This is a genomic window from Bradyrhizobium sp. IAR9, from assembly GCF_013408065.1.
In the GTDB taxonomy this organism is placed as follows: Bacteria; Pseudomonadota; Alphaproteobacteria; order Rhizobiales; family Xanthobacteraceae; genus Bradyrhizobium.
The window spans coordinates 393886-451556 of the sequence record NZ_JACBZW010000003.1; the positions used below are offsets into that span (position 1 = coordinate 393886).

The 57671-nt window shown below is 64.6% G+C and carries 51 protein-coding genes (1 of these 51 running past the window's edge); 11 read left to right on the forward strand and 40 right to left on the reverse strand.

What is annotated here, in order from left to right; genetic code table 11:
* From infB to rimP, 4 genes are all read right to left on the reverse strand, one after another.
* Window positions 1-1091 carry the 5' portion of a translation initiation factor IF-2 gene (infB, locus tag GGD67_RS10880; RefSeq protein WP_018319416.1) on the reverse strand. It extends 1618 nt beyond the left edge of the window, so the window shows 1091 of its 2709 coding nt (coding positions 1-1091); its start codon is at window positions 1089-1091; its stop codon lies beyond the left edge, outside the window.
* 69 nt (window positions 1092-1160) lie between these two features.
* Complete coding sequence (locus tag GGD67_RS10885) at window positions 1161-1844, reverse strand: RNA-binding protein (protein WP_018319417.1); 684 nt, start codon at window positions 1842-1844, stop codon at window positions 1161-1163.
* A 23-nt stretch (window positions 1845-1867) separates the two neighbouring features.
* Window positions 1868-3478 (reverse strand): transcription termination factor NusA, encoded by a 1611-nt coding sequence (gene nusA, locus GGD67_RS10890; protein WP_018319418.1) that lies wholly within the window; start codon window positions 3476-3478, stop codon window positions 1868-1870.
* 2 nt (window positions 3479-3480) lie between these two features.
* The gene (gene rimP / locus GGD67_RS10895) at window positions 3481-4236 is read right to left on the reverse strand and encodes a ribosome maturation factor RimP (protein ID WP_018319419.1); all 756 of its coding nucleotides are present in this window, start codon (window positions 4234-4236) and stop codon (window positions 3481-3483) included.
* Between the two features lie 362 nt (window positions 4237-4598).
* Between rimP and GGD67_RS10900 the strand changes: the two genes are divergently transcribed.
* The gene (locus GGD67_RS10900) at window positions 4599-5681 is read left to right on the forward strand and encodes a DUF2336 domain-containing protein (RefSeq protein WP_179732629.1); all 1083 of its coding nucleotides are present in this window, start codon (window positions 4599-4601) and stop codon (window positions 5679-5681) included.
* Here GGD67_RS10900 and trmB read toward each other — a convergent pair.
* From trmB to murJ, 16 genes are all read right to left on the reverse strand, one after another.
* Window positions 5678-6388: a tRNA (guanosine(46)-N7)-methyltransferase TrmB gene (gene trmB, locus GGD67_RS10905; RefSeq protein WP_018319421.1), complete on the reverse strand. Its 711-nt coding sequence runs from the start codon at window positions 6386-6388 to the stop codon at window positions 5678-5680. The two genes, GGD67_RS10900 and trmB, sit on opposite strands and share 4 nt — an antisense overlap.
* Entirely contained in the window at window positions 6385-7542 is a 1158-nt protein-coding gene (locus tag GGD67_RS10910; protein ID WP_179732631.1) for a M20 family metallopeptidase, read from the reverse strand. The genes trmB and GGD67_RS10910 overlap by 4 nt, the downstream gene beginning before the upstream one ends.
* A gap of 85 nt (window positions 7543-7627) precedes the next feature.
* Window positions 7628-8041, reverse strand: coding sequence for a helix-turn-helix domain-containing protein (locus GGD67_RS10915; RefSeq protein ID WP_018319423.1), 414 nt, complete (start codon window positions 8039-8041; stop codon window positions 7628-7630).
* A 221-nt stretch (window positions 8042-8262) separates the two neighbouring features.
* Window positions 8263-9876, reverse strand: a complete 1614-nt coding sequence (lnt, locus tag GGD67_RS10920; RefSeq protein ID WP_179732632.1) for an apolipoprotein N-acyltransferase — start codon at window positions 9874-9876, stop codon at window positions 8263-8265.
* The gene (locus GGD67_RS10925; protein WP_246784273.1) at window positions 9873-10991 is read right to left on the reverse strand and encodes a hemolysin family protein; all 1119 of its coding nucleotides are present in this window, start codon (window positions 10989-10991) and stop codon (window positions 9873-9875) included. The genes lnt and GGD67_RS10925 overlap by 4 nt, the downstream gene beginning before the upstream one ends.
* 1 nt (window position 10992) lies before the next feature.
* The gene (gene ybeY / locus GGD67_RS10930) at window positions 10993-11481 is read right to left on the reverse strand and encodes an rRNA maturation RNase YbeY (RefSeq protein WP_245283238.1); all 489 of its coding nucleotides are present in this window, start codon (window positions 11479-11481) and stop codon (window positions 10993-10995) included.
* Between the two features lie 83 nt (window positions 11482-11564).
* The gene (locus GGD67_RS10935) at window positions 11565-12563 is read right to left on the reverse strand and encodes a PhoH family protein (RefSeq protein ID WP_018319427.1); all 999 of its coding nucleotides are present in this window, start codon (window positions 12561-12563) and stop codon (window positions 11565-11567) included.
* 64 nt (window positions 12564-12627) lie between these two features.
* Window positions 12628-14022 carry a tRNA (N6-isopentenyl adenosine(37)-C2)-methylthiotransferase MiaB gene (gene miaB / locus GGD67_RS10940; protein WP_018319428.1) on the reverse strand — a complete coding sequence of 465 codons (1395 nt, stop codon included), beginning with the start codon at window positions 14020-14022 and terminating at the stop codon, window positions 12628-12630.
* A gap of 189 nt (window positions 14023-14211) precedes the next feature.
* Window positions 14212-14892 carry an HAD family hydrolase gene (locus tag GGD67_RS10945; RefSeq protein WP_179732636.1) on the reverse strand — a complete coding sequence of 227 codons (681 nt, stop codon included), beginning with the start codon at window positions 14890-14892 and terminating at the stop codon, window positions 14212-14214.
* Window positions 14893-14971: 79 nt separating this feature from the next.
* Window positions 14972-15427 (reverse strand): Fur family transcriptional regulator, encoded by a 456-nt coding sequence (locus tag GGD67_RS10950; RefSeq protein ID WP_018319430.1) that lies wholly within the window; start codon window positions 15425-15427, stop codon window positions 14972-14974.
* 39 nt (window positions 15428-15466) lie between these two features.
* Window positions 15467-15952 (reverse strand): ribosomal protein S18-alanine N-acetyltransferase, encoded by a 486-nt coding sequence (gene rimI, locus GGD67_RS10955; protein ID WP_018319431.1) that lies wholly within the window; start codon window positions 15950-15952, stop codon window positions 15467-15469.
* Entirely contained in the window at window positions 15949-16644 is a 696-nt protein-coding gene (gene tsaB / locus GGD67_RS10960; protein WP_179733045.1) for a tRNA (adenosine(37)-N6)-threonylcarbamoyltransferase complex dimerization subunit type 1 TsaB, read from the reverse strand. The genes rimI and tsaB overlap by 4 nt, the downstream gene beginning before the upstream one ends.
* Before the next feature lie 211 nt (window positions 16645-16855).
* A complete protein-coding gene (locus tag GGD67_RS10965) occupies window positions 16856-17425 on the reverse strand; it encodes a NifU family protein (protein ID WP_179732638.1) in 570 nt (189 codons plus the stop codon).
* A 302-nt stretch (window positions 17426-17727) separates the two neighbouring features.
* Complete coding sequence (locus GGD67_RS10970) at window positions 17728-18222, reverse strand: universal stress protein (RefSeq protein WP_179732640.1); 495 nt, start codon at window positions 18220-18222, stop codon at window positions 17728-17730.
* 91 nt (window positions 18223-18313) lie between these two features.
* A complete protein-coding gene (gene trpS / locus GGD67_RS10975; protein ID WP_018319435.1) occupies window positions 18314-19366 on the reverse strand; it encodes a tryptophan--tRNA ligase in 1053 nt (350 codons plus the stop codon).
* Window positions 19367-19448: 82 nt separating this feature from the next.
* The gene (gene murJ / locus GGD67_RS10980) at window positions 19449-20981 is read right to left on the reverse strand and encodes a murein biosynthesis integral membrane protein MurJ (protein ID WP_179732642.1); all 1533 of its coding nucleotides are present in this window, start codon (window positions 20979-20981) and stop codon (window positions 19449-19451) included.
* Window positions 20982-21106: 125 nt separating this feature from the next.
* Between murJ and GGD67_RS10985 the strand changes: the two genes are divergently transcribed.
* Window positions 21107-22108, forward strand: coding sequence for an adenosine kinase (locus tag GGD67_RS10985; protein ID WP_179732644.1), 1002 nt, complete (start codon window positions 21107-21109; stop codon window positions 22106-22108).
* Window positions 22109-22263: 155 nt separating this feature from the next.
* Here the strand turns inward: GGD67_RS10985 and GGD67_RS10990 are convergent, their stop codons facing one another.
* Both GGD67_RS10990 and GGD67_RS10995 read right to left on the reverse strand, forming a co-directional pair.
* Entirely contained in the window at window positions 22264-23958 is a 1695-nt protein-coding gene (locus GGD67_RS10990) for an AMP-binding protein (RefSeq protein WP_179733047.1), read from the reverse strand.
* A gap of 119 nt (window positions 23959-24077) precedes the next feature.
* Entirely contained in the window at window positions 24078-25271 is a 1194-nt protein-coding gene (locus tag GGD67_RS10995; RefSeq protein ID WP_018319439.1) for a serine hydrolase domain-containing protein, read from the reverse strand.
* A 347-nt stretch (window positions 25272-25618) separates the two neighbouring features.
* On the opposite strand from GGD67_RS10995, the gene GGD67_RS11000 reads away from it, so the two are divergent.
* Window positions 25619-25939: a hypothetical protein gene (locus GGD67_RS11000; protein WP_018319440.1), complete on the forward strand. Its 321-nt coding sequence runs from the start codon at window positions 25619-25621 to the stop codon at window positions 25937-25939.
* Window positions 25940-26057: 118 nt separating this feature from the next.
* A complete protein-coding gene (locus GGD67_RS11005) occupies window positions 26058-27551 on the forward strand; it encodes an NAD-dependent succinate-semialdehyde dehydrogenase (protein WP_179732645.1) in 1494 nt (497 codons plus the stop codon).
* A gap of 52 nt (window positions 27552-27603) precedes the next feature.
* Here GGD67_RS11005 and GGD67_RS11010 read toward each other — a convergent pair whose 3' ends face one another.
* The 3 genes from GGD67_RS11010 to GGD67_RS11020 all read right to left on the reverse strand — a co-directional run bounded on the left by GGD67_RS11010 (window position 27604) and on the right by GGD67_RS11020 (window position 30046).
* Window positions 27604-27879, reverse strand: a complete 276-nt coding sequence (locus GGD67_RS11010) for a hypothetical protein (RefSeq protein WP_179732647.1) — start codon at window positions 27877-27879, stop codon at window positions 27604-27606.
* A gap of 256 nt (window positions 27880-28135) precedes the next feature.
* On the reverse strand, window positions 28136-29050 hold the full coding sequence (locus GGD67_RS11015; protein WP_179732649.1) for a phosphoribosylaminoimidazolesuccinocarboxamide synthase: 915 nt from the start codon (window positions 29048-29050) through the stop codon (window positions 28136-28138).
* 78 nt (window positions 29051-29128) lie between these two features.
* Window positions 29129-30046: a pirin family protein gene (locus tag GGD67_RS11020; RefSeq protein WP_018319445.1), complete on the reverse strand. Its 918-nt coding sequence runs from the start codon at window positions 30044-30046 to the stop codon at window positions 29129-29131.
* A gap of 339 nt (window positions 30047-30385) precedes the next feature.
* On the opposite strand from GGD67_RS11020, the gene GGD67_RS11025 reads away from it, so the two are divergent.
* Entirely contained in the window at window positions 30386-31447 is a 1062-nt protein-coding gene (locus tag GGD67_RS11025) for a helix-turn-helix domain-containing protein (protein ID WP_179732651.1), read from the forward strand.
* A gap of 146 nt (window positions 31448-31593) precedes the next feature.
* Window positions 31594-33021: a serine hydrolase gene (locus GGD67_RS11030; protein WP_179732653.1), complete on the forward strand. Its 1428-nt coding sequence runs from the start codon at window positions 31594-31596 to the stop codon at window positions 33019-33021.
* A 191-nt stretch (window positions 33022-33212) separates the two neighbouring features.
* On the opposite strand, the gene GGD67_RS11035 is transcribed toward GGD67_RS11030, so the two are convergent.
* The gene (locus GGD67_RS11035; protein ID WP_179732655.1) at window positions 33213-34580 is read right to left on the reverse strand and encodes an MmgE/PrpD family protein; all 1368 of its coding nucleotides are present in this window, start codon (window positions 34578-34580) and stop codon (window positions 33213-33215) included.
* 118 nt (window positions 34581-34698) lie between these two features.
* On the opposite strand from GGD67_RS11035, the gene GGD67_RS11040 reads away from it, so the two are divergent.
* Together GGD67_RS11040 and GGD67_RS11045 are read left to right on the forward strand one after the other, a co-directional pair.
* Window positions 34699-35814, forward strand: a complete 1116-nt coding sequence (locus GGD67_RS11040; protein ID WP_179732657.1) for an aromatic acid exporter family protein — start codon at window positions 34699-34701, stop codon at window positions 35812-35814.
* Window positions 35815-36130: 316 nt separating this feature from the next.
* On the forward strand, window positions 36131-36625 hold the full coding sequence (locus GGD67_RS11045) for a septal ring lytic transglycosylase RlpA family protein (RefSeq protein ID WP_018319450.1): 495 nt from the start codon (window positions 36131-36133) through the stop codon (window positions 36623-36625).
* A gap of 15 nt (window positions 36626-36640) precedes the next feature.
* Here GGD67_RS11045 and GGD67_RS11050 read toward each other — a convergent pair whose 3' ends face one another.
* The 13 genes from GGD67_RS11050 to GGD67_RS11110 all read right to left on the reverse strand — a co-directional run bounded on the left by GGD67_RS11050 (window position 36641) and on the right by GGD67_RS11110 (window position 53579).
* Window positions 36641-37303: a 2-hydroxychromene-2-carboxylate isomerase gene (locus tag GGD67_RS11050; protein ID WP_179732659.1), complete on the reverse strand. Its 663-nt coding sequence runs from the start codon at window positions 37301-37303 to the stop codon at window positions 36641-36643.
* Complete coding sequence (locus GGD67_RS11055) at window positions 37300-37788, reverse strand: DUF2867 domain-containing protein (protein WP_018319452.1); 489 nt, start codon at window positions 37786-37788, stop codon at window positions 37300-37302. Before GGD67_RS11055 ends, GGD67_RS11050 begins: the two co-directional genes overlap by 4 nt.
* Entirely contained in the window at window positions 37785-39179 is a 1395-nt protein-coding gene (locus GGD67_RS11060) for an MATE family efflux transporter (protein WP_179732662.1), read from the reverse strand. Before GGD67_RS11060 ends, GGD67_RS11055 begins: the two co-directional genes overlap by 4 nt.
* A gap of 202 nt (window positions 39180-39381) precedes the next feature.
* Window positions 39382-40677 (reverse strand): UDP-N-acetylglucosamine 1-carboxyvinyltransferase, encoded by a 1296-nt coding sequence (murA, locus tag GGD67_RS11065; protein WP_092251522.1) that lies wholly within the window; start codon window positions 40675-40677, stop codon window positions 39382-39384.
* A 134-nt stretch (window positions 40678-40811) separates the two neighbouring features.
* A complete protein-coding gene (locus GGD67_RS11070; protein ID WP_018319455.1) occupies window positions 40812-41279 on the reverse strand; it encodes a hypothetical protein in 468 nt (155 codons plus the stop codon).
* 83 nt (window positions 41280-41362) lie between these two features.
* On the reverse strand, window positions 41363-42001 hold the full coding sequence (locus GGD67_RS11075) for a phospholipid scramblase-related protein (RefSeq protein WP_179732663.1): 639 nt from the start codon (window positions 41999-42001) through the stop codon (window positions 41363-41365).
* A gap of 675 nt (window positions 42002-42676) precedes the next feature.
* A complete protein-coding gene (locus GGD67_RS11080) occupies window positions 42677-44572 on the reverse strand; it encodes a TniQ family protein (protein ID WP_179732665.1) in 1896 nt (631 codons plus the stop codon).
* Window positions 44535-46322, reverse strand: a complete 1788-nt coding sequence (locus GGD67_RS11085) for a TniQ family protein (RefSeq protein WP_179732668.1) — start codon at window positions 46320-46322, stop codon at window positions 44535-44537. Before GGD67_RS11085 ends, GGD67_RS11080 begins: the two co-directional genes overlap by 38 nt.
* Window positions 46309-47412 carry a TniB family NTP-binding protein gene (locus GGD67_RS11090; protein ID WP_179732670.1) on the reverse strand — a complete coding sequence of 368 codons (1104 nt, stop codon included), beginning with the start codon at window positions 47410-47412 and terminating at the stop codon, window positions 46309-46311. Before GGD67_RS11090 ends, GGD67_RS11085 begins: the two co-directional genes overlap by 14 nt.
* A gap of 22 nt (window positions 47413-47434) precedes the next feature.
* Window positions 47435-49840, reverse strand: coding sequence for a Mu transposase C-terminal domain-containing protein (locus tag GGD67_RS39870; RefSeq protein ID WP_179732671.1), 2406 nt, complete (start codon window positions 49838-49840; stop codon window positions 47435-47437).
* 38 nt (window positions 49841-49878) lie between these two features.
* Window positions 49879-50595, reverse strand: coding sequence for a hypothetical protein (locus GGD67_RS11100; protein ID WP_179732673.1), 717 nt, complete (start codon window positions 50593-50595; stop codon window positions 49879-49881).
* Between the two features lie 243 nt (window positions 50596-50838).
* Entirely contained in the window at window positions 50839-52992 is a 2154-nt protein-coding gene (locus GGD67_RS11105) for an AAA family ATPase (protein WP_179732675.1), read from the reverse strand.
* Window positions 52989-53579 (reverse strand): hypothetical protein, encoded by a 591-nt coding sequence (locus GGD67_RS11110; protein WP_179732677.1) that lies wholly within the window; start codon window positions 53577-53579, stop codon window positions 52989-52991. The genes GGD67_RS11105 and GGD67_RS11110 overlap by 4 nt, the downstream gene beginning before the upstream one ends.
* A gap of 347 nt (window positions 53580-53926) precedes the next feature.
* Between GGD67_RS11110 and GGD67_RS11115 the strand changes: the two genes are divergently transcribed.
* Window positions 53927-54247, forward strand: coding sequence for a hypothetical protein (locus GGD67_RS11115; RefSeq protein ID WP_179732679.1), 321 nt, complete (start codon window positions 53927-53929; stop codon window positions 54245-54247).
* Window positions 54248-54687: 440 nt separating this feature from the next.
* Here GGD67_RS11115 and GGD67_RS11120 read toward each other — a convergent pair whose 3' ends face one another.
* Window positions 54688-54933, reverse strand: a complete 246-nt coding sequence (locus GGD67_RS11120) for a helix-turn-helix transcriptional regulator (protein ID WP_312013664.1) — start codon at window positions 54931-54933, stop codon at window positions 54688-54690.
* Between the two features lie 422 nt (window positions 54934-55355).
* Between GGD67_RS11120 and GGD67_RS11125 the strand changes: the two genes are divergently transcribed.
* Window positions 55356-56831 carry a TM0106 family RecB-like putative nuclease gene (locus GGD67_RS11125; RefSeq protein WP_179732681.1) on the forward strand — a complete coding sequence of 492 codons (1476 nt, stop codon included), beginning with the start codon at window positions 55356-55358 and terminating at the stop codon, window positions 56829-56831.
* Between the two features lie 393 nt (window positions 56832-57224).
* Window positions 57225-57560, forward strand: coding sequence for a hypothetical protein (locus GGD67_RS11130; protein ID WP_179732264.1), 336 nt, complete (start codon window positions 57225-57227; stop codon window positions 57558-57560).
* Window positions 57561-57671: the final 111 nt, after the last annotated feature.

The window sequence follows — 57671 nt, forward strand, 5'->3', positions numbered from 1 at the left end:
TGCGCGGTGTCGGCGTCGATCACGTCGGTGATCTTGTGCATCGCGCCCTGCTTCATCAGCATGCGGATGACGTCGACCGCGCGCTCGGCCATGCGGTTGGCGAGTTCCTGGATCGTGATCGCTTCCGGAATGACCACCTCGCGGATGAGCTTTTCCTTCGGCTCGTTCGAGGCGTGGCCCTTCAGGCGCTGGGTACGGCGGCGGAACGAGGCGATCGAACGCTCGCGGACTTCGTCGGCATTGAGCGCGGTGACGACGGTCAGGCGGCCGCGCTCCTTCTGCGGGCCGGGCTTGTGGGTGGGCTTGGGGGCTACCACGGGACGCGCGGCGCCGCCGGGACCGCGGCGGATCTGGCGCGGACCATCGTCCTCGTCCGGGCCGGCAGCAACCGCCGGAGCGCGGCCCAACGGGCCTCCTGCCGGTCTCGCTGTGGTCGTTCCCGGGCGCGCGGTCGATGTTCCCGGGCGTGCCGTGGTGGTACCAGGGCGCGCTGCGGGGGCGCCGGGGCGCGGCGCCGGAGTGGCCGGGGCGGCGGCTGCGGGGCGCGGCGCGGATGCCGGCTGCTCGCCTTCGCCAAAACGCTTCTTGGCCTCGGTCTCTGCCTTGCGCTTGGCTTCGTCTTCGTGACGGTGACGCTCTTCCTCGGCCTTGCGGCGGGATTCGGCAGCTTCGCGCTCGACGCGTTCAGCGGCTTCGCGAACAGCGCGGCGCTGGGCCTCTTCCTCGGCCTGGCGGCGCTCTTCGACTTCGCGCACCTTGGCATCGGCCAGCGCGCTGGCGCGGGCGGAACGTTCGTCCTCGGTCAGCGTACGCAGCACCACGCCGGATCCGGCGTTGCGCGGCGGCGCGGGGCGCGACGGAGCGGGCGTCGGAGTTGGCGCGGCCGGCGCCGGCTTCGCGACGACCGTGGGAGCCTGCGGTTCGGCACTGCCGTCGATGCGGCGCTTGCCGCGCTTCTCGACCACGACCTGCTTGCTGCGGCCATGGCTGAAGCTCTGGCGGACAGTGCCCGTTTCGACGCGCGGCTTGAGCGATAGCGTCTTGCTCGGAACGCTCAGCTTCTTGTCGTCAGGGGTCTTGGTATCAACCATTCAGCAGTCCTAATCCTGATTTATCAGTGTTGTGCGTTGCCGCACCGTCCTATCGGGTCGTCGTATCTCTCAGAAATCCTGGCCGGGCTTTTCGGCAGTCTTGTCAGCGTCCGCCATCCGGTATCGGACCAGCATCTGGCTACGTGACAGGAATGACTTGCTCGCCGGGCCCGCGAGCAGGGCAGCATGTATCACATTTGACCGGGTCAGTGCCAAATCCAATTCTAACGATTTCAACGCGGTGACGACGGGAATCTGCGGCTTGGCGCCGCGATTTCCGGCATTTTGCCGCGCCAGCATGTCCAATTTGCGGATTCCGTCCGCGGCCCCGTCGCTGGCGTGGATCAGGACCCCGGCCGTGCCTTCCCGAAGGGCGCTTTCGACCTTGCCGAAGCCGGCCACGACCTGGCCCGCTTTGGCGGCGATCCCAAGGGCTTCCGTCACGCTCCGAACCAGGAGCGCCTCGATATCGGCAGGAAGCGTCTGAGGGATGCGCAGCTCGCGCTTGAAGGCCTTGCTAAATTGGTGACGCCGGACGGCTTCCGCAACCACCCCGCGTGAGGCGGTGAGCCACATGCCGCGTCCGGGCAGCTTGCGCTTGAGGTCTGGAACTACGTCGCCTTGCGGCGAAATGACGAAGCGGATCAGCTCGTCGATCGGCCGGACCTGCCGACTGACCGCGCACATCCGCATGGTCGCGGACCTTTCGGTCCGCGGGCCATGGTCGAGTTCGGGGTCAGTATCGGTGAGCATCCGGGCGACATTCTCCTTTGCCCTTAAGCCGGCTGATCTTCGGTCGCCTCAGCCTCCTCGGCGGGCTTGGCCAGATCGGCCTCGGTGATCCAGCCGGCCTTGACGCGGGCCTGCATGATCATCGCCTCGGCATCGTCACGGGAGATGTCGATACCGTCGAGCGCGCCGGGGAACTTGGTCTGCTCGCCGCCTTCCTTGCGTTCGGTCCAGCCGACCAGATCGTCGGTGGCGCAGCCGGCGAGGTCGTCGACCGTCTTGATGTCATTCTCGCCGAACTTCACCAGCATCTTGGAGGTGACGCCGGGCACGTCCTTGACGGCGTCCTCGACACCGAGCTCCTTGCGCCTGGCCTCGATCTCAGCTTCCTGCTGCTCGAGATATTCGCGGGCACGGCTCTGCAGCTCCTGCGCGGTCTCCTCGTCGAAGCCCTCGATGCCGGCGAGTTCCTTGAGGTCCACCATGGCGAGCTCCTCGACCGAGGTGAAGCCTTCGGACGCCAGCAACTGGCCGACCACTTCGTCGACGTTGAGCGATTCCATGAAGACGCGGGTGGAGTTCTCGAAGTCGGCCTGGCGGCGCTCCGATTCCTCCTGCTCGGTCAGGATGTCGATGTCCCAGCCGGTGAGCTGCGAGGCCAGACGCACGTTCTGGCCGCGGCGGCCGATCGCCAGCGAAAGCTGGTTGTTGGTGTCGGGCACGACCACCTCGATGCGCTCGCGGTCTTCGTCGATGACGACCTTGGAGACTTCGGCCGGCGCCAGCGCGTTGACCACGAAGGTCGCGATGTCGGGCGACCACGGAATGATGTCGATCTTCTCGCCCTGCAATTCGTTCACCACGGCCTGCACGCGCGAGCCGCGCATACCGACGCAGGCGCCGACCGGATCGACCGAGGAATCGCGGGAAATCACGCCGATTTTTGCGCGCGAGCCCGGATCGCGGGCAACCGCCTTGATCTCGACGATGCCGTCATAGATTTCCGGCACTTCCTGCGCGAACAGCTTCGCCATGAACTGCGGATGGGTGCGGGAAAGGAAGATCTGCGGACCTCTCGTCTCGCGGCGGACGTCGAAGATGTAGGCACGGACGCGGTCGCCGTTGCGGAAGACTTCGCGCGGCAGCATCTCGTCGCGGCGGATGATGGCTTCGCCGCGGCCGAGGTCGACGATCACGCTGCCATATTCGACGCGCTTGACGACGCCGTTGACGATGTCGCCGATGCGATCCTTGAATTCCTGATATTGCCGGTCGCGCTCGGCCTCGCGCACCTTCTGCACGATGACCTGCTTGGCCGATTGCGCGGCGATGCGGCCATATTCCAGCGGCGGCAGGGTGTCGGCGATGGTGTCGCCGACCTGGGCACCGGGATTGGCGCGTTGCGCGTCCACCAGCGAGATCTGGTTGGAATGGTTTTCGACCTTCTCGACCACCAGCATGTGGCGCGACAGCCGCAGCTCGCCCTTCTTCGGGTCGATCTCGGCGTGAACGTCAGTTTCGCTGCCGTAACGGGCGCGCGCCGCCTTGGCGATGGCGTCCTCCATCGCCGCGATGACGATGCCGCGGTCGATCGATTTCTCGCGCGCAACGGCATCGGCGATCTGGAGCAACTCAAGTCGATTGGCGCTGACTGCCATGGCTAGTCTCCTTCGTCAGGCTCGATCTCGCCCCGTCGCGCGCGTTCGGCGGCCAGGCGATGCTTCTTCGTATTGGTCGGGGCCGGCTTCTTCTTCGGCCTGGTGTTCTTGGTGGTCTTTTCGCTGATTTTGGCGTGCGGCGCCTGCGGCGGCTCCAGGCCGAGATCCCGGCGCATCTGGCGCTCCTCGGCCTTGCCGCGGCGCATCGATTCGGCGATCAGCTCGTCGGTCAGCACCAAGCGGGCCTCGCCGATATCCTCCATCGTCAGGAGCACGTCGGGATCGTCGCCCGCCTTGACGTCGTCGCGACGCAGATGCACGCGATCGCCTTCGACCGGACCGATCATGCCGCGGAACCGCTTGCGCCCCTCATGGGCAACCGCCATCTCGATCTTCACCAGATGGCCGGAATAGCGCTCGAAATCGGAACGGCGGACCAGCGGCCGGTCGATTCCCGGTGAGGAGATTTCCAGCCGGTAGGCGCGATCGATGGGGTCGGCAACATCGAGCACGGGCGACAGCGCCCGCGAGATCGCCTCGCAATCCTCGAGCTGCATCGAGCCGTCCGGCCGCTCGGCCATGATCTGCACGGTGCAGCCGGCTTCCCCGGAAATGCGGATCCGCACCAGACGGTAGCCCATGCCCTCGAGCACCGGTGCTGCGACCGCGGACACACGTGCTGCCACGCCCGGCTCGACCACGAGCCTCGGCTCGGCCAGCAACTCGGCATCCGTGGAACCAGTGTTCGGTTCGGTCATATCAGGGGTCAAGGCGCTCGATGGTTAAGGCTTGGTTACGATTTTCAAAGCCCGCTTCGGAACTTCCCGACAGCGCGTCGGGCCGCATCTTCCGCCAAGCCGCGTTCGGGTAATAAAAAAGAGCGGGTCCTTTCGGGCCCACTCTCACTACGCGGATCGTATGAGAAGATGAATTGGCGCTGATATAGCGCTTTCTGTCCCCCCGGACAAGGCCCATCGCGGGCCAGACGAGGCTTTTTGCGCCCGATTCGCGGCGCCCCGGGCCTAACGCTTCCTTCACCTCGGGGGGCTAAATTCCCTGATTGTGGGGCGGCTTCGACCAAGGGCGCACCCGCGGCGTGCCCTGTTCGAGTAGCGTTTTCATGACCGTTGCCACGTCGCTCATTCCCGGACTGGACGATATCGTCAAACGCGGCGATCCGCGACGACGCGGCGAAATCGCGCGCGCCATCTCCGAATTGTTCTTCCAGGATTCCGCCAATCTTCGGCCCGAGCTCATCGATCTCTTCGACAACCTCCTGATCGATCTCGTCCCGCATGCGGAGCTTGCCTCGCGCGTCGACCTCGCCGAGCGCTTCTCGCACCTGAACAACGCGCCGCCGCATCTGGTCAATCAACTCGCGCGCGAGAACGAGATCATGGTGGCCGGCCCCGTGCTGCGCCGCTCGCCCGTGCTCGATGACGCCGCGCTGGTCGAGATTGCGCGGCTGAAGGGCCAGGGGCATTTGCTTGCGATGACGGAGCGCCCGGCTTTGTCTCCCGTCATCACCGACGTGCTGGTGGAGCGCGGCGATCGCGACGTGGTGCGCCGCGCCGCGGGCAATGCCGGTGCGGTGTTCTCGCCTGGCAGCTATTCCGAGCTGATCAAGCGTGCGGCGCAGGACGGTGTGCTGACGCTCAAGATCGGCCAGCGTCGTGATCTCTCGGGCGAGAACCTGAAACAGCTTCTCGACGGCACGCTCGACGTCATCCGCCGCCGGCTCTCCAGCGTGGTCAATCCCGCGCGCCAGGTCGAGATCAAGCGCGCGATGGTGGCCATCGAGGAGGCCACGCTGCCGCCGGGACCGCGGCGCGATTTCTCCGCGGCCCAGCGCACGGTGCTGGTGTTGCATCGCGAGGGCCATCTCGGCGAGAGCGCGCTGCTCGGCTTCGCCAAGGCGAACAAATACGAGGAATCGATCGCCTCGCTTTCGGCGATGTCCGGCGTTCGCCTCTCTGTGCTCGACCGCCTGATCGCAGGCGACCGCTACGACCCGATCCTCATTCTCGGCCGCGTGCTGAATCTCGGCTGGCCCACGGTGCGCGCGCTCATCCTGCTCTGGTACGGTCCGCATCGCACGCCGGCCGATGCCGATATCGAGGCCGCGCGCGTGAACTTCACGCGCCTGATGCCGACGACCGCCGAGCGCGTCGTCAATTTCTGGCGCAACCGGCAGACGATCTAGAGTCGTCTGAACCGCAAATACGCAGCCTTCCGTCCTTCGCGCGCGGCCTTCCGGCCGTAGCGCGTCATGGTGTAGCCCGCCCATGGCTGCCTGAAATCGTCGGCGCGTTCGGCCAGCCAGACGAAATCCTGCGAACGCGCAAGATGCGACAGCGTCCAGGCGCAGTAATCGTCGATGTCGCAGACGAAGCGGAATTCGCCGTTCGGCTTCAGCACGCGCGCCATCGCGGCGATCGTCCTGTCCTGGACGAAGCGCCGTTTCCAGTGCCGCCGCTTCGGCCAGGGATCGGGATGGATCAGGTCGATCCGCGACAGCGATGCCTTGGGCAGCCAGGCCAGCAGCTCGGCGGCATCGCCTGCAAACAGGCGGATGTTGCCAATGTTGGCGGCTTCGATCTGCGCGAGGATCTTGGCCATGCCGTTGACATAGGGCTCGCAGCCGATGAAGCCTGTCGTGGCGAAGCTCTGGGCCTCGGCCGCGAGATGCTCGCCGCCGCCGAAGCCGATCTCGAGCCTGACATCGTCGGCGGCGGGATCGAAGATCTCGCTTGCATCCGCCGGCGCCTCGCCGTCGATGTCGAGCGCCAGATGCGGCAGCAGTTGACCGATCAGCTCGGCCTGATGCTGCCTGAGCTTGTGCCCCTTGCGGCGTCCGAAGAACGCGCGCTCGCTGTCATCGCGACCGGGCTCTGATTTGCGCTCGCTCATCGCAGCGTCTGGTACAGGCGGTGGAGCAGCCGCGCGCGCGGCGCGAGCGACGAGATATAGAGCTGCTCATAATGAGTGTGCGCGCCCTTGCCGTCGACGCCGAGGCCGTCGAGCGTTGCGGTATGGGCCGCGGTGAAATTGCCGTCCGAGCCGCCGCCGGTGTGGGTGTCGACCAGATCGAAGCCGATCTCGCCGGCGAGTGTCTTCGCGTGCTCGTACAGGGAGGCGCCTGCGTTGCTCTTTTCATAGGGCGGACGGTTGAGCTCGCCGGTGACGGTGACGGTGACGCCGTCGGTCTTCGACGTCAGCCCAAGGATCTTGCCGACGAACTCCTCGGCGTCCTTGAGGCTCAGCACGCGCAGATCGACCTCGGCATAGGCCTCTTCCGGCGTGACGTTGGGGCGCGTGCCGCCACGCACCACGCCGACATTGACGCTGACGCCGCGAGTCAGGTCGTTCATCCCTTCCAGGGCGAGGATGACGTTGCCAAGCTCGCGCACGGCGCTGCGGCCATCTTCCGGCCGCGAGCCGGCATGCGCGGGCACGCCCTTGATGAACACCTTGAAGCGTCCGACGCCCTTGCGCCCGGTGACGATCTTGCCGCCGTCGCGCGCCGGCTCCGTCACCAGCACGTATTTGGCCTTGCGCCCTTCCGTCTCGATGAGTGCGCGCGAGGTGGGACTTCCGATCTCCTCGTCGGAGGTGAACAAATGCGTGATGCCGAGCGGCGAGCGATCGGCTGTGGCACACAGCGCGGCAAACGCGTGATGGGCGATGTAGGCGCCGCCCTTCATGTCGTAGATGCCGGGACCGTACGCGACGTCGCCTTCGACCTTGAACGGCAGACGTTCGATGAATCCCATGGGATGGACGGTATCGAGGTGGCTCAGCACCAGGATGCCCGGCCGGTCCTGCCCCCAATTCGAGCGCGCCATGAGATGATCGCCGCAACCATCGACGCCGGCGACGCGTTCGAGCGTGACAGGCAGATCGCGGTACCGCTCCGCGACCATTGAGATCAGCCTGTTGACCTGTTCGGGCGCTTCCGTCGGCGTCTCGACCTCCACCCAGCGGCGGATGCCATCGAGAATAGTTTGGGAATCGAACCAATTGGAGCTGGCCATGGACGCATCTGTGCCTTTGAATCGCATCATCGAAGCGGACGCGCATCAAAGCGCGGCCACAAATGACGACATAGGCCAGATTTGACGCGGTCTCAAATCGCCATTGAGCTGGCGATCAGCGCTTGTCGGGACCTTCGCGAGCCGCAATCTGCTCGACGAGATCGACGATCGAGCGGCGCATCTTCGAATCGGTAATTCGCGTGAACGCCTTGGTCAGTGCAAGTCCTTCGGACGTCGCGAGAAAGTCCGACACATAGGAAGGCGAGGCGCCTTCGCTGAAGCCATCCGGACCCGGCACGCCGCTCGGGCCGCCCTCGAACAGGAACGACACCGGCACCTGGAGAATTTCGGCGATCTGCTGGATGCGGCTCGCACCGACCCGGTTCGTGCCCTTCTCGTATTTCTGGATCTGCTGGAAAGTCAGGCCCAAAGCTTCACCGAGCTTTTCCTGGCTCATGCCCAACATGATGCGGCGCATACGCACGCGACTGCCGACATATTTGTCAACAGGGTTGGGCGCTTTCGACATTTCCTCAGCCCTCCAAACACCACCTTCAGCGCAATCAACTGGAGTGCCTCAGGTGCAAGCATCGTCAAATCAGACCCTCTTATTGGGAAACATTGCGGAGAAATTTAGCAATGCCCACTGTCTTTTGCAGCCGGTGCAGAATGGGGAGCCCATGTGCAGTCTGTCAACCGTGGGACTACGGTTGTCAAAAGTTTCCGGCCGCCTCCGCGGCGACGGCGCGATCAGGCCTTCCGCTTGGTGACACGTCGGCGGACCGCCAGAATCACGGCCAGCGCGACGAGCATGGCGGCCGGCACATCGCCAACCCGCGCATAGACGGTCAGTGATATCGCGGCAGGCAGGCTTGCATCCAAAATGCCTTCGATGCCGAGACCGAGGCTGGCGACGGTGCGGCCCATTGGATCGATCACCGCAGAGATACCGGTATTGGCAGAGCGGACCAGCGGCAATCCCAGCTCGATCGCGCGCATGCGCGACTGCTCCAGATGCTGATAGGGGCCGGTCGAGATGCCGAACCAACCGTCATTGGTGAGGTTCACGATCCAGCCCGGACGTTCGTTGCGTCCAGCCACCTCGCCGGGAAAGATTGCCTCGTAACAGATCAGCGGTAGCGCGGGCGGCGCGCCGGGCACCTGCAGCGCATGCCGCACCGTGCCGGGAATGAAGCCGCCGCGCACCCGCGTCAGTTGCTCGAAGCCGAGCTTCTCCATCAGTGCCTGGTAAGGAAGAAATTCTCCGAACGGCACCAAATGCAACTTGTCGTACACTGCGAGCACGCTGCCGTCGTGATCGATGACGTAGATCGAATTATAGGCACGCGTGATCGGCGTGCCGCGCGGCAGGTCGGGCGCGCGGACCGACCCCGTGATCAGCACCGTGCCCTTGGGCAGAAGATCGGCGATCTGTGCCATCGCGTCGGCTTCCCGGGTCAGGAAGAACGGAAATGCGGATTCCGGCCAGATCAGGATGGTGGCGTCGCGCACGCCGGTCGATTGCGGGCCGGAGGCGCGGTCCGACAGCGCCAAATATTTTTTCATCACCTCCGACTTGGCGGCGTAATTGAATTTGGCGTCCTGTTGCAGGTTCGGTTGCATCAGGCGCAGCTTGGCGCCAGCAACCATCGTGGTCGGATGCAGCGACAGGCGGATCGCGCCGAAGATGCTCATGACAAGCAGGAGCGCGATTGCGGCCGCCGGCACGCGCCACGCCAGGCGGCGATCGGGCGTGCGGTCGATCAGCGTCGCGGGGCTGGCGAAGATCGCAACCGTCAGGAACGTCATGCCCCACAGGCCGACCAGCGAGGCTGTCTGCGCCAGCGGCAGCGGCTCGGACAGCGCATAGCCGAACGCGTTCCAGGGAAAGCCGGTCAGCAGGTGGCCGCGCAGCCATTCGCTGATTGTGAGGCTTGCCGCAAGTGCAAGCACGCGCGTGGCGTTCTTGGTCCAGAGCAGGCGCGCCAGCGCAAAGCCGATCGCCGTGAAGATGGACAGATAGGCCGGCAGGCCGAGCACGGCGAACGGCGTCAGCCAGGCGAACACGTCGGCCTCGACGAAGAAGGCGTAGCCGATCCAGTAGAGGCCGGGGACGAAATAGCCGAGTCCGAACCAGTAGCCGGTCAGCGCCGCGGCGGGGACGCCGCGATAGCGTCCGGCGCCGGCGCCGTCGATCAGCCAGACCAGCACCGGGAAGGTGATGAACAGCACCGGGAAGAGGTTGAACGGCGCGAGCGCCAGCACCGACAGCGCTCCGCACCCCATGGCGATGACGGCGCGTTTCCATCCCCAGGCAAGGATGATGGCAAGCGCAATCTGCCGAAGTCGCTGGAACGGGCTCACTGTCGGCCGGTCCCGTCGCTTGGCGGCGGGCTGGGCGTGTCATTGGCCGGCGAAGGACCGCTGTCCGGCGCAGCCTCGCGGCGCCGGCTCTCGCGCTGGGTGCGCGGCGCGGGACGCTCCTTCCGCGTCGAGATGCGCAGCCGCTTGACGCGGCGCGGATCGGCATCGAGCACCTCGATCTCGTAATTGCCGGGACCCGAGATCACCTCGCCGCGTACCGGCAGGCGCCCGACGAAGCTGACGAGATAGCCGCCGAGCGTCTCCACTTCCTCGCCGGCCTCGCCGGTGACGAAATCCTCGCCGATCACCGAGCGGACGTCGTCGAGGCTGGCGCGGGCGTCGGCGATGAAGGCATTGTCGGGCAGGCGCACGATCGAGGGCGGCTCGTCGCTGTCGTGCTCGTCGTCGATCTCGCCGACGATCTGCTCGACGATGTCCTCGAGCGAAACCAGCCCGTCGCTGCCGCCATATTCGTCCACCACCAGCGCGAGGTGAATGCGTGTGGCCTGCATCTGCGCGAGCAGGTCGATCGCCCGCATCGACGGCGGCACGTAGAGCAGCTTGCGGATGATGCGCGCTTCCTCGAGTGGCAGCGCGAGATCGACGGCGCGGAGGTCGAGCCCGGCCGGCAGCGGCTTCTTGCGCTTGGTCTTGGTGGCTTCCGGCACGCGCGCACGCGCGGTCATGAAGGCGAGCAGGTCGCGGATGTGGACGATGCCCACGGGATCGTCGAGCGTCTCGTTGTAGACCACGAGGCGCGAATGGCCGGCGCTCTCGAAGCGGTCCATCAACTCGCCGAGCGGGATGTCGCGCTTCACCGCGACGACGTCGGCACGATGGACCATGACGTCGGCGATGCGGCGCTCGTGCAGACCGAGGATGTTGCGCAGCATGGTGCGCTCGACCGCCGAGAAGCCGGTGTCGTCGGGCGTGGTCGCATCGAGCACGACCTGGAGGTCGTCGCGCACCGATCCCGCCTTCCAGCCGAACAGCGTGCGGATGGCGCGCAGGAGCCAGCCATCGGCGGTCGGGCGCATCACCTCGCCCTGGGTCACCACGGCCGGCAGATTGGCCGTGTGGCGTGGATTGTCGTGAATCGGGTCGGAGTCCGGCATCTCAGTGCGTCCCTGCGCGGTCTGCATAGGGATCGGGAATTCCAAGGTGAGCCAGGATCTGCGTCTCCAGGGCTTCCATCTCCTCGGCGTCGCCGTCGTTCTCGTGATCGTAGCCGATCAGGTGCAGGAAGCCGTGCACGGCGAGATGGCTCAAATGGTGGTCGAACGGCTTGTGTTCCTCGTCCGCCTCGCGCCGCATCGTCTCGTAGGCGATCGCGATATCGCCGAGCATGCGCGGCGCATCGCCCGGCTTCCACTCGCCCTCCTGCTGGAGTGCGGGAAACGACAGCACGTTGGTCGGCTTGTCGATGCCGCGCCAGTTGCTGTTGAGGGTGCGGATGCCGGCATCATCGGTCAGCATCACCGCCACTTCCGCGTCGGCGACGTCTTCGTCGACATTCTCGGCGGCGGCCGCAACCGCGCGCTGGATCACGGCTTCGGAATCGGGCTCGCGCTGCCAGCAATCGGCGACGACGAGGACCTCGGTCATGGGAAGGTTCGGATGTGACATTGTCTTTGTTCGGAACGATGAGGCGCCTTCATCCGCGTCCTCTGGGTCCGGCTGTTGCCTCGTCAGGATTTGCCGGCGGCCGGCCGCTGCGGCGAGCCTTCGTAAGCGGCGACGATTCGCGCCACGAGTTCGTGGCGGATCACGTCCTCGGCTTTGAAATGAACCTGGGCAATGCCCTCGACGCCGCCCAGGAGGCGGGTCGCCTCGGCCAGGCCCGAGGTCTGGCCGTTCGGCAGGTCGATCTGCGAGGGATCGCCGGTCACGATCATGCGGCTGTTCTCGCCGAGGCGCGTCAAAAACATCTTCATCTGCATCGACGTGGTGTTCTGCGCCTCGTCCAGGATGATGGCGGCGTTGGTGAGGGTGCGGCCGCGCATGAAGGCGAGCGGCGCGATCTCGATCTCGCCGGTCTGGAGTGCGCGCTCGACGATGCGCGCATCCATGAGGTCGTAGAGCGCGTCGTAGATCGGGCGGAGATAAGGATCGACCTTCTCGCGGAGATCACCGGGCAGGAAGCCGAGCCGCTCGCCGGCTTCCACCGCCGGCCGCGACAGGATGATCTTGTCGACCTCCTTGCGCTCGAACAGCTGCGCGGCATGTGCGACCGCGAGCCAGGTCTTGCCGGTGCCGGCCGGGCCGATGCCGAACACGAGCTCGTGGCGCTTCAGCGCGCGGATATAGGAGTCCTGGGCGGCGGTGCGCGCGCGCACCGGACGCTTGCGCAGATTGATGCTGTCGAAGGTCGCCCCTTTGGCCGATTTGGCGTCGAACTCGAACAGCGAGCCTTGCGCGATCACGGCCCGGATGGCGCCCTCGACCTCGCCCTGGTCGAGATCCTGCCCCTTCACGGCCTGCGCGTAGAGCATCTCCAGCACGCGGCGTGCGGCGTCGCAGCCGTCGCGCGTGCCGCCGATCGTGATGTGGTTGCCCTTGGAATCGACGACGACGCCGAGCCGCCGCTCGATCTGCGCCAGATGCTGGCCGTAGGGGCCGACCAGCGCGGAAGCGGCGCGGTTGTCGTCGAAGTCGATGACGACCTGGGTCTCGGGCGGAACTTGCATGTCGCGGTCAAATTTGCGGCTGGGAGCGAGAGAAGACGAATCCGATGCGCTTTTTGGCAAGGGTTCAGGCTCCGATGGCTGGCGATAAAGCGGGCTCGTGCGCCCCACGCGGCGTCACGAGCTCACCGAGAAAGCTGTAGCGTTCGAGGCTGTCGATCCTGACAGGCAGGATGTGTCCGATGATGTCGGGCGAGGCCATCACATGGGCGGGCTGCAGGAATGCGGTGCGGCCGACGATCTGGCCGTCCTTGCGGGCCGGACGCTCGAACAGCACATCGACCGTTGAGCCAATCGCGGCCTTGTTGAAGGCCGATTGCTGGCTGTCGATCAGTTCCTGGATCCGCTCCAATCGCTGGTCCATCTCGGCGGGGGACACCGTCTCCTGCATGTCCGCGGCCGGCGTTCCCGGCCGGGCGGAGTATTTGAACGAATAAGCCGCAGCGTAGCCGATTTGCGTGACAAGCGCGAGGGTGGCGAGAAAATCTTGCTCGTCCTCGCCGGGGAAACCCACGATAAAATCTGATGAAAAAGCAATGTCTTGCCGCGCGGCGCGGAAACGGTCGATGACCCGCCGATAATCATCGGCGGTATGTTTCCGGTTCATGGCCGCCAGAATGCGGTCCGAACCCGATTGCACCGGCAGGTGCACGAACGGCATCAGGGCACCGAGATCGCGATGGGCGGCAATCAGGCTGTCGTCGACGTCGCGGGGGTGGCTGGTCGAATAGCGCAGCCGCGCGATGCCGGGAATTGTCGCCAGATGCTCGAGCAGCCTGCCGAGCGGCCAGGTTTTCCCGTCTGGTCCCTCGCCATGATAGGCGTTGACGTTCTGCCCGATCAGCGTCAGCTCGCGCACGCCGTTGTCGGCGAGCCGCTTCACATCGTCGACGATCTTGGCGACAGGGCGCGAGACTTCCGAGCCGCGCGTGTAGGGCACGACGCAGAAGGTGCAGAACTTGTCGCAACCTTCCTGCACCGTGACGAAAGCGGAAATGCCGCGCGCCCGGATCGCGTCGGGCTTGGGTTGAGCCAGGAAGCCGAACTTGTCCTGGGCCGGAAACTCGGTCTCGATCGCGCGGCCTTCGTTGCCGGCGCGCTTCAGCAGCTCCGGCAGGTGATGATAGCTCTGCGGTCCGACCACGACATCCACGACAGGCGCGCGGCGCACGATCTCCTCGCCCTCGGCCTGCGCGACGCAGCCCGCGACCGCGATCTGCATCGCTCGCCCGCCGCGCGCAGCCTCGTCCTTAGCGACACGCAATCGGCCCAGCTCCGAATAGACCTTTTCGGACGCCTTCTCGCGGATGTGGCAGGTGTTGAGGATGACGAGGTCGGCGTCTTCAGCGCTGGCCGTCTCCACGAATCCTTCCGGAGCCAGCGTGTCCACCATGCGCTGGGCATCGTAGACGTTCATCTGGCAGCCATATGATTTGATGTGCAGCTTGCGCGGCGGCGTCATGGAACCTGGAATGGAGGTGGAGAACGGCCTTCAAATATAGGTTGGAGGGACGAAAATCCAGCGAATGGAGCCTCTTGAGCCGTCATTCCGGGGCGCGACGCAGTCGCGAACCCGGAATCCGGGAGGTTTTGGGCGAGATTCCGGGTTCACGCCTCCGCGCGTGCTCCGGAATAACCGGGAAGAAGCCCCTCAGCCCGCCAGGACATCCGCGCCGACCCGCCGGACCAACTCCGGCAATTGATGCATGTCGGCAAAGGTCAAGTCAGCGCCGGCCTGACGCAGGGTCTCGGCATGGCCCTCCCCGCAGTGGCTGCCCCCGTAAAAGCCGAACACCGTCATGCCGGCGGCCCGGGCGCCGGCAATTCCGGCCAGGCTGTCCTCGATCACGACACAGCGCTCGGGCGGCAGGCCCATTTCGTTCGCCGCGAACAGGAACAGGTCCGGCGCCGGCTTGCCGTTCCTCACCTGCGAGGCCGAGAAGATATTTGGCGCGAGACGTTCGTAGAGGCCGGTGCTTCCCAGGCTCACGCGCATGCGCTGATGCGAGCCGCTAGAGGCGACGCAGACGGCTTGCGTGACGACATCAAGCACATCGCGAATGCCGCGGATCGCCTCGAGGTCGGCCTCGAACGAGCGGAACAGCTCGTCCTGCAGATCGCCGTGATAGGCCTCGGGCAGCTTGCGGCCAAGCTCGGTCTCGATCTCCAGATTGGCCTGCCGCGTTGAGCGGCCGAGGAAACGTTCGAACACCTGCTCCGAGGTGATCGGATAGCCGTGCCGCGTCAGCGCATCGGCATGGGCGCGACAGGAGATCACCTCGCTGTCCACGAGTACACCGTCGCAATCGAAGATGATGAGGTCTATCGGCACTAAGGCATGATCCGGAAAAGTGTGTAGCGGTTTTCCCGCGCGACAAACGCGAAACGCGTTTGCGCGGAGATCATGCCACTCAAGACGTCGGCTTGTCGTCGTCGAGCGGGACGCAATAGAGCTCGAGCCGGTGATCGACCAGCCGGTAGCCGAGCTTGCGGGCGATTTCCGCCTGCAGCTTCTCGATCTCCTCGGAGGTGAACTCGATCACCTTGCCGTCGCGCAGATTGATGAGGTGATCGTGATGGCTGTCGCGCATCTGCTCGTAGCGCGCGCGGCCCTCGCGGAAATCATGGCGCTCGATGATGCCGGCATCCTCGAACAGCTTGACGGTGCGATACACGGTCGAAATCGAGATCTTGTCGTCGACGGCAACGCAGCGACGGTACAGTTCCTCGACATCGGGATGATCGATCGCCTCCGCGAGCACGCGGGCGATGACACGGCGCTGCTCGGTCATGCGCATGCCGGTGGCGGCACAGCGCGCCTCGATGCCGGACGCCTTGGACGCGGAAGAAGGTTTCAGTGCGGTCATAGTTTGTCTGCCTGGCGGGGGCGCTTTCTGCCACCAATGTTACGACAAGTCACGTCGCATCAGAAGGGCGTTCAATTGTTCCCCGTTCGGCTGCTTATAGTAGCGTTCGCGGCGCCCGACCACCACGAATCCGGCCCTCTCGTAGAGCCGCCGCGCCGGCTGGTTATTTTCCTCAACTTCGAGAAATATTGTGCGCACGCCGCGCCCCGCGAGGTGGCCGAGATGGGTCATCAGCAGCGTGCGGGAGAGACCGCGGCCGCGATAGGCCTCGTCCACCGCGATCGAGAGGATTTCCGCTTCATCCGCCCCGATCCGCGACACCGCAAATCCGACGGTCCTGCGGCCGAGGCGCAACCGGTGCACCAGCGTGTTGCGCTCACTGAGCATGCTCTCGAATTCGCCCTCGCCCCAGCCGCGCGCGAAGGAGGCGCCGTGAAGCTGCGCCAGCTGCGCGGCGTCACGCACGGATGCGGGCTCGACGGCGGCGGTGCCGCCGCGCCACCATTCCGACAGCCATCTCATCATGGGGTCGCGGCTTGTGCTGCGAATGGCGGCTGTGCCGCCGGCTTGGCGTCGGGCGCCTTCAGATAGAACGGCCGCGCCGGATTCGTCGCGGGATCGGCGGCAGCGCCGAGCCATGCGACCCAGCCGATATCGGGCGCGGGCTGCGCGTCGACCGCGACCGGCTGCGGGACATCCTTCGGCCAGCGGTCGGCGAGGATGTTTGCGGCATTGCCGACCAGATGCGGCGGGCCGAATTGCGAGGCCGCGATCGCCTCGTCGATGGGAGCGACGCTCGGCCGCACCAGCTGGCTGCCGTCGCCGGCGACGATCTGGAAATAGACGTGGTCGTGCCGCGCGTCGATTGCGGAGATCACGGGTGCCGATTTGCTCTGGCCGACGATGGCGGCGGCATAGGCCGACAAGGTGGACAGGCCGATCGCCGGCCGCTCGGCCGCAAGCGCAAGGCCGCGCGCCGCCGAAATGCCGACGCGCAGGCCGGTGAAGCTTCCGGGGCCGATAGTGACCGCGATGCGGTCGAGCGAGGTGAAGGCGAGATTGGCCGATTGCATGACGCGCGCGATCATCGGCATCAGCGCCTCGGCGTGGCCGCGCTTCATCAGAAGCTGCTCCTGCGCAACGAGCTCGGCCGTTTCGGTGTCGAGTACGGCGACGGAGCAGGCGTCGAGCGCGGTATCGATGGCGAGGATCAGCATGGACAAGCGAATGGCGAGTGGTGAATTGCGAATAGTCTAGCGAACCAGGCGCCGATACGCCATTCGTCACGCACGATTTGCAGGCCTCCGATATGACTTACTTCGTGGGTGGGCAAAGGCGCACTTGCGCCGTGCCCACCACCTCTATCTTACGGCAGAAAAGGTGGGCACGCTTCGCTTTGCCCACCCTACGGCACCTACGATGCCGCGCTTACATCGGCCGGACTTCGACCACGTCGGGCACGAAGTGCTTCAGCAGGTTCTGGATGCCGTGCTGGAGGGTCGCGGTCGATGACGGGCAGCCGGAGCAGGCGCCCTTCATGTTGAGATAGACGATGCCGTCCTTGAAGCCGCGGAAGGTGATGTCGCCGCCGTCATTGGCCACCGCCGGCCGCACGCGGGTCTCGATCAGGTCCTTGATCATGTCGACCGTTTCGGCATCGGCCTCGTCGAAGAACTCGTCCTCCTCGTCGAGATCGGCATCGCTGTGCGCTTCGCCTCCGGCGAGCAGCGGCGCGCCGGACATGTAATGCTCCATGATGGCGCCGAGGATCGCGGGCTTGAGCTGCTGCCATTCACCGTTCGCCTTGGTCACGGTGATGAAGTCCGATCCGTAGAACACGCCGGTGACGCCGGGCACCTCGAACAGCTTTTCGGCCAGCGGCGAGCGGGCGGCGGCTTCGCGGCTCGCAAATTCCATCGGGCTGCCGTCGACCACGACGCGGCCCGGAATGAACTTCAGCGTGGCGGGATTGGGGGTGGCTTCGGTTTGAATGAACATGGTTTTCTCCAGACGTCGCCGGTTCAAGGCCGGCGCGTGCTCTATCCACTAGCAGATGGCGACGGAGAACGCACGATCAAGGGGATGTGAGATATTAGTCTATGAATTTCAGAGGGTTGGCTTCGCTTTACCCTCCCTTGGAGGGGGAGGGTCGATCGCGCGCAGCGCGAGCGGGGTGGGGTGATCTCTCAACACGGGCAGTGTGCGAGGTGGACAGACCGTCACCCCACCCCGCTACGCATTCCGCTTCGCTGCACGCGTAGCGACCCTCCCCGTCCAGGGGAGGGTAGGAGGCACCGTCGCTACGATAGCGAATCCACGCTTTGGTCGCTGAGCGCGCCGGAAATGATGGTCACGGGAATCGGGAAGGTTCCGACCGCGTGGGCCAGCAGCGCGACCAGGGGGCCAGGCCCTTCCGCGCCCGGATTGGCGGCGAGCACCAGCATGGCGATATCAGGGTCCTCGTCGATCACCGCCAGCAGTTGCTCCATCGGCACACCCTCGCGGATCACCCGCTCCGGGGTGATTGCGGCGATGCCGTTGGCGCGGCCGGCGGCACGGTCGAGCGCGGCCTCCGCCGCTTCCTGCGCTTCGGCGCGCATGATGTCGGCGACCCCCAGCCATTCCTGGCTCTGCTGTTCGGGTTCGATGATGCGCAGCATCACTACGCCGCCGCCGGCGCGGATCGCCCAGCGGCTGGCATAGTAGACCGCGCGATCCCATTCGGCGGTGTCGTCGACGACGACGAGGCATTTGGGCTTGTGACCCGGCTTGAAGCAAAGTCGCTTGCTGGTCATGCATCTCCCGGCATGTGCACGGCCGGCATGCTGCCACACTCCCGCAGGGTTGGGGAGAGGAGATGCGGCCGGCGCACTGCGCCGACCGTCTCTATCGCCGGCGGATGAAGCCGACGATGTCCTTGGAGAGCTTCATCGTCTCGTCGGCGATGGCGCGGGCCCGGTCGGAACCTTCATTCAGGATCGAATCGATATGGCCGGGGTCGGCGACGAGGCGCTTCATCTCGCCGGCGATCGGCGCCAGCTTGGTGACGCACAGCTCCGCCAGCGCGTTCTTGAAGCTGGAGAACTGGCCGCCGCCGAATTCGCGCAGCACGTCCGCCTTGGGGCGGCCGGAGAGCGCGGCGAAGATACCGACGAGGTTGTCGGCCTCGGGGCGGGCTTCCAGGCCCTTCTCCTCTGACGGCAACGGCTCCGGATCCGTCTTCGCCTTGCGGATCTTCTGCGCGATGGTGTCGGCATCGTCGGTCAGATTGATGCGCGAATTGTCCGACGCATCGGACTTCGACATCTTCTTGGTGCCGTCGCGCAGGCTCATCACCCGCGTCGCGGGGCCCGTGATCAGGGGCTCCGGCAGCGGGAAGAACAGCCCGTCATTGGCCCCGAGGTTGCGGATCGAGTCGCCAAAGTCGTTGTTGAACTTCTGCGCGATGTCGCGCGAGAGCTCGAGATGCTGCTTCTGGTCCTCGCCGACCGGCACATGGGTGGCGCGATAGAGCAGGATGTCGGCCGCCATCAGCACGGGATAGTCGAACAGGCCGACGGAGGCGTTCTCGCGGTCCTTGCCGGCCTTCTCCTTGAACTGGGTCATGCGGCCGAGCCAGCCCATGCGCGCGACGCAGTTGAAGATCCAGGCGAGCTCGGCATGGCCGGAGACCTGGCTCTGGTTGAACACGATGTGCTTCTTGGGATCGATGCCGCTCGCGATGAACGCCGCGGTCACCTCGCGGGTGTTGCGCGCGAGCTCGGCCGGCCCGCCCCAGACGTCCACCCCCTGCGTGATCGCGTGCATGTCCACGACGCAATAGATGCAGTTGTGGGTTTCCTGCATCTTCACGAAGTTGACGATGGCGCCGAGGTAATTGCCGAGATGCAGATTGCCCGTCGGCTGGACGCCCGAAAAGACCCGTTCAACGAATGGCATGGTAAGCCTTCCCATAGGTATTCGGCCGTCGTTTCCAACAGCGGCGCTGCCCCGTCAAGGGCAATTCGCAAGCGCAGCCCGTTCAGGCGGGCCGCTTCAAGGCGGCAGCCGCCTCGCGCCACGAGGCCGCGCCCAGGATCTGCAGCAGCAGGCCATAGACCGCGATGCCGGCCCCGATCTGCAGGCCCAGCACGACGAAGCGGATGAAGCCATGCGCGTCTGAAGGCACAAGGCCCGTGGTCAGCCAGAGCAGGGCGCCCATGGCGGCTGCGGCGAGCACGATCCGCGGCAGCCGGTTGCGGGCAGCAGTGTCGACCGAGAAGCCGAACTCCCTGGTGCCCTTCCGAAGCAGCGAGAGCGCGCCGCTCCAGGCGCCGGCCGCGATGCTCGCCGCGATCCCGCTGGCGCCAAAGAAATGGCCGAGCAGCACGGCAAGCACGACCGCGACCACAATGCCTATGGCGGTGGCCCTGAGCGGCGTCATCGTGTCGCTGCGGGCATAGAAGGCCGGCGACAGCGCCTTGATCAGCACATGGGCCGGCAGACCCAGTGCCAGCCACATCAGCGCGTGCGCGGTCGCCATGCTGTCCTCGGCGCCGAAAGCGCCATGCTCGAACAACAGCCGCACGATCGGCTCGGCCAGCACGATCAGGCCGAGCGTGGCGGGGAGTGCCAGCCCCGTCGCAAGCTCCAGCGCGCGCGATTGTGCATGCGCCACCGTATCACGGTCGCCACCACTCACCGCGCGCGTCAGCTCCGGCACCAGCACGGTGCCCATGGCGACGCCGACGATGCCGAGCGGCAGCTCGATCAGGCGGTTGGCGAAATAGAGCCAGGACACCGCGGACGGCGTCGCCGATGCGATGATCGCGCCCGCGACCATCAGCCATTGCGGTCCCGAGCTTGCGATCATGCCGGGGATCGCCTTGGCGAAGAAGCTGCGCATCTCCTTGTCGAAACTGACGCGCAGAGGCGTGGCAAGGCGCGCACTGCGCTGCGACAGCAGCATCAGGAGTTGCAGCAAGCCGGCGATGCCAACGGTGGCCGCCAGCAGCCACGCGGCGAAGCCGGCGTCGGCGTGCCAGACCAGGAGCAAAGCGATCGCGGCGATCAGCGCGATGTTGAACAGCAGCGGCGAGAACGCGGTGAGCGCAAATCGCCCTTGTGCATTCAGCAGACCCATCAGCACGGTGACGGGACCGGCGAAGGCGAGATAAGGCAGCATCAGCCGCGCATTCTGGACCGCGAGATCGAGCGTGCCGGTACCGAGAAAGCCGGGCGCGATGACCGTCATGATCAGCGGCATCAGCAGGGCAATGCCGAGCGAGATCGCAATCAGCGCCGCACTGACCGTGCCGAGCACGCGTCCGGCGAACGCCGCCGCAGCCGCCGGGCCGTCGCGGTCACGGATGCGCAGCCAGGCCGGGATCAGCGCCGCGTTCAGCGCGCCTTCGCTGAGCAGCCGGCGCACCACATTGACCAGCTGGAAGGCGGCCAGGAATGCGTCCGCCACGGCGCCGGTGCCGAGCAGCGCCGCGATCAGGGAATCGCGGGCAAAGCCCAGCAGCCGCGAGGCCAGTGTTCCCGTCGAGACGGTCAGGAAGGAGCGGATCATCGGCTCTTTATCATACCGTTGCTTGCTCGCGCAGGCCCGGTCGTGATAGGCCGCGAGCCAGATTTCGGGATGACAGGAAGCGGATTTCCGCAGGGTTCGCAATCCGCCAAACAGGATCAAGGTGAATGGCTGACGTGAAATATGACGTTCTCGGCATCGGCAACGCGCTGTTCGACGTGCTGGTCAGGACCGACGAGGCCTTTTTGGGCAAGCATGGCATGACCAAGGGCAGCATGTCCCTGATCGACGAGGCGCGGGCGGCTGCCATCTACAAGGACATGGGGCCGGCCACGGAAGTCTCGGGGGGATCTGCCGCCAACACCATCGTCGGCATCGGCAGCCTGGGGGCGCGCGCCGCCTATGTCGGCAAGGTCAAGGATGACCAGATCGGCAAGCTCTATGTCCATGACATCCGCGCTGCCGGCGTCGCCTTCAACACGCCCGCCGCGCAGGACGGCCCCGCCACCGGCTGTTCCTACATCCTGGTCACCGGTGACGGCGAGCGCACCATGAACACCTATCTCGGCGCCGCCCAGGATCTTTCGCCCGCCGACATCGATCCGGCCGAGATCGCCGCCGCCGGCATCGTCTATCTCGAGGGTTATCTCTGGGACCCCAAGAACGCCAAGGACGCCTTCGTCAAGGCGGCCAAGATCGCCCATGATGCCAAGCGCAAGGTGGCGCTGACGCTGTCGGATTCCTTCTGCGTCGACCGCTATCGCGACGAGTTTCTCGCGCTGATGCGCGACGGCACCGTCGACATCGTCTTTGCCAACGAATCCGAGCTGCATTCGCTCTACATGACCTCGGATTTCGACACCGCCCTGAAGCAGCTGCGCAACGACGTCAATCTCGGCGTGGTCACCCGCAGCGAGAAGGGCTGCGTCGTGGTGACACCGACCGACGCCGTCGCAGCCCCGGCCTCGCCGGTCACGAAACTGGTGGACACGACCGGCGCCGGCGATCTCTTCGCAGCGGGCTTCCTCTACGGCCTTTCACGTAACCTCGCGCACAAGCAGTGCGGCGAGCTCGGCGCGCTCGCGGCCGCCGAAGTGATCCAGCACATCGGTGCGCGTCCGCTTGTGTCGCTGAGGGAGCTGGCCCAGCAGCGCGGGCTGACGGTTTAGGGAAGTCGCGCACCAGCCTCGCTGTCATCGCCCGGCTCGACCGGGCGATCCAGTATTCCAGAGGCGGTTGTGATTGAATCGAGAAGCCGCAGTGTACTGGATTCCCCGCTTGCGCGGGGAATGACAGCCGTCGTGCGGAAAGGGTACTCAGTCCCTCACGCCGTCTTCGCCGCTTTCAGTCCCAGCCGCTCCTCAACGGCATCGCGCATCACGAATTTCTGGATCTTGCCCGTGACCGTCATCGGGAATTCATCGACGAACTCGACGTAGCGCGGGATCTTGTTGTGGGCGATCTGGCCGTCGCAGAAGGCGCGGACCTCCTCAGCCGTCAGCGTCTCGCCCGGCCTGACGCGGATCCAGGCGCAGAGCTCCTCGCCGTAGCGGGTGTCGGCGACGCCAAAGATCTGCACGTCCTGGATCTTGGGGTGACGGTACAAGAACTCCTCGATCTCGCGCGGGTAAAGGTTCTCGCCACCGCGGATCACCATGTCCTTGATGCGGCCGACGATGTTGCAATAGCCGGCGGCATCGATGGTGGCGAGGTCGCCGGTGTGCATCCAGCCATTGGCGTCGAGCACGTCGGACGTTTTTTCCTTCTCCTCCCAATAGCCCAGCATGACGCTGTAGCCGCGGGTGCAGAGCTCGCCGCGTTCGCCCCGCTTGACGATTTTGCCTTCGAGATCGACGACCTTGACCTCGACGTGCGGGTGAATGCGGCCGACCGTGGAGACGCGGCGCTCGAGTGGATCGTCGGTCGCGCTCTGGAAGCTCACTGGGCTGGTCTCGGTCATGCCATAGGCGATGGTGACCTCGCGCATGTTCATCTCGGTGTTGACGCGCTTCATCACCTCGATCGGGCAGGGCGCGCCGGCCATGATGCCGGTGCGCAGTGATTTCAAATTGAAATTCTTGAATTCGGGGTGATCGAGCTCCGCAATGAACATGGTCGGCACGCCATACAGCGCGGTACACCTCTCCTGCTCGACCGCGCGCAGCGTCGCGAGCGGATCGAAGCCCTCACCCGGGTAGACCATGGTGGTGCCGAGCGTGACCGAGGCAAGGTTGCCCATCACCATGCCGAAGCAATGATAGAGCGGCACCGGAATGCAGATGCGATCCTGCTCCGTCAGCCGCATCGCGCGTCCCGTGAAATAGCCGTTGTTGAGGATATTGTGGTGGGTCAGCGTGACGCCCTTTGGCGATCCCGTGGTGCCGCTGGTGAACTGGATGTTGACGGGGTCGTCGAACTGGAGCGCAGCACCGAGCGCGGCAAGTTGTTCGCGATGCTCCGCTCGGCCCATGCGCGCGGCCTCCTCGAACGCGACAGTGCCTGAGGCCGCCGGGCCGCCGATCTGGATCACCATCCGCAAGGCCGGCAATCGCGCCGCCTGCAGCTGTCCGGGCGTCGCGCCCGCCAGCTCCGGCAACAGCGTGTTGAGCATCTCCATGTAATTGCTGGTCTTGAACGCGGTTGCCGTGACGATCGCCGCACAGCCGACCTTCTTCAGCGCGAATTCCAGCTCGCTCAAGCGATAGGCCGGGTTGATCGTCACCAGGATGAGTCCGGCCTTGGCAGCGGCGAACTGGGTCAGCGTCCATTCCGGCCGATTCAGCGACCAGATGCCGATCCGCTCCCCGCGTTCGAGTCCGAGCGCGAGAAAGCCGTCGGCGAGCGCATCGACCCGCTCGGCGAATTCTTTCCAGGTCCATCTGACGCCGTGGCTGGGCGAGACCAGTGCCTCGCGATCGCCCCAGCGCCGCACGGCGCGGTCGAGGCTGCGACCGATGGTGTCGCCGAGCAGCGGCGTGTCCGAGATGCCGCAAACGTAGCTGTCGGCTTTATCTGCCAGATCGTCCGCCAAGTTCGTCTCCTCAAAGCTGGTGCCTCGTGCCTGAAGCCGATGGCCTTGGGCACGAGGTTATCGATTGTGGCGAAGGCGCGCGACGCCGCTCACCTCATACTAAGTGGCTAGGCCGCCTTCTGCCCGCTCCCCGCATCGAGCCCGGCGTACACCCCGCGCTCGAAGCCCGCGAATGTCTCCAGGCACTTTCCATCCGCGAACGGCAGCAGCTGCATCAGGATCACCCCGGTGACGTCACGCGCCGGGTCGATCCAGTAATAAGTGTTGGCAAGGCCCGCCCAGGCGAGGCTGCCGGCGCTGCGGCCTTCAGCCGTCTTGGCGGTGTTGATCATGAAGCTGAGGCCCCACTTCTTGACCTGCTCCGGATAGAGATCGACGTCGTTGGTGTACATGGGCGCCGCCGTCGTCATCTTGGTCATGTTGAGATCGCCCATCTGGTTCTGGCTCATCATGGCGATCGTATCGGCCTTCAGCACCTGGTTGCCGTTGCCGCTCCCCTTGTTCAGGATCATCTGGGTGAACTTGATGTAGTCGGCTGCGGTCGAATAGAGGCCGCCGCCACCCATGTGGAATTCCGGATTCTGCTCGAGCTCGAACGGGATCGATGCGAGCTGCCCGTCCTCGCCGCGCGCATGCATGCCGACGAGGCGCTTGCGCATGCTGTCGGTGATCTTGAACGCCGTGTCGCTCATGCCCAGCGGCGCGAAAAGATTGTCGCGCAGGTAGGCGTCCAGCCGCTTGCCGCTGACGGCTTCCACGGCCTTGCCGACGAAATCGATGTTGGTGCCGTATTCCCAGCGCGTGCCGGGATCGGTCATGACAGGCGTCTTCAGCGCCGCGTTCTGGCAGGTGGTGATCGCGGGAATGCCGTTCTTGTCGAGATAGACCGCCAGATCGCCGTTCCACATGTTGTAGCAGAAGCCGGCGGTGTGGGTCATCAGCTGGCGCAGCGTGATCGGCCCCTTCGCCGGCCGCAGCTTCGCCTCGCCCTTGGCATCGAAGCCCTCGAGCACTTGCGGATTGGCGAGATCGGGCAGCACGTCGCCGATCGGCGCGTCCAGCGACAGCTTGCCCTGCTCGACCAGCTGCATCGCGCCCGCCGATGTCACCGCCTTCGTCATCGAGGCGATCCAGAACACGCTGTCCGCTGTCATCGCGTCGGGCTTGGACAGGTCGCGCTTGCCGAACGCGCCCTGATACAGCACGTCGTTACCGCTGGCGGCGATGGCGACGACGCCGGGGATCTCCTTGGCGTCGCTCTTCTGACGCAGAATCTCATCGATCTCAGCTTTGCTTTGCATGGCGTTTCCTCGAGTTTGATTATTGTTGGCAGTGATCGATTGTCCTCCCGCACGCTCCGCGCGGCAAGCGCGTCCAGATGCCCGCTTCGGTCGCGATGTCGTGACTTGACGGTCCGTGCCCCACGCAGGACGACAAGCAGGCCGAACGGCAACACTCCGTCACAATCTGCGGTGGATGACCGCATCTCGCCGTGACCGTGAATGGGCGCTGGCGATATGATTCCAGTGTTTGAAGCACTTGAAACATTTTGTGCGTTGCGGCGTTCAGCACTCGGCCAATCGACGGCCAACGTTAAGACTTGATGCAAATTTGGCGGTCGCCGAGCGGCCGCGAGGGGGGACCTCAGATGATTTCGACCTGGAGCGAATGGAAGCGCTATCCCCGTCCCGGACGGGGCGAGAACCTGGAGGCGCCGATTTCGCCTGGGATCTACGAGGTGCGGATCGCCGGGACCGGCGCGCTCTATTCCTTCGGTGCAGTCGACAATCTGGCGCAGGCGCTGGCGCTGCTGCCGGTGGGCTCCAAGAACTGGTTCGGCCGCCGCAACCCGTCCGACGTTCCCGATCTCGAATACCGTACCTGCGCAACCTCGTCGAAGGCCGACGCCAAGGCCGCGGCCGAACGCATGATCGGTCGCCGCGAGACCTATATGAGCGGCGCGGCCTAAGCCGCTGCCGGTTTAGCTCCCATCAGATGTGCGTTGTGGGACGGTGCATTGCGCGCTGCTTGTCCCTATATTCCGGCCGATCCGATCGCCCCAAAATGATCGTTCGAGGAGTAACGCCATGACCCCGCCCGCTGCCGCACGCGCCACGCAAGCCACCGCCACCCTCCGCGACCGGTTGAAAGACCCCTCGCTCCTGAAGGAGGCCTGCTACATCGACGGCAACTGGGTCGGCACGCCGGTCTTCGCGGTGAACAATCCCGCGACCGGCGTCGAGCTTGCAAAAGTGCCGCAGCTCGGTGCCGACGATACCACCAAGGCGGTCGAGGCCGCTCAGCGTGCCTTTCCGGCCTGGGCCAAGCACACCGCCAAGCAGCGCTCCAACATCCTGCGCAAATGGTTCGAGCTGATCATCGCCAGCCGCGAGGATCTCGCGCTGATCCTGACCTCCGAGCAGGGCAAGCCGCTCTCGGAAGCGCTCGGCGAGGTCGATATCGGTGCGGCCTATATCGAGTTCTTCGCCGAGGAAGCGAGGCGCGTCTACGGCGAGACCATTCCGACGCAGCGGCCCGACGCGCGGCTGCTCGCGATCAAGCAGCCGATCGGCGTCTGCGGCGCGATCACGCCATGGAATTTCCCGAACTCGATGATCACCCGCAAGGTCTCCCCGGCGCTCGCCGCCGGTTGCACCGTGGTGCTCAAGCCCGCCAACGAGACGCCGCTGTCGGCGCTGGCGCTGGCCGTGCTTGCCGAGAAGGCCGGAATCCCCAAGGGCGTGCTCAACATCATCACCGGTGATGCGCCGCCGATCGGCAAGGTGCTGTGCGAGCATCCGGCGGTGCGCTTCGTCGGCTTCACCGGCTCGACCGCGGTCGGCAAGATCCTCTACCAGCAGGCCTCCGTCGGCGTGAAGCGGCTTGGCCTCGAGCTCGGCGGCAATGCGCCCTTCGTGGTGTTCGACGACGCCGATATCGACGCTGCGGTCGAAGGCGCCATCGTCTCGAAATATCGCAACATGGGTCAGACCTGCGTCTGCGCCAACCGCCTCTACGCCCAGGACAAGATCTACGACGAGTTCGTGCAGAAGCTGTCGAAGAAGGTCGCCGCGATGAAGATCGGTGACGGCACCGAGAGCGGCGTCACGCAGGGCCCGCTGATCAACCTGAAGGCGGTCGACAAGGTCGAGCGCCACATTGCTGATGCGGTGAAGCGCGGCGCCAAGGTCGTGACCGGCGGCAAGCGCAGCGAGCTCGGCCGCTCGTTCTTCGAACCCACCGTGCTGGCCGACGTCAAGTCGGACTCGCTGGTGTCGCAGGAGGAAACCTTCGGGCCGCTCGCGCCGGTGATCCGCTTCAAGGACGAGGCCGACGTGGTCGCGATGTGCAACGCCTCGCCGTTTGGCCTGGCGTCGTATTTCTACTCCCGCGATCTCGGCCGCGTCTGGCGCGTCGCCGAAGCGCTGGAGTCCGGCATGGTCGGCGTCAACACCGGTCTCATCACCACGGAAGTCGCGCCCTTCGGCGGCGTCAAGGAAAGCGGCCTGGGACGTGAAGGCTCACGTCACGGCATGGAAGAATATGTCGAGATCAAATACGTGATGATGGCGGGGGTGTGACCGGCAATCGAGGCTCCCGCGCCGGCGATTTGGACTCGCCGGCGCGAATGCATCAGCGGCACACGTAGGCGCCGTTCACATAGACGCGGACGCATGCTGCGCCGGCAGCTGCCGCACCCACAGCCGCGCCACCGACGACCGCGCGCCGCGTGGTTCGGCGTGCGACGCCGGCGACGCTCGCTGGGGTGGCCGGTCGGCCGACCCTGGCTTCGGCGCTTGAAACGCCGAACACGGTGCCGGCGTCGTTCGACCATTGGGTCGAGCCGAAAATTCCGCAGCCCAGAACGGCTGCAAAAAATAGCGTTCGCTTGATGCCGACCAGCCTCATGGCAACCTCCCTCGTTGTTGTATCAAGCCGAGGTGATCAGCTTCCTTTTATCGTTGGCTCCCGGTTTGATCTGGATCAATGGAGTCGAGATCGCAGCCCAGATGGGGCCAAAGCGCCGCCCTAAGGACGAGCTCCACTTAAATCCGAATTCTCTGCTCGTCGGACGGTTCCGGATCTGCGCTACGCTTGTCCGGGACGACAGCGAAGTGTGAATGACGGTCGACGTAGGAGGTGGGGCGTGCGGCAGCAATCGCGCCTAGACCTTCAGCTCCGTGCCCGTCACCCGCCGATACGCCTCCAGATAGCGCTTGCTGGTCGCGTCCACCACGCTTGCCGGCAATGGCGGCGGCGGGGCGTCGCCGTTCCAGCGGCCGGCACGGCGCTCGACGTCGAGATAGTCGCGCAAGGGTTGCTTGTCGAAGCTCGCCTGCGGCTGGCCGGGCTTGTAGGCATCGACCGCCCAGAAGCGCGAGGAATCCGGCGTCATGACTTCGTCGATCAGGATGATGCGGCCGTCCTTGTCCCGGCCGAATTCGAACTTGGTGTCGGCGATGATGATGCCCTGCTCGCGCGCCAGCTCCTCGCCGAGCGTGTAGATCGCGCGGGTCATGCTCTCCAGCGTGTAGGCGACCTCGTCGCCGACGACCTCGCGCATTTTCGCAATCGTGATGTTCTCGTCATGGCCGGTCTCGGCCTTGGTCGCCGGGCTGAAGATCGAAGGCTCGAGCTTCTCGCTCTCGACGAGGCCGGCCTTCAGCTTCTCGCCCGCGAGCGTGCCGCTGGCGGCGTACTCCTTCCAGGCCGAGCCCGAGATATAGCCGCGGATCACGCACTCGATCGGGAACACGGTGGTGCGCTTGCACAGCATGGCGCGGCCAAGGATCTCGGCGCGGTGCGGTTTCAGCGCCGGCACGGCCGCGATGATCTCGTCGGTATCGGCGCTGATCATATGATGCGGCACCACGCCTTCCAGCTTGCCGAACCAGAACGCGCTGATCTGCGTCAGCACCGCGCCCTTCATCGGGATGGTCTCGCCCATCACAACGTCAAAGGCGCTGATGCGGTCGGTGGTGACGAGCAGCAGGCGGTCGTCGTCGACGGCGTAGATATCGCGCACCTTGCCGCGTCCGATCTTGGTCAGGGGCAGGTCGCTGGAGAGCATGGTGGTCATCGGCAAAGCTTTCGCGGACTTGGCTTTCAGGCGGGATATCCGGCCGCACTGGACAGCACGGCCGGCAACCGGGTTAGCCTATTCCGGCAGCGGAATGAACTCATGTTCCTGCGGAACTGCCGCGAAACGGCCGGTTTTCCAGTCCTGCTTGGCCTGCTCGATCCGCTCCTTGCTGGAGGACACGAAATTCCACCAGACGTGGCGCGGCCCCTCCAGCGCATCGCCGCCGAGAAACATCATCCGGGTCGCTTTCAGCGCCTTCACGGTGATGCGGTCGCCCGGGCGGAAGATCAGCAGTCGCGGCGCCTCGTAACGCTCGTTTGCGATCTCGACCTCGCCGTCGACGATATAGATCGCGCGCTCCTCATGATCGGGATCGAGCGGCACGCTCGCGCCGGCGGCGGCCGTGACCTCGGTGTAGAACCAGGGCGACACCATCGCCACAGGCGACGTGATGCCGAACGACGTGCCTGCGATCACCCGCGCGGTGAAATCGCGCTCGGAGATCATCGGCAAATCGCCGGCGCCGTAATGCTGGAACGACGGCGCGATCTCTTCCGATCCCGCCGGCAGCGCGATCCAGCTTTGCAGGCCCAGCATTTTCTGGCCCGAGGCGCGCTGCGCTTCGGGCGTGCGCTCGGAATGCGCGATGCCGCGCCCGGCCGTCATCAAATTCATCGCGCCGGGCGCGATCTCCTGGACATTGCCCTCGCTGTCGCGATGCATGATCGCGCCATCGAACAGATAGGTGACGGTGGCAAGTCCGATATGCGGATGCGGCCGCACGTCCATGCCCTTGCCGGAGACGAACTGCACCGGACCGAAATGATCGAAGAAGATGAAGGGCCCGACCATCTGCCGCTTGCCATGCGGCAGCGCACGCCGCACCGCGAATCCGTCGCCGAGATCGCGCGTGCGCGGCACGATGACGAGATCGAGCGCATCGCAGGACATGGGATCGCCGAGCACGGGATCGTTCGAGGGTTGCCAGCTCATGGTGGATTCCTTCCGTATTAAGCGAGCGCGATCGTAGCAGGATTTGACGTCGCCGTCGCGACAAAGGCCGGGGGCCGTCGCCGGGGGCAATCGCTCCACATACTCCGCTGTCATGCTCCGCGAAAGCGGTGCATCGAGCCGTAGGGTGGGCAAAGGCGCGCTAGCGCCGTGCCCACCATCTTTCTCTGATCGAGAAGAAGCGGTGGGCACGCTTCGCTTTGCCCACCCTACGATCTGTGAAACCGGGCGCTGACAGTTGTGAGTAAGGATGGTCCTTGAAAAAATAACGCCAACGAACGATGTTCGGCTGGTTCCAACCACTCCCGTTCGCCCCAGCCGATGACCCTTGCCGCAACCGAGCTCGCCTTCCGCGCTGCCAGCGTTGCGCTGCTGCTGATGCTGGCGGCGTCATTGGTCTCCGATTTCCGCAATGTGCTGGCAGCCCGCCTCGGCGCCGCCTTCGCGCTCAGCTCGGCCGCGCATGCAGTGAGCTATTCGGTGGATGTCACCTCGCCGATCGCGCTCTGGCATGCACCGCTGATCGCGTTGTCGACTGGCACCATCGTAGTGTTCTGGCTGTTCACACGCTCCCTGTTCGACGACGAGTTTCGCCTCCGCTGGTGGCACGGATGGGTCTGGGCGCTGGTGACGGCCTTCAGCTTCGCAGGCTGCGTCTGGATTGCACCCAGCGGCCATGTGCGCTTCTCGGTGACGGTGATCAATCTGATCGTGCTCGGTTTCATCGCCCTTGCGGTCGGGCAGATGATCGCCTCCTGGCCGGCTGACCTGGTCGAGCGCCGCCGCAGCGCTCGTGTCTTCGTCGTCTGTGCAATCGCGCTCTATGGCGGGCTGAACGCGGTGCTCCAGATCGCCGTCGTCGGCCACCACGTCGGCGATGTCGCCGAAACCATCAATGCCGGCGTGCTCGCCTGCACCGTCGCGGCGATCGTCTATGCCATGATGCGCATCGATGGAGCGGATTTGTTTCCGGCCGCGGTGGCGCCCGCCCCGCCGGTTGTTTTCAGTCAGCCTGCGGCCGATGAATCCGCCGATCAAAAACTCATCGACGCCCTGATGCGGCTGATGGCGGACGAGCGGATCTATCGTCAGGAGAACATCACCATCGGCGTGCTGGCGGGTCGGCTGAAAATTCCGGAATACCGGCTGCGCCGGCTGATCAACCAGCGGCTCGGTTATCGCAACTTCAATGTGTTCCTGAACAATCACCGGATCGAGGAGGCCAAGGCGGCGCTCGCCGATCCCGCCCAGGCCGAGGTCCCCGTCATCACCATCGCGATGGATGCCGGCTTCCAGTCGCTCGGCCCGTTCAATCGCGCTTTCAAGGCGGTGACTGGGGTGACGCCGACGGAATATCGGCGGCTGAAGGTGAATGCGGCCTAGATTTTTAGACCTTTGAAATCACGTAAGAATTCCGAAATCGACTAGCCTCGATCAGTTTCGACGAGGTCGTTTTCCAAATCCGGCGAGCGCGTATCGCCCGCCTCCGGCCTGCTCTCCCGCACTCGCCCCAAAGCCGGAGAAAGCCCGTGACCCGCCGCCGCAAGATCATTCTGCTCACCACCACCATCGCCTGTGCCGGCCTCGCGCTCGGCGCCGCACGCGCCCGCGACGCGCCGAAGGTTGCGACCGGCTTCATCGCCCACACGCTCTGCTCGGAGATATTCGTCTCCGGCCTCGATCTCATGCGCGACCTCGCCGAGACCACCGACGCGATGCCGGGCGCGGGTCTGCTCACCTGGGCGATGGATCTTCGGGTCGATCGCACGCGCAAGGATGTCACGGTGTCCCTGTTCGGAATCGGCCGCAGCCATGCCGTCTATCGCGAGGGACTTGGTTGTACGCTCGAGCACGGGCAGGGGATCGCCGATGTCGCGTTGCCGCCTGACGACAGGCAGCCCGCGCTGCTCCCTGAGATCGCCGGCCCGGGGATCGTGCCGCCGCAGAGCGACGGCCTGGCAGCCGCGCTCGACCGCGCCTTCGCCGAGCCCGCGCAGCCGCCCTATCGTCACACCCGCGCGATCGTCGTGATGAAGGCCGGCCGCATCATTGCCGAGCGCTATGCCGACGGCATCGGGCCGGAGACGCAACTGCTCGGTTTCTCCATGACGAAGTCGGTGATGTCAGCGCTGACAGGCATTCTGGTGCGCCAGGGCAAGTTGAAGCTCGACGGTCCCGCACCCGTCGCTGCCTGGCAAAATCCGGATGATCCGCGTCATCCCATCACCGTCGATCAATTGCTGCGTCACACCCCAGGCATTGCGCTCGGAAGCTCGCTGGAGGCCTCGCTCGGCTCCGCGCTGGAACCGGTCAACACCATGAAATACGCCGAAGACGATATGGCCAGCTTTGCCGAGCGCGCGCCGCTTGCGACCGCGCCGGGCACGGCGTGGAATTATCACGACGGCAACTTCCTCGTCCTCGCGCATCTGCTGCGTGATGCCGCCGGCGGCAAGCCTGCCGATGCGCTCCGCTTCGCACGCCGCGAATTGTTCGCGCCACTCGGCATGGTCAACGTGACGCTTCAGCTCGACGCTTCAGGCATGATCGAGGGCTCCGGCGAAATGCTGGCCTCTGCGCGTGACTGGGCGCGCTTCGGCCAGCTCTATCTCAACGACGGCGTAGCCGGGGGCAAGCGTATCCTGCCCGAGGGCTGGGTGACCTATTCGGCCACGGCCACGCCAAACGCCTGGGTCGGCGTCGGCGCCGGCTTCTGGACCAACCAGGGCGACAGCATTGGTGCAAAGTTTCGCATCGCGCACGGCTGGCCGCGCGATGCCTTCTTCGCCAAGGGCACGATCGGGCAGTACGCGATCATGATCCCGTCGGAGAAGTTGGTGATCGTGAGGCTCGGTCGCTCACCGAACGGGCCGCTGGGGGCCGATGGCGTGTTCGATCTGGTGCGGGATGTGGTGGCCGCGACGCGCGAGAAGGGGAAGCTGGCGGGGGTGAATTGAAAGTCGAGCTTGGCGCTACTTCCCCTCTCCCCTTGTGGGAGAGGGTGGCTCGCCGCGTAGCGGCGAGACGGGTGAGGGGTCTCTCTCCGCACGCCTCCCATGCAGTTGATTGCGCGGAGACGTACCCCTCATCCGGCGCTTCGCGCCCCCTTCTCCCACAACGGGAGAAGGGAAGGAAAGAGCCGTCGCTTCTACCGCCCCAATTCCGTCGCCTTGGCCACGCGGTCGAAACGCTCCAGCGTCATGATCGCATCCGCGAATTTTTCCGCCCGCGCGTTCAGCACGGGGCGCGCCAGCGTCAGGAATTTCTGCTGCATGGCCTGCGCGTCCGGGAACGAATTCGGCTCGCCGGACGGGTCTGCATAGAGCCGCTCATGCACGCCGTCCTCGGTGGTGATGCTGACGCGGGCACCGAACGGATGGGTGCGGCCGATCTCGAGCCGGTCGTCCTGCACCACGTCGAACTTGTCGGCGAGCGCGTCGATGGCGGCATCGCCGAGGCGGTTATAGTCGTCCCAGCCGAACGAACCCTGGTCGAGCGCGAGTGCGCCGGTGAAGAACATCGAGAACTGGCCGCCGACGATCGAGGTCGGATGACGCTTGGTGGCGGCATCGCCGGTCAAGGTGATGCCGTTCCGATGCAAACCGATCTCGACGCGCTTGACCTGGTCGGGCGTCAGATTGTGCTCGCGACGCATCGCGATCAGCGCGTCGATGGCGGCATGAGTATAGCGGCAGCTCGGATACGGTTTGACGCCGATCTTCATGGTCTCGTAGGTCTTGCCGAGCTCGGCCACCGCCTTGTCCGGATGCGCATCGTCGGTGTAGCCGGCGAGCAGGCCGTGCTTGCCCTCAACTGATTCCGTCGCGCCGACGAAATCGTTGCGCGCCAGCGTCGCGGCGATCACGCCGTTCATCGCGGCGGCGCCGACCTGGTAGCGCTTGTTCCAGGCGCCGTTGACCAGGAATTGCAGAGAGCCCGCGGCCTGGCTGCCGGAGACGCCGAAGGCGGCGATGAGCTGCTGCTCGGACAGCCCGAACAGTTTGCCAGCGGCGGCCGCCGCGCCATAGGTGCCGGCGGTCGCAGTCGGGTGGAAGCCGCGCGCATAATGCGAGGTCGGGTCGAGCGCATTGCCGAGCCGGCAGCAGACCTCATAGCCCGCGACGATCGCGGTCAGCACGTCGCGGCCCGATGCGCCGACCATCTCGCCGACGGCGAAGGCAGCCGGAACGACCGGCGCGCTCGGATGCAGCGAGGAATCCGCGTGGGTGTCGTCGAAGTCGAGGGAATGGCCGAGTGCGCCATTGAGCAGCGCCGCGACCGCGGGCGTCCAGGTCTTGGAGTCGCCGAACACTGTGGATTCGCCCTTGGTGTCGAGCGCCAGCGCCTCCAGCATTTTCAGCATCGACGGGGTCGACTCCGCCTCGCGCCTGGCCCGGATCGCGCTGCCGAGGAAGTCCAGCGTCAGCACCTTGGCGCGATCCAGCACCTCGGCCGGAATATCCTGGTATTTCAGGTTGAAGACGTAGGCGGCGAGCGTTGCGGTTTCGTGGGCCATCGTGTTTCCTCGTTTTGGCGCGCAAGTTAGGCGGGCTGATTTGGCCTTTCAAGCGGCCTTGGGGCCGCGGGCATCAGCCATGCTTTTGCTTGGCCCGAGAAGATTGGGACGTCTGACGATGGCATTCGCAGGACAGGTGTGGGAGCGGATCAGGTCGCGGCGGACGCAGCTCGGGCTGGCGATCCGGGTCACGGTGGCCGCGACCGCGGCCTATGCGCTGGCCACCGCGCTGCATCTGCTATTGCCGCTCTGGGCGGTGCTGACCTCGCTGATCGTGACCCAGATGAGCGTCGGCCGCTCGTTGAAGGCGACGCGCGACTACATGCTCGGCACCATCGGCGGCGCCATCTATGGCGGCGCCATCGCGATCCTGATTCCTTATTCCAGCGAGGCGGGCCTGCTCGGCCTGCTGGTGCTCTCGGTCGCGCCGCTCGCCTTCATCGCCGCGATCAATCCGAGCCTCAGCGCCGCCACCGTGACCGCCGTGATCGTGCTCCTGGTTCCGACCATGCATCATTCCGATCCCATGACCTCGGCGATCGATCGCGTCAGCGAGGTCGCGGTCGGCGCCATTACGGGATTGCTGGTCTCGTTCCTGGTGCTGCCCTCGCGCGCGGTGCGGCAGATCCGTGCCAGCGCCGCGATCCTGCTTGAGCTGATCGCGGACGCGTTCACCGAGCTGCTCGCGGGCCTCACCCGCGGCCGCGACAACGACGCGCTGCACCGGATCCAGGACGGGATCGGCACCGCGATGGTTGGTCTCACTGCGATCGGCGCTGAAGCCGAGCGCGAGCGCGCCGCGCGGCTGTCGAGCGGTCCGGACACCGGGCCGCTGCTGCGCACCGTCCTGCGCCTGCGCCATGACGTCGTGATGATCGGCCGCGCCACCGTGGTGCCGTTGCCGATCGAGGTGCAGACGCGGCTCGCAGCTCCGCTGACGGAAGTCTCGGCCGTGATCGCACGCTTCCTGCGGTCGGCCGCGGCGGCCTTGCGCGAAGGCGCCGGCGCGCCGCCGATCCATCCCGTCCATGTCGCGCTTCAGCACTACGCCGAAGCGGTCGCCGCCGTCCGCCACGACGGCCTGATCCGCGGTCAGCCCGGCGACACTGCCGAACGCTTCTTCGCACTCGGCTTCTCGCTGGAGCAGATGCACCAGAATCTCTGCGACCTCGATCGCGTCGTCGGCGAATGGTCGGAGGCCTCGGCCGACAAATCCGCGCGCGTTGCGGAGTGAGTTCGGCGCGTTCTCGTGAGCGTCGGCTTTCGACAGCAATGCTCATGTCGTGCGGCTTGGCTCTGATCGACTGCCTGCGACCCTTGAGACGCTGCGCGCGCAAGGTTCCATCGGGTCATGCTGCTGACGCAATCTCTGTCTTAGTCGGTGTGAAGCGAAAACACGACGTGAGACCACTCCGGTTCCCACGACGGTTCCGTAGCCAGGGGTTGGCTCGAATCCGCAAAACGATTGGCGCGAGTTCATGAACGCTTCTGCGTTCGCTTGACCACGTTTGCGGTTCTGGAACCGGACAATCCAAAAAATCACAGGACTTATGATGCTATTCCGCTCGAGCGCCGCAATTTGCGGCGCCCTGGTTGCGCTCGCCTTCTCTGTTGCCGTTGCTCGAAGTGAAACACGCGGGGATCACTCAAGTGACGTCGTCGATGCCGCCTCCGGCGATGCGATCGTTGGCGCGGCGTCCACATACAATCCGTTCAAGCCCGGCAAGGAGGAGGGCGGTCCGAAGACAGCCACCGGCGAGCGTTATGATCCCTCTGCCTGGACGGCTGCGATCAAGACGAGCTTGCGTCGCAAATTCGGTGGGGTTCAATTTGGCGCGAGGCCGAAATATGCCCTCGTCGAAGCCGTGGGCAAGAAGGTCATCGTCAAGATAAATGACGTGGGGCCACTAAGACCTGGCCGCATCATTGACCTCAATGAGCGGACGATGCGCCATTTCGATCCAAGCATGGACCTCGGGGTCATTCCCGATGTGAGAGTGAGTCCGCTTGCAGGGGACAATTGGACCCCGGGGCCGGTGGGCTGAACACGGCGGTGTTCGTCAATGTCGGTCCGGACGCTTCGTCAGCCCCTTGCCCTGCATGCGCCAGAGCAAGAGATCGATGCGGTCCTGGCCGAAGAACGGCTCGTTCTCGAATACGAAGGTCGGCACCCCCCAATGGCCGGAGGCGGCGTGATCCTTCTCGTTTCCGGCGATCACCTGCTCGTAGCGATCCGCGTCGGCGCTGATCGCTTCATCCATCGCGGCGAGGTCGAAGCCGGCGCTCTCGGCGGCGCGCGCGAGATGATCGCCTTCGTTCCAGCCTGCCACCGAGCCGTCCCACAGCACGCGCGCGATCGCGGAGCTGAATGCGAGCGAGCGTCCCTCGAGCTGCGCCAAGGCGCCGAGGCGGGTCAGGCGGTGGATGTAGGGTTGCTCGGCCGCGACATCGAACGTCGTCTTGTCCTGCACGATCGGATCGGGCCGGGGAAAGCGAAACGGAATGCCCTCGTGCTGCGCCACGCGCGTGCTGTCGAGCACCACATAGCGAATGAAGTTCGGGCTGGCCTTCTTGAAGAAGCCGGGCACGCGGACCGCGAGCGGATAGACCGGCCGCAGGTTCACGGCGAGATCGTAGTCTTCGACGAGCTTCAGCGTCTTCGGCAGCGCCAGATAGCTGAAAGGGCTGCGGAAGGAGAAGAACAGATCGACGGACAGCGTCATCGCGCCGGCTCCACGATGCGCCCCATCATGGCGCGGACGACGAGCTTGTGGAAGGGTGTGATGAGGGCGAGGTAGGTTCGGCCCAGAAGATTATGCGTCCGCACCAGCGTGGTCGAGGTCACCTGCCGGCTTGTGGCACCTCCTGCAACATCGACCACGATGCGGAAGTCGAGGTGGTAATCGTCGAAACCCGCGACCAGACGCTCGGGCGTTTCGTCGACCACCGGAAACAGGCCGATCAATCCGTGCGGAGCCGGTGCGCCTTCGCCCGATGTCTTCAGCCCGAACGGCGTCACCAGAATGTTGCGCAGGCGGAGCAGCACGTCGATCCAGCGGGGCCCGTGCAGCACCATCCGGGTGCAGGCCTCGCGGGCATTCACCGTCGCTGCGCCGATCTCGACGCGGAACGCGTCGACGAATTGCGCGCCTGCCAGCAGCGTGATGGCATCGACCTCGGGCGTGACTTCGCGGACGGTCCCGTTCATCCCGCCAGTCTGCGCGTCAGCATCCGGAAGCGCAAGATCAAGAGCCCGGCATAAACGAACGTCCCGAGCGAAAACCCGACCCAGACACCGACCGCGCCGAGCCCGACGTTGAAGGCCAGTACCCAGGCGATGGGAAAGGCGATGCCCCAGTAGCCGATTGCCGCGAACAGCAGCGTCATTCTCGTATCGTTGATGCCGCGCAGCGCGCCGCCCATGATGGTCTGCAGGCCGTCGGCGATGAAGAAGGTGGCGCCGACCAGCAGCAGCGTTGCGGTCAGCTCGATGGTGGCCACGCTCGCCTCGCTGCTGCCGAAGAACAGCCGGCCCAGCTGATAGCGGCCGAGGATGATGGCGATCGTCAGGGCGGAGACGAGCGCCATGCCGAGCACGGCGGCGACGAGCCCGGCGCGCTTCACCGCCGCCGGCTCGCCGCGGCCGAAGGCGTGGCCGACCCGCACGGTGGCCGCCATGCCGATGCCGAGCGGCACCATGAACAGCACGGCGGTGATCTGCAGCGCGATCTGATGCGCGGCAATCGCAGCGGTCGAGATCAACCCCATCAGCAGTGCCGCCGAGGAGAACAGGCCATATTCCAGCAGCAGCGAAAACGAGATCGGCGCGCCGATCGCAATCAGCTGGCGCATCAGGGGCCAATCGATCCGCCATAGGCGGGCGAGCGGGCGGTAGTCCGAAAACGGCTTGCACAGCCCTGCGATGGCGAGCACGGCGATGAACGTGCCGAGATTGACGATCGTGGTCGCAAGTCCGGCGCCGAACAGGCCGAGCTCCGGCAGGCCGAACAGGCCGTGGATCAGGGCATAGACCAGCGCGGCATTGACCGGAATCGCCGCGAGCGTGATCCACAACGGCGGCTGCGGCCGGTTCACTGCGCTCATCATGCTGCGCAGCGCGATGAAGCCGAGCGCCGGCGCGATGCCCCAGGCCAGGCCGTTGAGGTAGCGCTGCGCCAGGGCAGCCGATTGCGGCGCCTGTCCGAGCGCGAGCAGGATCCGCTCGCCATAGAGCGGCGAGGCCATCATCGGCAGCGAGATCAGCAATGCGACCCACAGGCCGACGCGCAAGGAGCGGCGGATCAGCCTGACATCTCCGGCGCCAAACGCCTGCGCGGCCAGCGGCGACACCGCAGCCATCAATCCGAGCCCGAAGGTGAAGCTGACGAAATAGACCGTGTGCGCCAGCGCCGCCGCGGCTACCGCATCCTCGCCAAGCCGTCCGATCAGCGCGAGATCGGTCGTGATCATCGCGATCTGCCCGAGCTGCGTCAGCATCATCGGCACGGCCAGCCGCAGCGTCTCGACGAATTCTTCGGCGAGATGGTTTTGCGGCACGCCGGCTTGCGGCTGCGATCGATGTTGCACGGTGTCGAGCATGGCGGCTCATTAGCACGGCCGCGCGACGAAAACATGGCCCGTGAGAACGAGACGTGAGGTGCTCTATCCGCTAGCTCGGTCTCGTAGGGTGGGCAAAGGCGCGTTTGCGCCGTGCCCACCACCTCGTCAATACTGCAACAGAAGCGTGGGCACGCTTCGCTTTGCCCACCCTACGATACTGTGGTTGGGATGAGGGCGAACCTCAGCCCTTCCGCTCCGGCACGCGCGTGATCTTCGCCCCCAGCGCGTTCAGCCGTTCCTCGATGCGCTCATAGCCGCGCTCGATCTGGTCGGCGTTGTTGATGGTGGAGGTGCCCTGGGCGCACACGGCGGCCAGCAGCATCGCCATGCCGGCGCGGATGTCGGGCGAGGTCATCGTCGCGCCGTGCAGGCGGCTGGGCCCTGCGATGATGGCGCGGTGCGGGTCGCACAGCACGATGCGCGCGCCCATTGCGATCAGCTTGTCGACGAAGAACATCCTGGATTCGAACATCTTCTCGAACATCAGGATCACGCCCTCGCATTGCGTGGCGGTGACGATCGCGATCGACATCAGATCGGCCGGGAAGGCCGGCCAGGGCTGGTCTTCCAGCTTCGGCACGTGGCCGCCGAAATCGTCCTGGATCTTCAGCGTCTGGTTCGCCGGCACGATCAGGTCGTCGCCCTCGACGCGGCAGACGATGCCGAGCCGCTCGAAACCCATGCGGATCGAGCGCAGATGCTCGACGCCGGCGCGCGTGATGCGAAGCGGCGAGCGCGTCACGGCGGCAAGCCCGATCAGCGAGCCGACCTCGATATGGTCGGGCTGGATCCGATAGGTCGCTTCTCCCAGCGTTGCCGGCCCATGAATGATCATGGTGTTGGTGCCGATGCCCTCGATCTTCGCACCGAGCGCGACCAGGAAGTTGGCGAGATCCTGCACATGCGGCTCGGAGGCCGCGTTGCGCAAATGGGTGACGCCGTCGGCGGCGACCGCCGCCACCAGCGCGTTCTCCGTCGCGGTGACGCTCGGCTCGTCCAGGAACACGTCCGCGCCGGCAAGCTTGGGCGCGCGGAATTCGAGCCGGTCGGTCGCGGTGACCCTGGCGCCGAGCTGCTCCAGCGCCAGCACATGGGTGTCCAGGCGGCGGCGGCCGATGACGTCGCCGCCGGGCGGCGGCAGCATCACCTCGCCGCAGCGCGCCAGCAGGGGGCCCGCGAGCAGGATCGAGGCGCGGATGCGCACGCACAGCTCAGGGTCGAGATCGGCGGCGCGGATGCTCTTGGCATGGATGTGAAGCGTGTTGCGCCCGGTCCATTCCGCCGCCGCGCCGACCGAGCGGATCAGCTCGACCAGCGTCTCGGTGTCGCGGATGCGCGGCACATTCTCCAGCGTCACCGGATGCTCGGTGAGCAGCGCCGCGGCGATGATCGGCAGCGCCGAATTCTTGTTGCCGGACGGCTCGATCGAGCCCGAGAGCCGGTGACCGCCCTCGACGATGTATTGGATGGGCGCCACGGGGTTCTCGCTGTCTTGTTGGGTGGGCGGGCCTGTTTCGGGCGGAAACTACAAAGAATTGAGCAGGGGAGCAATTCCGCACTTGTTGCGGCGGAAGGCCACTCGGCGGCCGAGGAAACCCGTCGGACCCGCGTTTAGAACAGACCGATAACATTCGCCACCACATAAAGGATGACGATCAGCATCAGCACGCCCATGGCCAGGAAGGAGATTTCGACGGCAATGGCGCCGGCCCCAAGCGCGGCCGCGACGCCGGCCAGCAGCCGCTCTTCGCGAAACACCAGCGCGAGGACCGAGAGCAGGATGGCAAGCAGGCCGAGCGAGATCGCAGCGATCGAGGACGCCTCCCTCAATTGGCTCCCCGTCGACTTCTCCCGCGGCGGGGCCTGGTACTCGACGCCCTTGACGCGTGCGATCAGGCGATCCTTCAGTCGATGGCCGGTGTCGACGATCACTTTGTCCGCCGGCGGTGGCGGGTAGATCGCAGGTATGACCCAATGCGGCAACACGGCCGCGATCAGCGCCAGCACGCCGACGATGCTACCGATCACGCCGAGACGGCGGGATGGCGCGGCGGAACTGGTCGTTGCAGAGGCGGTCATGGCGTGACACTTCCCGGCCGGAATTGGCCTTGTGGGTCGGTTCAGGGAGCTGCGGTGGACAAGCGAGAGAGGTCCGCCGCGCTTCAATTGCGGAACAAGTTGATGACGCCGCCCTCGCCTTTGACTTCGAAATACATCAGATCGATGTAGATCGCAGCGGCAAGAACCAGCGCTCGCTCATCTTCCGTCAGGCCGGGGTCTAGATATTCCACGAGAAAACTATCGCGGTCCGTAAACAGTTCGGAGGCAAGGCCGGACCATTTTTTCGCGACGCGCGCGTGCTCGTTCGCTCCACGCATGAACGGGAACGTCCACACGCGCCAAAATGGCGAACTGACCTCGAGCACCACTCTCCCCTGCGCATCGATCACATGGAATGTCTTGGTGAGAATCGAAAACTGACGCTCGATCGTTCCGATGAGCCGGCCGTCGCGCGAATGCAGTTCCAGACACTGAAAGAACCAGCGGAAGGGATGAACCCCGCGCATGACCGTCTGTCGGGTGTTGTCGAAAAAATGGATCTCGAAAGAGCGCCAATGTCCAAATACTTGGCGCCCCAAGAAGCCGAGAAGTCCCTTTTGCTGTTCAGCCGCATAGAGCAGATCGCGACCATTTTGATCGCAGATGCGGTACTTATTGCGGGTTTCCAAACCGAAGAGCTCGGCCAATTCGAAGGCCTGCTGCACGAACATTTGGCGCTGGCCAGCTAAAGTCGACAACATTCGTTCGGACCTCTTCCAGTGCCGGCTACGTCATTTTGTCGCGATGGCAGGTGGGGAGGTTCAGGTGGTGGTGTTGCGGTGAAGGTGGTGCGCTCCCTCTCCCGCTTGCGGGGGAGGGCTGGGGTGGGGGTGCTTCCGCAGCGGGATCGTCGAATTTACCGAGAATATCTCCGCGAGGAGAAAGCCCTCACCCGCCGCGCTCTGCGAGCGCGTCGGCCTCTCCCGCAAGCGGGAGTGGCGATGTCGGGCAACGGATAAACCCTGACTCATGTGTTCCGAATTGGCCAATGGAATCAGTTATCCTCGCCGTCTGTCTAACACATAGGCCTGACTCACTTACGGCCAATTCCCTGACTCAAAGCGGTAGGTCTAACGCAATACCCTGACTCAAGCGACAAACGTCGCTCGCCTTGGTTGCATGCGGCGAAAACGGCGGAATTCGCGCTCGATGGAACGTCGAATTGCGCAGTAGGAAGCGTTAATGCCGGACGGCTCAGCGCCGATGGCAACCGTGGAACGTTAAGAAATTGCCGTGTTGATGGGCCGCGCAGGCTTCAAAGCCCTCGGGGCGCGAGCGCTTCCGCGTAGAGGCGAGACTGCAGTCGGAGATAGCTTTTCCCAATCTCTCGATGTCCGGATCACGCCGAAGGAAGACAGAATTGATCCGGTCGGATCCTAAGCTACCGGGCTGCGCTTCAAGAGGTCGGCTCGGCGATAGAAGTATTGTCCGACCTCGTCCTTGCCTATGGCGGGTTCGATGCCTTGGCGACGAAGGCTCTGAACCAGCGTTCGCACATGCGTGCGCCGTTCGGCTGCGATCTCCGTCGCCGTGACATACGTCCTGGAGAACTCGGCCAAGGTCTCGGGAGCGATTAGCATCCTGGAGCGATTGCGCAAACCTGTATTGGCGGACGTGACATCCAGATGCCCAAGTCGAATGAGCTTTCCGATCACCTCCCACGTCAGCCCCAACGTTTCGCGGGCGGCTTCCACCGAGCGCCCCTCGTCGGCTGCCCCTCCCGTGTCGCGAAGCTCCTTGACGCATTCGAGGTCCACCAGGATCCGCATCATGCCCGCCGCACCCTTGAGGTCGCCGGCGCAATGCAACCTTCCGTCGATCAGCGCGGAAACGATTTCCACGGTGGAAGTTTGCGCACGCTTGCCCGCGAGGACGACGTCGCAGAGATCGCCGGCGTCGTGCAGCTCAGGCGCGTCGGACAGCAATCCTCCGACGAAATCGTCGAGGTCGCGGACCCGGAAGACATGCTCCTTCACGCCGGTTGACAAGTGCAGGAACGGCTTCAAGAGGCCAGCGTCGCAGAGCGCGGCCATAGGCACACGCGGCAACGCCAGACGGTCACGCGCCTGGTTCAAAGTGATGGCATCGCGCAGTTCGCCCGAGACCTTCTCGATGACCGACGACTTGAGCGCGATCTGCCAGTTCTGCTTGCCTTCGCTGGTCTCGTCGAGATGGCCCAAGGCCCTTAGGATCCGGCGCGCAGCGGACGGCACCACGCCCATTGCCTTGCTCGCATGCCATAGGGTGTAGACCCGCCTCTCTCCAACAGGCCGACCGAACAGAATATCCTCCGGCCCGAGCGGTACGTTCTCCATCGCATGCTCGCGGACCAATTCTCTGATGGGATTGTAGGCATCGCTGCGCGTGTCGTGCGACAGCCATTCGTAGATGCGTCCGTACACGACGCGAGGTCCCCACTTGCCTTGCTGGATGTCGGCGGACGCGACGAGGTCGTCCAGAAAGCGGAAAAAGCTCTCGCGCCCTTCCGCGAATACTTCGTAGCCGGCGACCAGCGCCTCGCGCTCTCCTACCTCGCCTCCGAAAGACGTGAAGCCGCGGACGCCGGCGGCGGCGACCGCGCCGATGCGGTCCATCACGCGAATGGCGTTCCAGAGCGGAAGCCCATCCAGGATCGTCGACGCTACCCGCGGCATGAATCCCAATCGCCCGAGCAGGTAGGCCTCGGCTCGGACGTCGTCGACATGGGTGGGGGCGGTCATCGCGAGATCGCACTGACTACCGGCGGCGTAACGCACGTCGAGACTCTCATGGTCGATCCTCATCGAAGGATCGGCCGGATCGCTTTCCACCAAAGCGACGCCGTGCAGCGGGCACACCGAGATCCGCACCACATTCCACCAGGAGCGGATATGCGGAAGAAAGTCGACGCGACTGTCCTGACGCTCCAGGTCGCCTTTCAGGCAGGCCGGGCACACGCGCAACGACGCGTAAGACCAATCGTCCCGATGCAGCACCTCTCCGTTAAGCCTGACACGCTCGTCATCGTCGCAACGGAAGGTGACGGCGTCCAGCCTTGCGGTCTCGGTCCCGGCAAAAGCGGCGATCTCCGTGTTGCGATGTCCGTCGACGATCCCATTCTTCGGGAGCTTGTGGTCGCCGGCGAACGACTGAAGGGAGCGAACACCATTGCGTCGCGCCATTCTGCTCGCCAATGCGTAGGCCGGCTCGTCGTCCCACAGGGGCACGTTGGCGTTGAACGGCCGATGCAGCATTTCAGCTTCTCTCGGCAGCGGCGCGAAGTCGCCGGTCAAGTCCGCGCGTCCGGACGACGTCAGCGCGCCGATAGAAGACCTGACGGCAACGCGGCGGCGCAGCAGCCGGCGTCGTGCCGGCGTCCGAAAGCGTCTTCATCAAAGTTCGTGGCCTGACGCCGAGCGCCCGCGCAAGCCGGGCGCCGGACACGTAATCGCGACGGAAGGCGTCCATCGCCGCAGCCGAAATCCTGCGCCTACGGGCGCGGACCAGTCCGAGGCGCACCAGTCCGCGCATCGTCTCCCATTTGACGTCGAGCGACCTGGCAGCGTCCTCGACCGTCATCGCGTCGCGCGAGCGCTTGCCTTGCAGCCGCAGGTCCGAGACGCACACGAACAGTCGCTGCAACCCATGGCCCGCGCCGACGCCGCAAGCCGTCAGGTCGCCGCCTACCATCGCGACGACGGCGACATCGATCGTGCAGCGGGCAATCCTGCACGCCGCCGGGAGAGGCGCAGCACCAGCGGCGACGAACTTCGTGGGTGCGTCCTTCGAAAGCCGATCGAGAAGCGTCTGGACCTCGTCCCGTCGCACGGGAGCTTCCCGGCCGAAGACACCGGCGGCGACGAGCTTGCGCGTCTGGGTCCGGCCGATCCCAAGGAATTCCGACAGCGAGCCGACGCCTAGCAGGTTGCTGCCTTCGTTCTGTATCTCGTCGATCGCGGCGGACGGAATGCGGATCGGCGTGCCTCGCCGGGTACGCGCGGGAAGATGGCCACGACGCTTGAGCTCGCGACGCGCGCGTTCGAATCCCATGGCCAAGCGGGCGGCCGCATGGCTGACCGAGCACACGTCCGTGGGCGCCTCCGTCACGCCGAACACACTCCGCGAAATCGACAGACCATGCTCCAAGGCGTGCTGGCGGATGTGCCGCTTCAAGAGGTTCGCGATCGGGCCGGACTCCAATCCGAAGACGCGTTCGTAAAGCCGCCCATACGACCTGGCCGCCCCCCATCTGCCGAGACCGGTTCCAGATACGGCGACTATACGATTCAACAGCGCATCGAAGGCCGCCGGCCACCGCGAGAAGACGTCGAAACCCGCGTGAAGCAGTTCGTGCCGTTCGATCCCGGTGTGCTTTCCCGCGATGGCGGCGGCGCCGACAGTACCAAGCGCATCGATCGCATCGGCAAGCGAGCCCGCGTCGAGAGAGACATCGACGATGCGAGGTCCCGCGCCCAATCTGCCGAGAACGTAGGCGTCGCCCATGGCATCACCGACCGATGCTCCGACCTGATCCGCGAGCGCATGCCCCCTCGGACACTCGCCGACCGCGGTGCTCCGGAAGTCGAGACGTTCGCCGCAACGCCGGCACCGGTCGATCAGCTTCACCCGATGGCGCGGACAGACCGTCGTCGCCCGCACGTCCCACCAGGTCCGATGCCATTGACGCGGAAGGCGAGAATCCGCCGCAGCGGCCGCGTCTTCCCTGAGACAGTCCGGGCAGGCACGCCGGCCGACATGCACGGACCACTGCCGCGGCCGCAAAGTCTCCCCTCGCAGCGATACGCCGCCAACCCCGACCTGACCGGTATCAAACGAAAGATCGCTGGGCTCAATCGTGGCAGCTGCGGCCACGACGTCCACGCCTCGCCCTTGCGCGAACTTGAACCAGGGAACGCCGATCTGGATCAACATCTCCGGCAGATGCGGAACACCATGCGCGGCAGCGACGCGCATCAGATATCCAATCATCCCTTCGCCGTCGTTGCGCCGGGGCCGGATCGCGATGATTTCAGTCTTCCTCATCGCCCTCGTCGCCGTCAGCCTTCTTGTCCATAATCCCTCGCAGGAACGTTTTGTCGTCCTCCATTTCGTCTTTAGCCTTAGGGATCTTGAAATCGCTCACGTTGGCGACCAGGAAAGGATTCTTCCGAGCGTCCGCCGCATAGGGGCGCTTGTAGGCCTCCGCGAGATACTCCTTCGTGATCTTGTCGTCGTCGAGCGACAGCGCGATCGTCGCGGCTTCTTGCGCGAACCAGGCCATGCGCCCGAGAAGGCCGCGGGAAGCCAGGAAGAAGCGATGCGGCATGTCGCCGTCGGTGAATCCGCAGGTGGCCATGCCGATGTTCTTCTCCAGCCTGGACAGGAACGCCGAGATTTTCCTTGCGTCCTTAACGGGGTCCATGGGCGGGAGTTCGACGAAATGCGAGCGGCGCTGGAGCTCGCTGTAGCGTTTGACGAAGTCCTGCAACTCCGTCAGTCCCGCGACCACGATCTGCATCGGATTGGTCTCGGACACCATCAGCGACTTCAGCGTCATCGCGATCTTCTTGCGTTCCTCCATGTTCCTGCCGACCAGCACGTTGTGCATCTCGTCGATGACCAAGATCGCCACGCCCTGGGCGGAGAGGTTGGCCTCGACGCGCTCCCAGACTTCGTGCTCTCTCAGCGACTTCTTCGGATGATATCCGAGCCGGCGAAGGATGCGTAGGCCCAAGGTCCTCAACACGCAGGGCGAAGGCGCCGTCACCCGAAGAAGCGGCCGGTAGAGCCCCTCCGCCGTCTGCTCCTCCTGCAGTTCCGGATGCTTCATGAGCTGCTTGATGATATGCGTCTTGCCGGCCCCGGTGCGTCCGTGCAGAACGAGGCAATTGCCCTCGATGCCACCGTCCACGCGGTCGAGCAGGCCGTCGAAATACTGTTTGGCCGCGGCAGTCTTGCCGGTCGAGATGTCGATCGAACGGATGGCGGCCATCTTGGCGCGACGCGCCAGCCGCCTGCGATCGTTCGTACGGATTCGGTTAAACTTGCGCTCGGGGTCGACCTCCACGAAAAGACCCTCGTCGACGTCGCGGTTCGCCTCGGCGCCAAACGCGCTCTTACCTTTGTCCGTCATCGGTCTCGCTCTCCGCCGGCGGTCATGCGCCGAAATGCTCGTCGTCGTCCTCGTCCACGAGCCTGCGCGGACCTTTAGTCGTTCCGCTCGCAACCGGTGGCTCGTCATCCGGCGCCAAAGGCGGGGTGACGTCGTGGTCCGGAGGAGTTTCGACGGCGTCAGCAGCACTGACTTCCGTCTCGTCCGGAGCCAGCGACGGGGCCTCGGCCCCATCCGACGCGGGTGTCTGCGCGACCGAGTCGTCGTCGGTCGCTTCGGTCGGTTTGCCCCGACTCGCCGCGCGGAACTCCGCCAGACGCTCTTTTTCCTCCAGATCCTCGATGTCGCGGGAAACCTCTAGCTCACGCTCCTTCAGTTCACGGCCCGGAAGATCGACGTCGACGATGGGATAGCCTTTCGCCTTCGACGCCGGCTCGACCATCGTCGGATCGTCGGCAGGCGCCTCGGCGCCGAGAGGCGCGGACTTCGCCCGAGCGCGCTGCTCCTTCTTCCGCTGCGCGCCCGGCGTGGTCGCCGCCTTCGCGTGCGCGTCCGGATCCGAAAGATCGGCGTCGACTTCGTATTTCGGGTTGTTGAGCTCGCTCTCGATCCAGCTGTATTCCGCGACCGTGATCTTGCCGCGCGGCCGGTTGCCCATGGCCTGAGCCTCCAGGATCAAAGCCTCGCGCGCACGCAGCAGCCTGCCGCGGCTGACGCGCTGGCCCCGCTCGGTGGCCGCCTTCGCATTGGCGACGACGTCCATCCACATCTTCAACGTCAGGCCCTCGACCAGGTCGGGCTGCTGGCAACGGATAGGAACCCAGCGCTTCTTCGCCTCGTCGAGGACGAGCATCACGGAAAGGTCCAGGGGGTCGACCTTGACCATCCACTCCTTGCCCATGTGACCGGACCGGCGCATCGCGCGCAGCGCCTCGTCGCGATAAGTGAGGCCCATGAAGGTGATGCCGTCGCCCTGAATGGTGCGATTGACGACGAGACCGATCAACGGCGTTAGATCCGCCGCTTCCGGTGGCATCCGGACGCCGCAGCCCGACAGAGCCTCCCAGCGCTGCAGCGGCGTCTGGCCGAAGGAACGGCTATTCGGCCTGTTGTGATAGATGTCGACGACCCACCGCGTGAACAGACGCTGCGCGTCCTGCAGCGTCATCCGCGCGTTCCCCTCCGAGTCGTAGTCGAGGCGTTCCTGCACGTTCGAAAACGTCCGGCCCGGAAACACGCTTAGGAAGTCTCTGGCGACCTCGCGGAAGAACCGCTCGACCTTGCCCTTTAGATTGGGCTTGCCAACCGGCACCAGGCGGAGCTCGAACTGAAGCTGGCCGGCCGCTGCCACAAGCGAGGTCGAACGATAGGCCGCGCCGTTGTCCACCTTGACCATCTCCGGAACGCCGAACACCGGATAAGGCGACTCGGCTCCGCTGTCGGCGAGATCCTTCTTCAGGACCGTCATGCGTAGAGCCTGCATCACGGTGGACCAGCTCGGCCGGTCCTTGCTGATGTGCCAGCCGACGATCATGCCTGTCGCCAGGCAGATGCCGGCCGTCAGATAGGCGCGTCCGCGGACCCTGCCGTTGGCATCGACGAGGATGATGTCGAGCGGCGTATCGTCGTATTCGACGATCTCCAACGGGCGCACGGCGACGGGCGCCTTCCTGGTAAGCCGGAACTGCTGGTCCGCTTCCTTCTTGCCCAGGCGAAAGAACGTCTGCGTGTATGGGTCGACGTTCTTCTTGATCCACCGCCGGACGGCCATCTCGCTGGGTGCAGAAAGGTCGCCGTCGCCGACGTTCTCATTGCGCTTCACCACCTTCTGGCATATGTAATCGTAGACGACCGTCAGCGGCGGCGCCTCCAGCGTCAGCCACTTCTCGCGCACGGCATCGGCGATGATCATGCGGATCGCCGGATCCATGCGGACCGTCTTCGTGTTGCCGCGCCGATGCCATCGCGGCGCGAGGGCGCCCAGCATGCGTCCGGACTTGCACCAGCGACCGTACCAATCGCGCAACGTCGATCCCGACACCGCTTCCAGCGGGACACCCGACGTCGCGCAGTTCTCCAACCTCGCACGGACGAATCTGCGATGACGCGCCACGATCTTGGCTATCGAGGCATAGCCTTCATCCGGACGCTTGCTGTACAGTTTGCGGCCGAAGAAGCGGTCGCAGGCGTTCACGTAGTCGAGCCGCTTGATCATCTCGGCCTGCTGCTCGACCGAAAAGCTCTCGAAAGGCCTCGAGACGACCTCTCTCAGTTCTTCCTTGAGCGCCGCCATGTGTTTGCGGACGATCTTCATCCGACCGGCCGGGTCGAAGTACAGATCGCGCAACTCGTCGCCAGTGAAAGTCCGCTGGATACCGCTTCCGATCGCCGAAAGCGTCAATGCGCCCGTCGTCCGGGAATCCTCTTTGTACCAGACGCCGTCGATCACGACAGCGTCGCCTGTGTTCAGTCGGATCAGCGGAGCGTTCATATGGCCACTCCAAGGGTCGCAGCGCCGCGCTCGTCTCCCGCGAACATCAGGACGGCCCTGTCGTCGAGCGGCGCGGTGCGATGCGCGGGGATCAACTGGCCCCGCGCGACCATCCTGACGATGGCCCAATAGGCCGCGTCGCCGAGCTTGGACGCCGCGCGAAGCTCGCGCACCGTCACGCGTGAGGTAATCCGGCGAATCTCGCGGATCGCGGTGAGGAGCGCCAACTGCACCTCGGCGGATTCGAATGGCGTCGTCGCCGACGCAACGAGAACGGCATTCAACAGCCGCGGCTCAGCCTTGAGCTCCCTGTCGGTCCAGAGCTCGAGATCGTCGTAGCCCTGATCCTTGGCCGTGGCCCGGGCGTAACCATAGAGTTCGTCGAGTCCGTATTTGACGACCTTCGCGAGCGGCTTCACCTCGACCAGGTATCGCTTGCCCGACGACAGCGTCACGCAGAAATCGAAGGTCGTCGTGTGGAAGTCGACCCCGTCGGACCATTCGATCGCCGCCGGCTGCTCAGTGTAGCTCGCGACGTCCCGGTCGGCTTCGAGCAACATGATGTAGTCGCGCTCGAGGATGCTTTCGTACTGGATCATCCGTTCATTGCGGACGGACGGGACGTAGCCGGTGAAATGCCCGCTGCGGTACGTCACGACCTTGCGACTGGCGTTGGACCGGCCGATGTGCATGGCGCGCGTTTGTACGCTCATTGGTTATGGCTTCCTTGGGAGGCGGCGGACGGGTCCGAGCCCTAGGCGGGAGACGGACCTGCAAGCTACTCAAATTGAGGTTGCGGAAAGGTTTTCCTCGCGCTCCGGCGATGACGGCGTGCTGAATCCTTGGTGAACCGGTGTTGGTGAACGGCTGGTAAGTTCGTCGTCAGGATCTGTCACTTGGTACCTGCGAGCGGTCGACGCCGTCCTGAGTCCAATGCCGTTCGACGTTCAACACGATCATGATTGCACTACCGTCTTGCTCACGCCGCGAACGGGCGGGTGCGCGTCGAAGATCGTGCGCACGGCGTCGCCGCTCAGGTGACGGCGACGCTGCAGCGCCTTCGCGACCGCAATGACCGCTTCCCGATACCTGTCCACGATTTTGTCCGCGCGCTCTTGCAATCTCTGCAAGTCGGCCTCGACGACCTCGCGCAGAGAGCGGTCGTAGCGGACCGCTTCCAAGGCGTCCTTCCGCGAGCCGAGGAAGGCGACAGTCCCGCCTACTCCCCAAGTCAGGTGGAGAGCCGAGATGACTTCCGTGGCAAGACCGATGTCGGAGCCCTCATCTCCACCGCCGCCGATCGATTCTCCGCTGGGGAACAGCACGCGCTCCGCCGCGCGTCCGCCCAAGAGCATGGTGGCTTGGTCTTCGATCGTGCGCCGGGTGGGCATGTCGTTCGCGTCGGCCTGGACCAGCGTGCGATTGGCACTACCGGTGCGGGCACCGACGACGCAGTGGCTTACCTTACCGAATCCGATCGCGAGCGCTGTGACGGCATGGCCCGCCTCATGGACACAGATGCGCCAATCGGTCTTCAACGGGATCTTCTCCGCCGTGAGGAGGGCCGCCCTGAGATCTCCCGCTGCGAGCGGCCGATCGGCGTGCCGGGCGATACGGCGCGCTTCGCGCACCAGAGCCATGACTTCCGCGCCCGTCGAGCGCTCCATCATCTCGGCGATCTCTCGGAGATGGCAATCCGCCAGGTCTCCCGCGACGTGGAACCGGAGCATATTCTCGACACCCGCGGCGTCCGCCCGCTGGAGCCTGACCATCTTTTCCAGGCGGCCGGGACGCAGCAGCGCGGGGTCAACGCCATGCGGATTATTGGTCGCGGCCACCACGATGACCCCGTGACGCGGCGAGCCAGTGGACGACGAGCCCATCGAATTATCCAGCCTGAGAAGCAGGTCGGTGACCAGCGGCAACCAATAGTCCTTGTTGCGCGAGCCCGAATTGGAGGAGTTGAAATCGTCCCGATTCGGGACAGCGTCAATCTCGTCCAAGAAGGCGATCGAGCAAGGATTCGCCAGCGCAGCACAGCGGTCGAAAACCGACCTCATTGCCCGGATAACATCGTCCAAATACCCACTTTTTGTGAACCATTCTGCGACGTTCGTGATGACGATGGGCACGCCGCATTCCTGGGCCAAAATGCGCGCATAGAGGGATTTCCCGCACCCCGGCTCTGACACTAGGCAAATTCCCTTTTGGAGGTCGCTCCATTTGGCTCTTCCCTCGCGAAACGCCATGATGTCCCGCGCAAGTTGTAATCCAAAAATTCTCGCCTCACCGTACTCTACGGCGTCCTTTAAAGGAGGCAGCCTGTCCTCGATGGTTTCACCCCGCGACGCCAACGTCGCAGCCTGCAGCCGCTGGACGATCTTCGCGGGACCGGATCCGGGCCGCAAGCAGGCGACCATGTCGTGCAGATCAAGGCCGATGCCGAGCCCGGGCGGGAGGTCTTTCGGCGTCCGCTTGGCGAAGCGCGCGATGGCCGTCGCCAGCACGGCCGGCTGGGGCACCCCGACGCGGATCGTGATGTCGACGGTGGAGAGCAGGGCACGCGGAAGCAGCGCGGCGTCGGCGGAAACGCCGGCCACGCACAATCCGCGCGCCAAATCGCGCGAGACCTCTTCCGACCCGACATCGCTGTTCAGGGTGCGGGTCTTGCCGTCCCGCGCCATCATCAGCCAGCGGCCTCCGAACGTGGCACGGAAGTAATCCTTCATGGGCCCGACCCAAGCCGGCGAGGGCACCATGACGATGACCGCGAGCGCCTGATTGTGCTCCAGCTTGCGGTAAGCCTCGTTGGAGACCGATGCCTCGAACGCCGCGCCGACCAGCGCGGTCATGGCGGAACGACGACTGCGTTTCGCCGGCTTGGACGGCGAGGCTTCGTCGTCATCACGATTGGTGTCGATCTCAGGATATTCGATCGGCGGCTTAGTGCTAAAGATCATGCGGGTTTTGTCGTCGGCAGCGTGGCGCGTGAAGACGTCCCTGGGCATAGCCTTGAGGTCGACCAAGCGCTTGGGCACCATCCGGTGGGCGCGAGCCGGCTTCTTAAGGCCCGGCTTCTTGGCCGTGCGACGCGAGGCGGACTTCTTCATGAACGAGACCTCACCAGGGAAAGCGGTCCGAGCGGCGCGGACATCAACTCGATTTCAAGAAGATCGTCGCAGAACATTGACATCACGGATGGCGTCGGATCGCGGTCCGACTGTATGCTCTCCAACAGGCGGACGAGATCCATCGGCCCCTCGTCGCGCAGCACCTGCAGGATGCGGATCCGCAGGCCGAGCGGCACGAAGCGACGATTGTGCGACCAGACCAGGTCCACGTTGGCCCGGCGCGGCTCCGCCTTCAGGTCCTCGGCCGTGACGACGAGGGGCTTGAGGTCGAGGTCCCGCAGCGCGATCTGAACGAGCTTCTCGTCGGCGACGTCGCGGAGCCTGCGTGCAGGAACGATGTCGAGAACGAAGCGACCGTCCTCGCGCGTGAGGACGACGGCGTCGAGATCTACCGGTACGGACGCAACATGTGCGGTCGCAACGTGAGCAATCGCCCGAACTTGCGGGTCGAGCGACGCCTGGACGAGGCCCGCTCGAAGAGCAGGATGTCGTGCCGGGATCGGGGCAGGTGCCTTGGCGGATACGAAGAAATCGGGGCGACTCCTGAGGAGCCTGCGGATGCGCATGTCGGAGCACTCGAAACCTGATTGAGGGGATGGGTGGTCTCGTTGCGCTTCTGGTCGTGTGCGTCGGTCATGGCGCTCCTTTCGGCATCCGAAATGAAGTTCGATCGAAATGCGGTTGTCTCACCTGCTGGACGGCCCTCAGGCGGCAGCTTGGCATCTGTTTAGTCGCGGGTCACCACGTGAAGCCCTAGCCAAGTGCGTATGACAAGCAGCTAGGCAGTTGAACGAGCACGCCGACAAGACATCCGCCCGCGAGCCCGCGCTCAGGCGGCTATCCATGGTGCGGAAGCGCGACGCTTTTGAAATCAGGGACCAAGCACAATGGTGTGCGGACCGAGAGTAGTGTCATGGATATCCAGCCGCAAGAGGCCCTCGCAGGCGAGCGCACAGACCGCTCCAACGACGTCGCTAGTAAGACGAGTCCTATCCTGGAGCTGGATGACAGATTGGGGGCCGTCTTCGAGCGCTGCCGCAATCTTCAGCCTCTCCATCAGCGTTACGCGCCGGCCCACATGCGACCAGATCGTCCGGGCATTAGAAAACAGCGGCTCACGGTGAAGATCCTTGGCATCGCGCTCGAGCAGTCGCAGGCCATGACGATCCAAAACGAATTTGAGAGAGGCGTGATCCTCCTGGCTGCGCTCAGGGAGTTTCTGATGCACGCGTAGAAGATATGCACTATCTCCCCGTCGAAGAACCACGCCACTCAGTGAGACAGGCGGGCACTCGATCTCAGGGCCACTCCGATAGTGGATCGCGAGAACAGAAGAATCTAGGGAAGCTTGCTCCAATGCATAGCGAAGGAGAATGTCATGCGCTGGTATTGCGGCACGGCATTTCGGACTGGTGAATAAGAAGGGACGTGCTGGTGGGAGCCGAGGTTTCGGCGACTGAATAAGCATGATTTGCCCCGATATTCTAAAGCTAGGAGAGCTGGGATGTCTCCCAATCGACGCCGTAACAATTGCGCGCCAAAGGATGCAGCTCACTCGTTCGATGTACTATATAGCGTACAACAAAATTGCGCCGAAGCTGTGGCGCTGCGCGCGTCCCGGTTTCATCGGAAGTCGTGGAGATAACTTGGCCCGATATCTTTCGATGGACTAATCTAGCGGCCCACGCTTAGTAGCTCGGCCGGCTCGACGTCGAGCGCCAATGCGATACGCACGATCGAGTCGAGTGTCGGATTGGCCTCTCCTCGCTCGACCTCGCTTACCAGGGCGCGACGGATACCGGCGTCGTCGGCCAAGTCGGCTTGGCTTAGCTTGAGGGAAAGTCTCAAGTCCCTCACATTCCGGCCAAACGTAGCCTTCACGCGTTTCTGGTATTTTGCGAAGGACTCAGCTTCAGTCACGACTTACCTATGAATCCTTGCCCCGCCATGGGCACAAAGGCGCGAGCGACTTGTCCCTCTGCCACGCCTTCGTTGGCTACGCCAACAGCAATAATCCTTAATGCCAAGGATTCAACCACCAGATTTTTCGGTGATCGCCGCCTCGCCAGGCAAAACTTGTCCCCGTCGCCGCGGTGTCACCCACATTATTCGGAAATAGCGCAATTCTCAAGGGCCATGCCCGAAGGAGGCGATATGTCGAGATAGGCGTCTGTTGCTGAGCGCCCCCCGTGTTTAAGCAATTCCAATTTTTCGCTGGTGCGGGCGTGGGACAGCGGCGAGCTGTAGCTCATTCCTTCACCGCGTGCCTCTTAAGATACCTGTGTTGGCTTCCCGAAAGGTGCGACATTCATGCTCGCAGTGGAGAGCTTCTGGAGCGTTCCGTGGCCGTGACAGCTTCTATTCTGTACAATCTCGTCGAATGCCCCCAGCGAGTTGCCCTGGATGCATTCGGCGATCCCGCAAGGCGAGACGAGGTGAGTGCATTTGTCCGGCTGCTTTGGGAACGTGGAACGTTGTTTGAGCAGCAAACGGTCGCCAATTTAAAGATCCCCTTTATCGATCTCTCCGACGTCAACGAACTTGATCGGGAGCGGTTGACGCTTGACGCCATGATCAACGGCGAGCCCCTTATCTACGGCGGATGCATAAGGGCAGGTGATCTACTTGGAAAACCCGACCTGCTGCGCAAAGAAGTCGGCGGCTACGTTCCAGGAGATATCAAATCAGGGCGCGCCACAGAGGGTGGCGATAAGGACCATGGCGGTCGACCGAAACGCCATTATGCCGTCCAGCTCGGGCTGTACGTCGATGTCCTTGAGAGGTTGAATCTTTCGGCGGGACGCCGGGCGTTCGTCTTGGACATTCAAGGCGATGAGATCGAGTACGATTTCTGTGGCCCTTCCAGACTTTGGGGCGACTACGAAAAGGCGCTTGCCGACGCCCGCTCAATACTTGCGAAACAAGTCGTGCCGATGCCAAGCTATGCCAGCGTCTGTAAGCTTTGTCATTGGCACACGTTCTGTCTGGCTGAGCTTACTGAAGCGGACGATTTGACATTGATTCCGCTTCTCCGGAGATCCGACCGCGACACGATGCGGGAACGCATTGCGACGATAAGCGCTTTCTCCGACATAAGTCCTCCCGAATTCATAAGGGGCAAAAAGACGGCTTTTGCCAGCATTGGAGCGGACCGTTTTCGCATGCTGCACGCACGTTCCGTCATGCTCAAATCCTCTTCGCCTAAGCCATATTTGCGACTGCCGATAAAACTGGACGTCTTTTCCCTAGAGCTATTTTTCGACATCGAGGTCGATCCACTCCGAGGGATTTGCTATCTCCACGGTTTTGTGGAGCGAAGGAACGGAGACAATAATAGCGAGCGGTTCCAAGGATTTTTCGCAGAGGAAGCCACCCGGGCGGCGGAACGCAATGCCTTCGCAGCGGCTCTCGATTACCTGGATTCTCGAGCAGGCGCGGGAATTTACTATTACTCCAAGTATGAACGCACAATTTATCGCAAGCTCCAGCAGAAATATCCGGACATCTGCTCACCTGAATACGTGGAGAAGATCTTCGATCCGCAGCGTGCGGTGGATCTTTATGGAGATGTAGTTCTGAAGGCGACCGAGTGGCCCACCAGAGATCACTCGATCAAGTCGCTGGCCAAGTTTTTGGGTTTCGCCTGGCGGGATACCCACCCCTCCGGCGCGGCCTCCATCGAGTGGTATGACCGCTGGTGCCGAGGACGGGACCCGCTGATCCGACAGCGTATACTGGACTACAACGAGGATGATTGCCGGGCCACCCGAGTGTTGTTGGACGGGATCAGAGCACTAAGGGTAGCTACCTCGTACTGAAAAAGCTGAACGACGACCGCCCGGCCGAGGGGCGAGCCCCTCGATGGCGGAGAGAGTGGGAATCTCTCCCCCTAAGGCGCGATTGCGCGAAATCCGGCGTAAAACAAGGATTCCTAAATAGCCCGGTCGGGATTTGTGACCACCGCCGTGTACCAGCCGTTCGGCGATTCGGGGCGTCAATCTCGGCCGATTTCGGGGCAATCGGAACGATCTCGAACGGGCCTGGATCGGCGCCGAGCCGGGGAACGATCCCGCCCGCACAGCAGCGTTTCTTAAGCTTCGCCGTCCATATTTCCTGTGATCGCAGGATCACCTGATCGCGGGATCAACCGATCACCGGATCACAGGATCACAGGACGGCCGAGGGCTCCTCGGACGAGGAAGCGGATCGAGATGCCGAAACGGAAGAACACCATCAGAGATCTGGTTGGCGACGCGCCGGCGCGTGCGCCCGGTCTCGCGTCCGAACGCGGCTTCGATGCTGATGCGACGGCGCCCGGGGCCCTCTGGGCCGAGCGGCAATCGCTGCGCCAGTCTGACCGATCCCGGCCGGACTCGTCAGCGCGTGCCACGCTGAAGGAGCGAGCGCACCAAATGTCGCTCTATCTGGAGCCCGCGACCTACGACGCGCTGCGGGAGATCGCGCATCGGGAGAGGACCAAGATGCATGTTCTGCTGCTGGAGGCAGTAGGCCAGTTTCTGAAGAATCGCGTTACGCCGCCGCAATGATGCGATTGCTTTCCGTACTATCGCGCACATGGATTCTAGCTCGAGTTGCCGACGAGGGCCGATTCCGCAACGCTCTAGCTGGAGCACTGCCCTTGAAGCCCTCTGCCATCC

Excerpts from the sequence above, each read along its gene's own strand:
- GGD67_RS10885 (WP_018319417.1), bottom strand. The coding sequence starts at position 1,844 with ATGCTCACCGATACTGACCCCGAACTCGACCATGGCCCGCGGACCGAA.
- nusA (WP_018319418.1), bottom strand. The coding sequence starts at position 3,478 with ATGGCAGTCAGCGCCAATCGACTTGAGTTGCTCCAGATCGCCGATGCC.
- rimP (WP_018319419.1), bottom strand. The coding sequence starts at position 4,236 with ATGACCGAACCGAACACTGGTTCCACGGATGCCGAGTTGCTGGCCGAG.
- GGD67_RS10900 (WP_179732629.1), top strand. The coding sequence starts at position 4,599 with ATGACCGTTGCCACGTCGCTCATTCCCGGACTGGACGATATCGTCAAA.
- trmB (WP_018319421.1), bottom strand. The coding sequence starts at position 6,388 with ATGAGCGAGCGCAAATCAGAGCCCGGTCGCGATGACAGCGAGCGCGCG.
- GGD67_RS10910 (WP_179732631.1), bottom strand. The coding sequence starts at position 7,542 with ATGATGCGATTCAAAGGCACAGATGCGTCCATGGCCAGCTCCAATTGG.
- GGD67_RS10915 (WP_018319423.1), bottom strand. The coding sequence starts at position 8,041 with ATGTCGAAAGCGCCCAACCCTGTTGACAAATATGTCGGCAGTCGCGTG.
- GGD67_RS10925 (WP_246784273.1), bottom strand. The coding sequence starts at position 10,991 with ATGCCGGACTCCGACCCGATTCACGACAATCCACGCCACACGGCCAAT.
- ybeY (WP_245283238.1), bottom strand. The coding sequence starts at position 11,481 with ATGACCGAGGTCCTCGTCGTCGCCGATTGCTGGCAGCGCGAGCCCGAT.
- GGD67_RS10935 (WP_018319427.1), bottom strand. The coding sequence starts at position 12,563 with ATGCAAGTTCCGCCCGAGACCCAGGTCGTCATCGACTTCGACGACAAC.
- miaB (WP_018319428.1), bottom strand. The coding sequence starts at position 14,022 with ATGACGCCGCCGCGCAAGCTGCACATCAAATCATATGGCTGCCAGATG.
- GGD67_RS10950 (WP_018319430.1), bottom strand. The coding sequence starts at position 15,427 with ATGACCGCACTGAAACCTTCTTCCGCGTCCAAGGCGTCCGGCATCGAG.
- rimI (WP_018319431.1), bottom strand. The coding sequence starts at position 15,952 with ATGATGAGATGGCTGTCGGAATGGTGGCGCGGCGGCACCGCCGCCGTC.
- tsaB (WP_179733045.1), bottom strand. The coding sequence starts at position 16,644 with ATGCTGATCCTCGCCATCGATACCGCGCTCGACGCCTGCTCCGTCGCC.
- GGD67_RS10965 (WP_179732638.1), bottom strand. The coding sequence starts at position 17,425 with ATGTTCATTCAAACCGAAGCCACCCCCAATCCCGCCACGCTGAAGTTC.
- GGD67_RS10970 (WP_179732640.1), bottom strand. The coding sequence starts at position 18,222 with ATGACCAGCAAGCGACTTTGCTTCAAGCCGGGTCACAAGCCCAAATGC.
- trpS (WP_018319435.1), bottom strand. The coding sequence starts at position 19,366 with ATGCCATTCGTTGAACGGGTCTTTTCGGGCGTCCAGCCGACGGGCAAT.
- murJ (WP_179732642.1), bottom strand. The coding sequence starts at position 20,981 with ATGATCCGCTCCTTCCTGACCGTCTCGACGGGAACACTGGCCTCGCGG.
- GGD67_RS10985 (WP_179732644.1), top strand. The coding sequence starts at position 21,107 with ATGGCTGACGTGAAATATGACGTTCTCGGCATCGGCAACGCGCTGTTC.
- GGD67_RS10995 (WP_018319439.1), bottom strand. The coding sequence starts at position 25,271 with ATGCAAAGCAAAGCTGAGATCGATGAGATTCTGCGTCAGAAGAGCGAC.
- GGD67_RS11000 (WP_018319440.1), top strand. The coding sequence starts at position 25,619 with ATGATTTCGACCTGGAGCGAATGGAAGCGCTATCCCCGTCCCGGACGG.
- GGD67_RS11005 (WP_179732645.1), top strand. The coding sequence starts at position 26,058 with ATGACCCCGCCCGCTGCCGCACGCGCCACGCAAGCCACCGCCACCCTC.
- GGD67_RS11010 (WP_179732647.1), bottom strand. The coding sequence starts at position 27,879 with ATGAGGCTGGTCGGCATCAAGCGAACGCTATTTTTTGCAGCCGTTCTG.
- GGD67_RS11015 (WP_179732649.1), bottom strand. The coding sequence starts at position 29,050 with ATGACCACCATGCTCTCCAGCGACCTGCCCCTGACCAAGATCGGACGC.
- GGD67_RS11020 (WP_018319445.1), bottom strand. The coding sequence starts at position 30,046 with ATGAGCTGGCAACCCTCGAACGATCCCGTGCTCGGCGATCCCATGTCC.
- GGD67_RS11025 (WP_179732651.1), top strand. The coding sequence starts at position 30,386 with ATGACCCTTGCCGCAACCGAGCTCGCCTTCCGCGCTGCCAGCGTTGCG.
- GGD67_RS11035 (WP_179732655.1), bottom strand. The coding sequence starts at position 34,580 with ATGGCCCACGAAACCGCAACGCTCGCCGCCTACGTCTTCAACCTGAAA.
- GGD67_RS11040 (WP_179732657.1), top strand. The coding sequence starts at position 34,699 with ATGGCATTCGCAGGACAGGTGTGGGAGCGGATCAGGTCGCGGCGGACG.
- GGD67_RS11045 (WP_018319450.1), top strand. The coding sequence starts at position 36,131 with ATGATGCTATTCCGCTCGAGCGCCGCAATTTGCGGCGCCCTGGTTGCG.
- GGD67_RS11050 (WP_179732659.1), bottom strand. The coding sequence starts at position 37,303 with ATGACGCTGTCCGTCGATCTGTTCTTCTCCTTCCGCAGCCCTTTCAGC.
- GGD67_RS11055 (WP_018319452.1), bottom strand. The coding sequence starts at position 37,788 with ATGAACGGGACCGTCCGCGAAGTCACGCCCGAGGTCGATGCCATCACG.
- GGD67_RS11060 (WP_179732662.1), bottom strand. The coding sequence starts at position 39,179 with ATGCTCGACACCGTGCAACATCGATCGCAGCCGCAAGCCGGCGTGCCG.
- GGD67_RS11070 (WP_018319455.1), bottom strand. The coding sequence starts at position 41,279 with ATGACCGCCTCTGCAACGACCAGTTCCGCCGCGCCATCCCGCCGTCTC.
- GGD67_RS11075 (WP_179732663.1), bottom strand. The coding sequence starts at position 42,001 with ATGTTGTCGACTTTAGCTGGCCAGCGCCAAATGTTCGTGCAGCAGGCC.
- GGD67_RS11085 (WP_179732668.1), bottom strand. The coding sequence starts at position 46,322 with ATGAGGAAGACTGAAATCATCGCGATCCGGCCCCGGCGCAACGACGGC.
- GGD67_RS11090 (WP_179732670.1), bottom strand. The coding sequence starts at position 47,412 with ATGACGGACAAAGGTAAGAGCGCGTTTGGCGCCGAGGCGAACCGCGAC.
- GGD67_RS11100 (WP_179732673.1), bottom strand. The coding sequence starts at position 50,595 with ATGAGCGTACAAACGCGCGCCATGCACATCGGCCGGTCCAACGCCAGT.
- GGD67_RS11105 (WP_179732675.1), bottom strand. The coding sequence starts at position 52,992 with ATGAAGAAGTCCGCCTCGCGTCGCACGGCCAAGAAGCCGGGCCTTAAG.
- GGD67_RS11110 (WP_179732677.1), bottom strand. The coding sequence starts at position 53,579 with ATGCGCATCCGCAGGCTCCTCAGGAGTCGCCCCGATTTCTTCGTATCC.
- GGD67_RS11115 (WP_179732679.1), top strand. The coding sequence starts at position 53,927 with ATGGATATCCAGCCGCAAGAGGCCCTCGCAGGCGAGCGCACAGACCGC.
- GGD67_RS11130 (WP_179732264.1), top strand. The coding sequence starts at position 57,225 with ATGCCGAAACGGAAGAACACCATCAGAGATCTGGTTGGCGACGCGCCG.